The organism is Arthrobacter sp. P4_H3, assembly GCF_056400885.1.
Map to the genome: position 1 here is coordinate 55916 of NZ_JBFUKK010000020.1, position 56768 is coordinate 112683.

The following is a 56768-nucleotide window of genomic DNA, read 5'->3' on the forward strand; positions in this document are numbered from 1 at the left end:
GCAAGGGATGTATATACTTTCCCGGTACGGTTTAGCAGAGAGCCGTTGGATAGTTCTACGATCCGGCTTCTCTGCGTGCTTCCCCGCCAGTCACATTTCGGGGTGGGTGGCCGTGCTGCCGGTTCGTTTTGACCTGAACGAAACGGCAGCAAGAACATCGTGGCCAGCGAGTCGACCGCAAACGGAACGTCCATCAGCCAGCACCTGCACGAAATGGTGTTGAACAGCTCAGATGTAGAGGAATTCCTCTACGAACTCGCACGCGTGTCCGCGCGCAGCCTGTCCGAACCAGGGGATGCCGTCCTGTGCGGCATCACGCTGCTCCGGCAGAAGAAGGCAGCGACGGTGGCCAGCAGCAGCCCGGAAGCGCAGGCGATGGACGAAATCCAGTACGCCTACGGTGACGGCCCGTGCATGACCGCCTCCCGCGACCAGGAGACGGTCCACATCAGGGATCTTGCGGACCACGACCGCTGGCCGAAGTACTCGGACACGGTCCTGGGCCACGGAGTCCGGTCCATCCTCGCCGTGCCGTTCCGGCTCGACGGCGACACCCGGGCGGCGCTGAACCTCTATTCGCACCGGCCCGGCCGGTTCGAGGGCAAGGTCCTGGAGCTCGCCGAGGACTTCGTCAGCCAGACGTCCCTGGCCCTCCGGCTGGCCGTAAGGTTCGCCCACTTCAGCGAGACGGCGGCAAACCTGAAGGCAACACTGGAGTCCCGCACCGCCATCGACGTTGCCATCGGCATCATCATGGCGCAGAACCGGTGCAGCCAGGAGGAGGCCTTCCAGCTGCTCAAGTCCGCCTCGAGCGCCCGGAACGTCAAGCTGCACGGTGTGGCAACGGCCATCGTCGACTCCCTGGGCCACGGGCCTGCCAGGACGCACTTCGAGCTGTAACAGGATCCGGCTCGCCACCCGCCGGCCCACGCACGCCAAAAATAAACGTTGCACCGGAGTGTGATGCGTGCCATACTTTTTCTCGATGCGTATCGACGATGCGTATCGACAGCGGGATCAACCAGGCCCGAAACCCAAATGGCCCGGCATCCGGCAGGCCCGGACGCACAGGAGGTGGGAAAGCGTGCCAACCAGCAAAGACGTCGCGGAAGCGGCCGGCGTCGCCCAAAGCACCGTCTCCTACGTCCTGAGCGGCAAGCGGCCCATCTCGGAAAAGACCCGCAAGAAGGTCGAGGCCGCCATTGAGCAGCTGACCTACCAGCCCAACGCCGGGGCACGGGCTCTCGCCAGCCGCAAGACCCGCGTCATCGGCCTGGTCATCCCTTTCATCCCTGAACTGGAGATGGCCTCGATCATGGAGTTCGTTTCCGTGATTGCCTCCACCGCACGGCAGTACGACCACGACATCCTGCTGGTCACCGAGGACGAAGGGGCCGCCGGGCTCCGCCGCGTGGTCGGCCAGCAGATCTGCGACGGGCTGATACTCATGCAGGTGGAAGACGAGGACGAGCGGCTACCGGTGGCCCGGACCCTCAACGTCCCGGTGCTGCTGATCGGCATTCCCCGCGATCCGTCCGGACTCGTCTGCATCGATGCGGACTTCGAAATGGCCGGCGAGCATTGTGTCCGGGACCTTGCCGCCGCGGGACACTCCGTCATCTCGATCATCGACTGGCAACCTGCCGTGGTGAACCGCCACGTGAATTATGTGGACCGGTTCATGGGCGGCGCCGACGCGGCTGCCGAGGCCCTGGGTGTGTCCGTGCAGCACCTCCCGGGCGGCCCGGACCAGGCTACTATTGCAGATTCCGTGGACAAGGCCCTGGCCGCGACTGAAGGCGTGCCGGCGTTCATCGCCCCCGACCGCACCGTCCAGGACATCCTCCGCCGGGCCCTGGCCTCCCGGGGCCTCACCCCGGGGGTGAACGTCTCCATCATCGGAAGTGCCACCCCCACGCTGGCCGAACTCCAGCCCATCCCGCTTTCCACCATCGACCTGCGCCCAGCGGAGGTCTCCCGCCGGGCCGTGAAAATCATCTGCCAGCTTCTCGAAGCCGACTCCCAGGGACCACACGAATCCCTGGAGTTGGTCCCCACGGTCATAACGCACCGTTCCAGCACGCTCCGTCCACCCCACGGCGATTAGCTCCGCCTTCCCTGCCCGAACTTTTTATTTGACCATCGTCGATACGCATCGATGATCTGCTTTTCCGACAATTCGCACAACCCAACAACACAAGGAAACAGACAATGAAGTCAGCACTTCGGAACAGCCGGCCCCTGGCCGTGGCCGTGACCGCCCTCGTGGGCCTGCCCATCCTGCTCTCCGGCTGCGGCACCGCCGCTTCGTCTTCCTCGACGGAGCCGGTATCGGAGATCTCCGTCATGGACTACTACAACAACGAGCCGGACAAAACCTTTATCGGCGATGCCCTGACTGCCTGCGGCACCAAGGCCGGGGTCACCATCAAACGGGAGACGGTCCCGGGCAAATCCCTGATCTCCAAGGTCCTCCAGCAGTCCTCATCCAAGACGCTGCCCGACGTGCTGATGCTGGACAACCCTGACCTGCAGCAGATTGCGGCCACGGGCGCCTTGGCTCCCCTGGCTGACTTCGACATCAGCACCGCCGACTTCGCCGCCGGTGTCCTCAGCGCGGGCACCTACAAGGACAAGGTGTACGGGCTGGCCCCCACCGTCAACACCATCGCCCTGTTCTACAACAAGGACATCCTGGCGAAGGCCGGCGTCACCCCGCCCGCCACGTGGGACGAGCTGGAAGCGGCGGCCGCCAAGCTGACCTCGGGCGACCAGTACGGGCTGGCGTTCAACGCCAACCCCACTTATGAAGGCACCTGGCAGTTCCTGCCGGTCATGTGGTCCAACGGCGGCAACGAAAAGAACATCGACACTGAGGAAACGGCACAGGCCCTGCAGCTCTGGACCGATCTGGTGAAGGACGGTTCCGTATCCTCCTCCGCCCTGAACTGGACCCAGGCCGACGTCAAGGACCAGTTCCTGGCCGGCAAGGCAGCCATGATGGTCAACGGACCCTGGCAGATCCCTTCCCTCGACAAGCAGGCCTCGCTGCAGTACGGCGTGGTGAAGATCCCGGTCCGGGAAGCCGGCCAGACCGTGGTTGCCCCGCTCGGCGGCGAAGTCTGGACCGTTCCCCAGACCGGGAACAAGGCCCGCCAGGCCAAAGCCGCAGAGGTGGTCTCCTGCCTCAACAGCGACGAAAACCAGCTGGCCATGGCCAAGGTCCGGAACACCATCCCTTCCAAGACCACGTTGGCCGCCACATTCGCCGAGGAGAACCCCAAACTCGCCACCTTCACCGAACTCGTGAAGACGGCCCGCGCCCGCACCGGCCAGCTCGGCGAGGAATGGCCCGCGCAGGCCACCAAGATCTACACCGCCATCCAGACCGCGCTCACCGGCAAGGCATCCCCGTCGGAAGCCCTGAAGCAAGCGCAGGGACAGTAGGCAGCGGCCATGTCACTGACAACTGATTTGTCGCAGGCCACTCCCCCGAACGGCAAGCCGGGCATGCGAAAGGGCGCGGGCCGCCGGCCTGGCCCGGGCAGGGCCGGATCCGGGGACGAGCCGGGCGGCACTGCTCCGGCGCCGCGGCGACGCAGCCGCCAGCGCCGCGAGCGCCTCTTCCAGTGGCTGTTCCTGGTCCCCGCCGTCGTCTACATGGCACTGTTCTTCGGCTACCCCGTGGTCAAGAACATCGTCATGAGCTTCCAGGACTACACCACCGCCACGTTCTTCACCGGCGAAGCCCCATGGGTGGGGCTGGCCAACTACGCGACGGTCCTGTCGTCGTCGTTGTTCTCCACGTCCCTGCTCAACACTGTGTTGTTCACGGTGGGGTCCATCCTGGGCCAGTTCGTGATCGGGCTGGCGCTGGCCGTCTTCTTCCAACGGAAGTTCCCGCTCAACGGGATCCTCCGGAGCCTGCTTCTCCTGCCGTGGCTGCTGCCGCTGATTGTCTCCAGCGCCGTGTGGCGCTGGATCCTGGACAAGGACAGCGGTGCCCTGAACCGGTTCCTGGGCGACCTGAACATCGTGGACACCGGGGTGCCGTGGCTGACCAGCACTTCACTGGCGCTGATCGCCGTCGTCGGCGTGAACATCTGGATCGGCATTCCGTTCAACCTGACCATCCTCTATGGCGGCCTGCAGGAAATCCCCGACGAGCTGTATGAGGCGGGCTCGCTGGACGGTGCCTCTGGCTGGAAGGCATTCCGGCACATCACATGGCCCATGCTCCGGCCGGTGGTGAGCGTGGTCCTGGTGCTCGGCGTGGTGTACACGCTCAAGGTCCTGGACATCATCCTGGGCCTGACTAACGGCGGCCCCGCCAACTCCACCCAGACCATCGCAACGCAGTCCTACGGGCTCTCTTTCCAGGAGTTCAAGTTCGGCGAGGGCGCCGCACTGGGCAACATCCTGGTGATCATTTCGCTGGTGTTCGCGGTCCTGTACCTCCGCGCCAGCCGGCGAGCCGTAGATGAGTGAGGAAACCATGACGACGACAACCACCTCCCGCCCGGGCCTCACCCGTAGTTCCGCCCCCGTTACGGACCGCAAGAACTGGGGGTCCACGGCGCTGGCCATCTTCTTCCTGGCCGTCATGCTGTTCCCGGTCTACTGGATGGTCAACGCCTCGCTGCAGCCCAACGGCACCACCCTGGAAACATCCTGGCTACCGCTTAAACCGGACTTCACCGGCTACGCCACTGCCATCAGCGAGCAGGGCGGCAACCTGGGCACCAGCCTGGTCATTTCGCTCGGCAGCGTGGTGCTGAGCCTGGCCATCGCCGCTCCGGCAGCGTACGCCCTGGCCTACTTCAAGGTCCGTGGCGCCGGCATCGTGCTGTTCGCGATCCTGATCAGCCAGATGATCCCCGGCATCGTGGTGGCCAACGCCCTGTACACCGCCTACAACGACCTGGGCCTGCTCAACTCCATCCCGGGCCTGATCCTGGCGGACTCGGCGCACGGCATTCCGTTCGCGATCCTGATCATCCGGGCCTTCATGAACGGCATGCCGGCCTCGGTGATCGAGGCGGCCAGGGTGGACGGCGCCGGCCACCTCCGCGCGTTCTGGTCCATCGTGCTGCCGCTGAGCCGGAACTCGCTGATCACTGCCGGGCTGTTCACCTTCCTGTTCGCCTGGAGCGACTTCCTGTTCGCCCTGACTCTGACCACCACCGAAGCCGTCCGGCCGGTGACGCTGGGCATCTTCCAGTACATCGGTGCCTATGTGAACGACTGGAGTTCGGTCATGGCGACAGCGGTGCTGGCCTCCATTCCGGCCATCATCCTGCTGGTCGCGGCCCAGAAGTACATCGCGGCTGGCACAACCGGCGGCGCCGTCAAATAACAGCGCCGTCAAATAACAGCGCCGTCAAATGACGGCTCCCTTCGACACTTTCAACATCCAAGGAGAAACCATGACCCCGCAACCAACCCCCCAGGACGGCACCGTCCGCGTCACCGTCTGGAGCGAGAACCGGCACGAAAAGCGCGACGAACTGGTCGCCCGCCTCTACCCCGACGGGATGCACGGCGCCATCAAGGCCGGCATCGAGGAAAACCTTGGGTCCAAAGCCAGCGTCCGCACCGCCACGCTGGACGAGCCCGAGCACGGCCTCACCGAGGAGGTCCTGGCCAACACGGACGTCCTGACCTGGTGGGGGCACATGTCCCACGGCGACGTGGAGGACGAGATCGTGGAGCGCGTGCACCGCCACGTCCTCGCCGGCATGGGCCTGATCGTGCTGCACTCCGGGCACTGGTCCAAGATCTTCACCAAGCTCATGGGCACGTCCTGCACGCTACGCTGGCGTTCCGAGCAGGACCGCGAACTTGTCTGGACCGTGGACCCCACGCACCCCATCGCCAAGGGTGTGCCGCACCCCATCGTGATCGACCAGCAGGAAATGTACGGCGAATTCTTCGACATCCCCACCCCCGAAGAGCTCGTGTTCATCAGCGCCTTCAGCGGCGGCGAAGTGTTCCGTTCCGGCTGCACCTTCCGCCGCGGCCACGGCAAGATCTTCTTCTTCAGCCCGGGCGACCAGGACTACCCGGTGTACCACCACAAGGACGTCCGCCGCGTCATCGCGAACGCCGTCGAGTGGGCCGTCACCGACCGTCCCGAGCGCGCCTACCCCGAGCTGCTGCGCTACGAGACGAACGATTTCTTCAACGGCAAGAGCTACCAGGGGGCCACCGCGTGAGCACCCCCTTCGCCACTATTCCCGACGACGGAACTCCCCTGCGCGTCGTCGTCGTCGGCGCCGGCGGCATGGGCCGCGCCTGGCTGAACACGGTCGAACTATCGCCCGAGGTGGAACTGGCCGGCATCGTGGACCTGGACCTTGAGGCCGCCGGCGCGGCAGCCGCCGCCATCGGGCGCCCGGACCTTGCGGTCGGGACGGGCACCGCCGCACTGGCGGCCGACGTCGGGGCGCGGGCCGTCATCAACGTCACCGTCCCGGCCGCGCACCACCCGGTGACCGCCGAGGCGCTGTCCGCGGGCCTGCCGGTCCTGGGCGAAAAGCCGGTTGCCTCCACCGTGGCGCAGGGCCTGTCCCTTGCCGCCGCCGCCGAACTGTCCGGGCAGCTGTTCATGGTCAGCCAGTCCCGCCGTTACAACCGGCAGCTTTTCGAGGCGAAGCGCCTGGCCGCCTCACTGGGCAGCGTGGGGATCGTTTCGGCCGAATTCTTCAAGGCCCCGCACTTCGGCGGCTTCCGCGATGCCATGGACCACCCGCTCCTGCTGGACATGGCGATCCACCAGTTCGACATGGCCCGGTTCCTGCTCGACGCCGACCCGGTCTCCGTCTTCTGCGAGGAGTACAACCCGTCCTGGAGCTGGTACCGCGGAGATGCCGGGGCCAGTGCCATCTTTGAGATGACCGGCGGCGAGCGCTTCGTTTTCACCGGCAGCTGGTGCAGCCCCGGGAAGGAGACGTCGTGGAACGCTTCATGGCGGATCAGCGGCGAACACGGCACCGTGCTGTGGGACGGTGACAACGAGCCCACGGTGGAGTCCACCGAAGCCACAGATCCGGCAACCAGCCCCGACCCCGGCCAGGAAATCGCCGGCTCGCTGCGGGACTTTGTGGCAGCGCTCCGTAACGGGAGCACCCCGATGGGACAAGTCCACCGCAACATCATGAGCCTGGCGATGGTGGAGGCTGCCGTGCTCAGCGCCTCAACCGGAACGAGGGTCTCCGTCGATGCCCTGCTGGAAGAGTCCCACCGGCAGGCAATCCTGGAAGAGCGCGATCCCGGCGCGCTGGAGGTCCTCAAGTCCTGGCCTTCGGCCCGGACGGCATTGTCCGGGTCCTAGGCTGTCAGCACCCTAGAACATCGGCAGCAGGAAGCCGACGACCATGGCTGCCGCCCCGATGCCGGCCAGGATCCAGCCTAGGACTCCGGCGGCTTCTCCCCGGACTTCCGGTTCAGTGGTCTGCCACCGGGTGGGCGTCTTCACCGCGTAATGGATGGTGACGGCGTCCCCCGGCGCCATGTGCCGGATGTCGTGCGGAGACATCGGTGCGTTGTGGACCTGGTAATGGTGGTCGAACCAACGGAAGCCGACGCCGCTTTCGTCGGAGTAGACCACGCCCTCCGATTTGGTCCACTGATCCTCGAACCGCCTCATCGTCCCCACGACCACGAGGAGGATCAGGCCGGCGGGCAGGCAAATCCAGGTCAGCACTTCCAGGATGGGACCTGCAATGTCGAGAACTCCGGGCATGATCATGATGGTACCGTTCCCGTGCGCTTCTTGATGCGGGCCAGATCCGCCGGGCGCTTCAAAGCGGTCCGCGGGCCGGCCGGCATGCCACACTATGGACTACGAGCGGCGCATGCCTAAGGGAGCAACACACATGGTGACGGGGCAACGCACCCACCGGTTTGGCAAAGACAGGTGGCGCGGCAACGGCCTATCCAGTGCGGACGTCTCTGAACGTGTCCGCGGAGGTTTGACCAATCTGGTCTCCAACGCATCCAGCCGCAGCCTGTGGGACATCTTCCGCGCGAACGTCCTGACCCTGTTCAATGCCATTGTGGCTGGGAGCTTCGTGCTGCTCCTGGCCTTGGGGCAGTGGCAGGACGCCCTCTTCGGCTTCGCCGCCGTCGGCAACGCCGTCATCGGGGTGGTCCAGGAGTACCGGGCCAAGAAGTCGCTGGACCGGCTTGCGGTGCTGAACTCCCCGCACGCACGGGTCCTGAGGGACGGCGCCATCCAGGACATTCCGACGGCCGAGGTGGTCCTTGACGACGTCATCCTGCTCTTCGCCGGGGACCAGGTGCCCGCGGACGCCACCGTGTTCGACGCCAACGGGCTGGAAATCGACGAGTCCCTGCTCACCGGCGAATCCAACCCCGTGGACAAGGAGGCGGGCTCCGAGGTCCTGGCCGGGTCCAGTGTTGTTGGCGGCCAGGGCCGGGCGCAGGTTGTCCGCGTGGGGGACGATTCCTTCGCCGGCAAGCTCACGACGGCGGCCAAGCGTTTTTCCCTGGTGAACTCGGAAATCCGCAACGGCCTCAACCGGGTCCTGCGCTGGATCACCTGGGGCCTCCTCCCCGTCATGGCCATCGTTGTCAACGGGGAGATGCACGCCCAGGGAGGCTGGAGCCAAGCGCTGGCCACAGGGGCCTGGAAGACCGCGGCGGTGGGCACCGTGGCCAGTGTCATCGCCATGATTCCGCTGGGCCTGGTGCTCATGGCCAGCGTCGCCTTCGCCCTGGGCGGGCTGCGGCTCGCGCGCCGCAAGGTCCTCATCCAGGAACTGGCAGCCGTGGAAGGGCTCGCCCGGGTGGACATGCTGTGCCTGGACAAGACCGGCACCCTCACTGAAGGACGAATCATTTTCGACGCCAGGCACGACGCCGGCGCCGCACCGGTTCAAGGGTGGAAGGAGGCACTGGGCTGGTTCGGGGCCGACCCCGATGCAAACGCCACCGCCCGCTGCCTCGCCGCCGTCTACAAGGACGACGGCGTCCCCCGCCCGGTATCCTCCGTCCCCTTCGCGTCGTCCCGGAAATGGAGCGCGGTCAGCTTCAACGACGGGTCCGCGCCCGGCACCTGGGTTCTGGGCGCCCCGGAACTCGTCCTCGGTTCCACGACCCCGGGACACGTCCAGGCCCTGGCCTCGGCAGCCGTACTGGCATCGTCAGGCCTCCGGACCCTGGTTTTGGCCCATGCCGGGCAGCCCATGGCAGCCCGGGAAGCGGTGGAGCCGGCCCTGCCGTCCGTGCTGGTGCCTGCCGCGTTACTGACATTCCGCGAAAAGATACGGCCCGACGCCGCCACGACCCTCGCCTACTTCCGGAAACAGGGCGTCGACCTCCGCATTATCTCCGGTGACGATCCGCGGACCGTGGCGGCAGTCGCCCGCGACGTAGGCCTGGACTCCACTGACGGTTACGATGCCCGCGACCTGCCGGACAATCCCGAACTCATGGCGGACGTCCTGCAGGACCACAAGGTATTCGGCCGGGTCACCCCCGCGCAAAAGAAGGCGATGGTCGCCGCACTGCGCAGCCGGGGCCACGTGGTGGCCATGACCGGTGACGGCGTCAATGATGCCCTGGCGCTGAAGGAGGCGGACGTCGGGATTGCCATGGGCACCGCCGCCGCGGCCACCAAGGCCGTCTCCCGGCTGGTGCTCCTGGACGGCCGATTCGACAGGCTTCCCGGCGTCGTGGCCGAGGGAAGGCGGGTCATCGCCAACATCGAGCGCGTCTCCATGCTGTTCCTTGCCAAGACAGCGTATGCCATTGCCCTTTCGGTGGTCTTCGGCGGGTTGCTGTGGGGCTTTCCGTTCCTGCCGCGACAGCTTTCCGCCACCGATGGGCTCACCATCGGCATCCCCGCTTTCTTCCTCGCCCTCATGCCCAACGCCCGGCTCTACAGGCCCGGCTTCCTCAAACGCTCCCTGACGTTTGCCGTCCCCGCCGGCCTCATCATCACTGCGGCCGTCCTTACACTGAACGCCTTTGCGGCGATCGCAGGCGTGTACGGGGAGGGCTCCGTGCGGACCGGGTCGGTCATGGTGCTCGCCCTGGTGGCACTCTGGGTGCTCGTGGTGCTTTCCCGGCCGCTGAACCGCTGGCGTCTCCTCATCGTCGCCTCAATGTATGCCGGCCTCCTCGCGCTGCTCACCGTCCCCGTTATGGCAGACTTCTTCGGCATCTCGTGGCCCCCGAACGAGCTCCGCAACGCCGCCCTGTTGGCGGCGCTTGGCGGGTGCGCCGCCGTCGAGATCGTGTTCCGGTTACGCCGCCGCCTCAACATATGACGCGATGCGGACCGCGCAGCCATGGACGCATAACTGCGTATGGCACTTTGGAAGCCGGTTGCACCTAGGGTGGAGGGGCAACGGTCGGCATCCGCCCGCCTGCGACTGATCAACTGATTGAGGAAACAAACATGGGTTTGGGCGACAAGATCAAGAACGCGACCGAGAAAGCAATCGGCGAGGCCAAGGAGGCATTCGGCAAGCTGACCAACAACAGCAAGCTCGAAACCGAGGGCAAGATTGATCAGGGCACGGCCGACGCGAAGCACGCCGCCGAGGACGTCAAGGACACCATCAACGACAAGTAGTCGTTACCTGATGGCCGGGCCGCGGAGACTTCCGCGGCCCGGCTTTTTTCGTATCCCGGCCAGGCATGCCGGGACCTTCGCCCCTTCCGTTTGAGGGCGGCCGCGGCCAGTCTGGTCACATGGCAGCCTGCCGCGGGGGGAACCGACAACGGCGGGCGATGATCGGTACAGGCGGCGAAAGCCATGGACGAGCCAGTGGTGCATATCAGCGGTTTCCGGATGGACTTCGCGGACACCACCGTGATCCGCGACCTGTCCTTCGACGTCCGTGCCGGCGAGACGTTCGGGTTCCTGGGCAGCAACGGCTCGGGCAAGACCACCACCATCCGCGCCCTCCTGGGCCTCTACGAGCCCACGGCCGGGGTCCTCCACATCAACGGGCGGCCCTTCAAACCCGAGCACGGCAGCAGGCTGGGCTATCTTCCGGAGGAACGCGGTCTCTACAAGAAGGAAAAGGTCATGGACGTCATGACCTACTTCGGCCGGCTCAAGGGAATGGACCGGCATTCGGCGCGGCAGTGGTCCCTGGCCTACCTGGACCGGGTCGACCTGGCCGGAAAGGCCGCCACCCAGGTGGACAAGCTCTCCAGCGGCGAGCAGCAGAAAATCCAGCTCGGCGTCACCATCATGAACCGTCCGGAGCTCCTCATCCTCGATGAGCCCACCAAAGGCTTCGACCCCGTGAACCGCCGGCTGCTGATGGACATCATCGGGGAGCAGAAGAACGACGGCGCCACCGTGGTCATGGTGACCCACCAGATGGAGGAAGTGGAGCGGCTTTGCGACCGCATCATCCTCCTGAAAGACGGCACATCGGAGGCCTACGGCACCATCGATGAGGTCCAGAACAAATACGGCGGCCGGATCGTCCGCATCCGGCACGCCGGGCCCATTCCTCCGTCCCCCCATTACGAGGTGACGCTGGAAGAGACCAACTATGCGGAGCTCTCCATCAGCGACGACAGCGATGAAGCGGCCATCCTGCGCGAACTCCTGGACGCCGGCCTGGTCATCCGCAGTTTCACCACCACCAAGATCTCGATGGAGGACATCTTCATCCGTGTCTACGGGGACCGTACCCCGCCGCCGCCGTCCGTTACCGGGCGTGCGCCGGCAGTACGGGGTGCGTAGCCATGGCGCAGCACAACCTTGGAACGGTCATCAGCTTCGAATTTGTGCGCACCGTCACCAAGGTGCGCTTCTGGATCGGCACCCTGTCCGTGCCCGTCATCATGGCGGTGGTGTTCGGGATGATCTTCCTCAGCAACACCAGCACCAGCACCGCCGCCGAGGCCCAGAAGAACGCCCAGTTCAGCATTTCCTACCTGGACGCCTCCGGCCTCATCACGCCCGCTGACGCGGCCGCGTTCGGCGCCGTTCCGGCCGCCTCGTCCGCCGCCGGGATCCGGGACGTGCAGTCCGGCGCCGTCGATGCCTACTTCGAGTTCCCCGCGCACCCCGAGGCCACTGCGGTGAAGGCGTACGGCGCGGACCAGGGACTGTTCGAGAACGGCAAGTACGCCGCCGTCGCCCAGGCCATGCTGGCCCGCGCTGTGGCCGTCAAAATCGGCTCGCCCCAGCTGTCCAGCCTCGCCTCAGGGGCGGCGCAGGTGGACACCGTCACCTACCGGGGGTCCGAGGTGTCCGGCGGCATGAACTCCGTGATCCCGCCGATGGCATTCCTGGTGGTTTTCTACGGACTGGTGGTGCTCCTCGCCGGGCAGATGCTGAACTCCACCCTGGAGGAGAAGGAGAACAGGGTCACCGAAATGATCCTGACAACACTCAAGCCCACCACCCTCATCACCGGAAAGGTGCTGGCCCTGTTCATGGTGGGCCTGGTGCAGGTGGCAGTCTTCACCTCCCCCATCCTGATCGGTGCCCTCTTCTATCGTGATGCCATGAGCATCCCGGAGTTCGACGCGTCGCAGCTCGTCTTCGACCCCCTGCGCATGACCGTCGGCCTGCTCATCCTCGTGGGCGGCTTCGCCCTGTTCACCACCACGCTGGTGGCCATCGGCGCCGTCATGCCCACCGCCAAGGAAGCCGGAAATTTCATGGGCGTGATGATCGCCCTGATCTTTATTCCCTTCTACTCCGTCAGCCTGGTGGTCTCCGAGCCGCACTCCCCGATCGTTCAGGTATTCACCTACTTCCCGTTCTCCGCCCCGGTTACCGCGCTGCTGCGGAACGCCTTCGGCTCTTTGAACATCGTGGAAGCGGCCGTGGTGATCGCCATCCTCTACATCGGGGCTGCCCTGATGCTCCGGATGGCCGTGCGGCTCTTCCAGTACGGGTCCATCTCCTACACCTCGAAGGTCAGCATCAGGACCGCCCTCAAAGCGGGATCCCGGCATGCCGTGGCCGGCCCCGCAGAGCACCCGGCGGAGAAGCGCACGGCGACGAAGTAGGCGGACCATGCGCCTGATATTCCTGGGTGACGTGATGCTGGGCCGCCTGGTGAACCGGCAGCTCAGGACCGTCCCACCTGCCTTCCCCTGGGGCGATACGCTCCCCGTCCTGGCACAGGCGGACATCCGGTTCGCCAACCTCGAATGCGTCCTGTCCGACGGCGGGATCCCGCAGCCGGGGAAGGTGTTCCATTTCCGCTCGGATACCCGGAACACGGCCGTTCTGAACGCTGCGGGCATCAACGTTGTATCCCTGGCCAACAACCACGTGCTGGACTACGGGGCGGACGCCTTCCGGGAGACGCTGCCCGCGCTGGACCGCAGCGGAATCCTGCACGCCGGCGCGGGGCCGGACCTGGAAGCCGCGCGAAGGCCGGCGATCAGGCGGGCGGGTCCGGCCGCCGTCGGACTCATTGCCTTCACGGACAACCAGCCGGACTGGGAGGCAGGGCCGCACCGGCCCGGGGTCTACTACATACCGGTGGATAAACAAGCCCGGGACGACACCCGGGTCCGGGAGCTGCTGGCGCTGGTCCGCCGCACGAAGGCCCGCACGGACCTGCTGGTGGTTTCGGCGCACTGGGGCGGCAACTGGGGAGCCGATGTGCCGCCCGGGCACCGGCACCTGGGCAAAACTCTGGTCGACGCCGGGGCCGACGTCGTGTTCGGCCATTCGGCGCATATCTTCCGCGGCGTCGAGCTCTACCGAGGCAGGCCCATCATCTACAGCGCCGGCGACTTCATTGACGACTATGCCGTGGACGCCGGGGAGCGCAACGACCAGTCCTTCATTTTTTGCGTGGAAACCGCCGGAGCCCTGCCCGTCCGGCTGCAGCTCCATCCGACCGTCATCACGGGATTCCAGGCGCGGCTGGCCGGTAAGGGCTCGCGCGGGATCGCTACACGGATGCAGGGGCTGTGCGCCCGGCTGGGAACGCAGAGTAGGTGGTCCGCCGAAACGAACGTACTGGAAATAGGGGTGGGCAGCTAGTCCCGTTTGTCCCGTTCGCTGAATTCCTCATCGAGGTCGTAGTGCCGGAATTCGGTCTCCGGATTCGGTTCGCCCTCGGCCACATATTCGTAATCGAGTTGGCGCTGGATCTGGCTGTCGAGGACCTGAAGGTCCGTATCCTCGACCGTGGAGAGATCCTCCGGGAAGTCGTCTTCCGGAGTGAGATGCAGCTTCTCTGACATGTGGGGCCTCTCTTGGCCAGGAACTGGGGTGCCGTTGTGACGGCATCCTGACTTCCCCAGATTATCCGCACCTGCCAGCGGGCGGAAGCCCGGCGAGCGGCTAATCAGCCAGGGGCTTGCGCGCCTGGCCGGCCGGGTACGCCGCCGGCGCAGGGCCGATTCCATGCCTCCCGGCCTACCGGCCTACCGGGAGGGGGTTGTCCGGGCGTGCGTTTTCCTGGACTTCCTCTTCCGCCCGCCGCGGACCAGCTGTCCGCGCAGGGGGCGGGCTACCGGGGTGCTGAAGCGGGCCGCGCGGCGGGAGATGTGGTGCGTGGGCCGCCGGCGCGGAATGACGGCCGGCCGGACCGGAGGCTGTTGGGCTGTGCGCGCAAAGAACCATCTCTTGGCGAATTCGACCATGACCAGATACACCACCGTCATTCCCAGCAGCGCCAGGAAGAAAGGCGTGGGCAGCGGGTCGAACCCCAAAACACCGGCCAGCGGAGACAGCGGGACGAAGATGCCCAGCGCCACCACGCCCAGGGATGCGCCCAGCAGGCCGGCCGAGGGCCGGCTCCGCAGGAACGGAACCCGCCGGGTGCGGATGGCAAAAATGATCAATGTTTGCGTGGCGATCGACTCGATGAACCAGCCCGCCCGGAATTCCCCAGGCACCGCATGGAACGCGAACAGCATGAGGGCGAAGGTGGCGAAGTCGAAAAGGGAGCTGATGGGTCCGAAGAGGAACATAAAACGCCGGATGAAGCTGATGTCCCAGTGCGAAGGCGCCAGCAGCTGCTCCTTGTCCACGCGGTCACCCGGGATGGCCAACTGGCCGGTGTCGTAGAGCAGGTTATTCAGCAGGATCTGCCCTGGCAGCATCGGCAGGAAGCTCAGGACGACGGAGGCCGTGGCTGCACTGAACATGTTGCCGAAGTTGCTGGAGGTTCCCATCAGCACGTACTTGATGGTGTTGGCGAAGATCCGCCGCCCTTCCATCACCCCCTCCGCCAGTACGCCCAGGTCCTTGTCGAGCAGCACAACGTCGGCGGCGTCCTTGGCCACATCAGTGGCGCTGTCCACGGAGATGCCAATGTCCGCCGCGTGCAAAGCCAACGCGTCATTGACGCCGTCGCCCATGAACCCGACGGACCCGCCGCTTTGGCGCAGCAGGCGGATGATCCGGGCCTTCTGCTCCGGCGACACACGGGCGAAGATGCTCGCCTCGCGGGCGGCCGCGGCAAGTTCGGCGTCAGAGAGTGCTTCCACCTCGGCGCCGGTGAGCGTGCCGCCGGAGAGCACCCCGAGCTCGTCACAGACCTTCTCGGCAACCTTGGCGTTGTCCCCGGTGGCGATCTTGACCGTGATGCCGAGCGCCTCGAGCTGGTCCAGTGACGCCCGGGCATTGGTTTTGGGCCGGTCCAGGAAGACCAGCAGCCCTTCCAGGACCAGGTCCTTCTCGTCGGACGGTTGAATCGCCGTCATCCCTCCGGCGGCCCGGCTCGCGACGGCCACCACGCGGGATCCCGCGTTGAACTGGTCGTCCAGCATCGCCTGCACGCCTCGCGGGGTGGCCACGCAGAGCGCCAGGACATCTTCCGGCGAACCCTTGGTGACCAGCCGTGCCGATCCGCCTTCCTCGCTGACCAGCACGCTGGTCCGGCGCCGGAGGTGGTCGAAATCAATGACGTCGAGCCGCTCGTAGTTGTCCGGCTGGAACCCGGCCGCGTCGGTGGAAGCCCAGAGCGCCGCGTCCAGCGGGTTCAGTCCCACCGTGGAGCCCTTCGATTCCGCGTAATCCGCCTCCGTGGCGAGAAGCCCCAGCGTAAACACGGCATCCGGTGACACTCCGTCCCTCGCGGGCAACGCTGCGGTGAAGCTGATCCTGCCTTCGGTAAGGGTGCCGGTCTTATCTGTGACCAGCACATCCATGTCCCCGAGGTCCTCAATGCACACCAGCCGTTTGACCAGCACTTTGCGTTTGGCCAGTTGACGGGTGCCCGTGGCCAGGCTCGTGCTCACGACGGCCGGCAACAGCTGCGGGGTGATTCCGACGGCGATGGCCAGCGAGAACAGCAGGGATTCAATGACAGGCCGCTGCAACAGCAGGTTGGCGATGAAGATCAGCGAGGTGAGAACAATGGCCACCTGCAGCAGCAGATAGGAGAAGCGCTTCAGGCCGAGCTGGAACTCGGTCTGCGGCTGCCGCTCACCAAGTCCCAGGGCGATCCGGCCGAATTCGGCCCGCCCGCCCGTGGCTACCACCACCCCTGTGCAGCTCCCCGATTGGATCACGGTCCCCATGAACAGGCAGGACGTCAGGTCCGCGAGCGCAACGGCACCGGTGACCGGCGCCGGGTCCTTGCTGACCGGCAGCGATTCACCGGTCAGGATGCTTTCGTCGCAGAGCAGGTCCTTCGCCGTCAGCAGCCTCATGTCGGCCGGGATGATCGCACCAATGGCCAGATGCACGACGTCGCCGGGCACCAGGGCGGTAACGCCCACCTCGTCTATGGTCCCGTCGCGGAGAACCGCGGCAAGGTGGGTGACTCGTGAATGCAGCGCCTCGGCGGCGCGCTCGGCCCGGAATTCGTTGGTAAAGCCCAGACCGACACTGACGAGCAGGATCACGCCGATCACGATGGAGTTTGTGGCGTCCCCCAGGAAGAGGGACAGCCCGGCAGTGATGGCGAGAAGGATCAGGATGGGGCTGCCCAGTTGCCGGCCCAACACGGACCATCCGCTGGCTTGATGCGTCCGCACGGCGTTGGGGCCAACGGCAGCCAGCCGTTTGGCGGCTTCCCCGCTGGCCAGCCCCCCGATGCCGGATCCCAGCTGGTCCAGGACCTCTTCCACGGGAAGCTGTGCGGCGTGCGCCATCGTCACTTGCCCGGGAAACCCCGCCTGGACGTGGGAGTCCGGCACGTGGAGCTCCGGCACGCTAGGACAGCCGCCACACGTAGGCGTAGGGCTGCGGGAACTGGGTGATCCGGAAGGCCCGGACCACGATCCTGGCCTCCCCCGGCGGCATGCCCGTCCAGAGGACCTGTTCCACGTTGTTCCTGTGGTCGAAGCCGGCGGTTGTGCCGGAGTTGCCGTGCCGCTCGCTGCCGTCGGCCGCGAGCACAATGAGGTCGAGGTCGTTCTGCAACTGGGGGCCGGGCGGATCGGACCACACGAGGGTGATTTTCAGCGTCACCCCGGCGGCCGTGAGTTCCGGGTCCCCGGCCGGTCCCCGGTTCCGTCTCCCCTTGGCGGCAACCTTGGGGACCTCCTCGGGGATGTCGATGGTGAAGGAGTCCTCCTCCCCCTGCTCCAGCGGGGCGCCTTCGCCCAGGCCCGCATTGCCGGGCTGCCCGGGAAGGACCACGGACCGGGAGAGGTTCACCCGGCCCCAGCCGGAGTTGCCGTTGGGCGATTCCCCGGCTTCGCTGGGGTTGTACTGGCCGGGCAGCACATCGGCGCCGTTGATCAGGAGGGCTTTGATCAGTGCAGCGCTGGGCGCGGCGAGGCCGTTCTTCACCAGGGTCTCCCGCAGCACGGCGGCGCAGCCGGCAACCAGCGGGGTTGCCATGGAGGTGCCGGAATCGAAAAAGAACAGCGGGTCCGTGGACGTGCCGAAGGTGTTGCCCATCGGGGCGTTCCGGGAGAGCGTTGACAGGATGCTGGTACCCGGCGCCACGACGTCGGGCTTGATGCGTCCCTCCTTGGTGGGCCCGCGGCTTGAGAAGGCCACCATCCCGTCCGGGTTGTTGGCCTGCTTGTCCCGTTTGACGGGGTTCGTTGGAAAGTCACCTGGCCAATAAGTTCCGTAGGACGGAGCGAATTCCTTGCGGAGGCTTTCACTGGCGCCCACGGTGATGCAGTTCTTGGCGGCGGACTGGGAACCGATGGAGTTCGAGTCCACCACGCCGTCGCTGTTTCCGTCGACGCCGTCGTTCCCGGCCGCAAAGCAGATCACCTGGTCCTGGTGGTTCCACACGAATTCGTCGATCTCCCGCGAGCTCGCGTCATACGGAAGGTTCAGGCCGGGCACGCCCCAGGAGTTCGTGTGCACGCGGGCGCCGTCGTCGTACGTCTTTTGGAAGAGGTCGTTGAGGTTGACCGGGATGCCGCCGAGGCCGCCGTTGGAGTCGAGGAGGCTCTGCAGGATGAGCTGCGCCTCGGGTGCGGTTCCCTCAATGTCCCCGCCCATGGTGGCCGAGTTTCCACGGCCCAGCACGGAGCCTGCGACGTGGGTACCGTGGCCGTGCGGATCGTCCGCCTTGTCCGGCGCTGTCCGGCCCAGCGCGTAGAGCTCCTGGACCCGTCCGGTGAACGCCGGGTGCGGATTGGCGGCGTCGCCGGTATCGAATCCGGTGTCCGCCACCGCCACCACCTCGCCGCCCCCTCGGTAGCTTGTCCCGTTGAGCTGGACCTCGGCATTCAGGATTTCCCGTGCCACGTTGTTGAAGAGCTGGCGGTCGCGCACCGGGTGGATCTCGCGGATCTCATCTATTTTCGCCAGTTCGGGGAGCTGGCCCACCGAGGTGGTGATCCGCAGCTTGCCGGGTGTCACCGCCACCGCGTCGGGCTCAACCCGGGCTGCCGCGGCAACCCGCGCGATCAGGTCCGGGGTGGCCTCGATGCCCGGGTGCAGGAGCAGGTCCACGCGTTCCAGCCGGCGGTCCGGATGCGGTTCGTGGTCCGCCAGCGACCGGACGCTGCCCGTGTCAGCGCTGCGCGGCAGCAGGGGTGGCGGGATCTTGAAGACGCGGGAGTAAACGTCCGCCCAGCTCACGAACGGCAGGGCGCGCACCCGGTTCAGGTCTTCCGGCGGGAAGGCTGCGAGGTAGGTGTTGTCCGAGACGTATTCCTGCATCTCGACGTCGATGCCCGCAAGTTCAGCGCGCTGTTCCGCTGTCAGCGGCTCGGCGGTCTGGATGAGGATGTGGTCCGACTCCGATGCGTCCTCGGCGACCAGCCCGGCGTCACGCAGGGCACGGTTCTGTTTGATCGGATCAATGGTGATGCCGTTGATGGTTATTTCAGACATGGAATTGTGCCTCCAAGCGATCCGCCGGAAATAGCGCGTCAGCAACTGCCTCGGCACCCGGCGGCCGGTTGCGCTCTAGAAGGGGACCTGGGCCCCCGCCGAGCGACGGCCCCGGAAGGTGAGCGTCAGCATACGCTCGGCAAACTAGGCGGTCAATGGCGAACGCAACGAGACCGTGTGATGCAGCGCACACAACAAATTCCGCCGAAATGATTGCCATGCGGCCAGGCGGTCCGCCACACTAAGGGTGGATCCGCAGGAACGGCAAACGTTCCCGGTCCCTCCGTCGGACGCATCGCGCCGGCCCAGCCCCATCACAGAATGCCGGGCACCCTCACATCATTTCCAGCCTTAGCCGGCATTTCTTTGCCCTACCGGTTTCCCTTCCGGAAACAGCCCTCGCCAAAATCACCCTCAGACCCCCTGCCCCTTCACCGCGAAAGAGAGCACCCCATGATCAAGCACCACTCCGATATCCTCCTCGAGATCATTGCCCACGATCCCGCCACCATCGAAACCGACCTCAACAGTGCCGTGGACATCGCCCTCCGGCACGCCATGCAGGAGCGGCGCCACGGCGTACTCGTCACCCAGACCGGCTTCTCCACCTACACCGTGGCCGTCAGCCGCGACGTCCCCTACGGCGAAACCCGGGAACTGCGCCAATGGGCGTCGATGGCGTAGGGACACGCTCGCCCGCACCTGTACGCGCCTGCAGACCCGCTGTAGCGTGGACCGGTAAGTCCGCCTAGAACGGGCCGGCGCTTGGAGCAGGCCGGACAGATCCGACACCGCAAGATCAGGAGCAGTCCATGAGCACGGAACACAACGAGCCCGAAGACATCGTGAGCGACGGAGTCGACGACAAAACCAGCCCGCTGCCGAAGGACAAGCCGGCAGACCGGACCTCTGGCCGCCACGCCGCCTCCGGACCCGCCGACGGCGGCCCCGCCGGGGCGGGGGGCACCAAACCCCCGGGACCGGCCGAGGAGCAGAACAGCGAAACCGGAGACAACCGGGGCCTCACCACGGAACCCAGCTCGAGCGACTGACCAGGAACCGGAACTCAAGCAAAGGAGAGGGGCGGGGGGGCGGGCTGGTCCACCACCACTTCCTCGTCGCGCCAGTCCGCGCCTGCGTTCTTCAGGTCGGTCTGGAGCGTGTGGTACGAGGTCAGCTTGCGGCCGCGGACCACACCGGCGTCGATGAGGAGCCAGGGCCCGTGGCAGATGGAGGCCACGGGCTTGTGCTGTTCAAAGAAGCCGCGGGCGAAGGCCTGGGCGTCCTTGTCCACGCGCAGGTGGTCGGCGTTGACCACTCCGCCGGGGATCACCAGGGCGTGAAAATCGGAGGCGTTGGCCTCAGCCACGGTGATGTCGACGTCGAACTTCTCGCCCTTTTCGGTGCCGTCGTAGCCCTGCAGCTTCCCGGCTTTGGGCGCCACAAGGGTGGGCTCACCTCCGGCTTCCTTCACGGCGTTCCAGGGGCTGGTCAGCTCCACCTGCTCCACGCCGTCGGTCAGCAGGAACGCCACCTTCTTGCCTGCAATATTGTGCACTGACATTCGTCCTCCTCCTCTTGCCGGATTCCTTACGGGTTTAACACTAGGAACCCCGGAAATAATAAGCAAGCTGACTATGCCTGGCGGCGACAACAGTGCCGGACAAACCGTGCTAGCACGGAAGTCACGGGCAGGACCCCGCGCGCATCATGGAAACACCGGACCAGGAGAGCACTCCGGAACCGGAAACCACCCCACCCCCATAGGAGCAAGAAGTCATGTCCATGACCGCCGGAACAAAGAAGTCCCGTCCTTCCCGCGCGAAGATCGCGCTCGTCTCAGCAATGACGCTGGGACTTGCCGCAGGTGGTGTCGCCCTGGCCGCACCCGCCCAGGCCGCCACCACCAACTACGCCTGCCAAGTAGTGCCGCTGAAGCCCATCTTTGCGGGGTTCAACTCGTCCGGCACCAAACTGGTGGACTACCGGATCAACGTCTACTGCGCAGCCAACCGTTCCGTCTACATCGAGCAGCAGCGCTGGGAGAGCGACGACTGGCCCAACGGTGACGACCATCTCGGCAACTCGTCCTTCAGCCGCTATCTCGGCCCCGCCAACGGCTGGCAGACCATCCACAATGTCCGCACCCTGACCAACACCGAGATCGGCAACGAGGAGGTTTACCACAAGGTCCGCCACCAGGAAGGTGCCAACGGTGTCTGGTCGCCGTTCACCGGCTGGACCGGCAGCGGCACCACCTCGATGTCCAACTAGCAGGATCTCCAGCTGGCCAGGTCTGGCCAACCAGCCGGCGGCAGCCCCCCAAAGGGGCTGCCGCCGGCGGGGGATTTCCGCTCCCCCAGGAACAGGGTCTTCCCGATCGCCTGGTTGGTGCGCCCTTCGGCCATCAGCTCCAGGACGTCCCGCTCCCGGCCGCTGAGCTCGTCCTCCCGCTGCTGGCCGTCGTGCGGCCGGGCCACCATCCGGGCCACCAGTTCCGGATCGACAGCTGCGCCGCCGGCCGCCACCCTGTGCAGGGCATCGATGAAGTCGTCGATGTCGGAGACGCGCTCCTTCAGGAGGTAGCCCAGCCCTTTCGCTCCGTTCCCGAAGAGCGACATGGCATTTTCGGTTTCCACGTATTGGGACAGCAGCAGGACCCCCGTTCCGGGGTGGTCGCGCCGGATGGCCGTTGCGGCCTGGATGCCTTCAGTGGTGAAGGTTGGCGGCATGCGGATGTCGACGACGGCGACATCAGGCCGCAGGGCGGCAACGCACTCCAGCAGTTCCTGGGCATCCGCGGCCTCGCAGACCACCTCCAGCCCTTCTGAACTGAGCAGGGCGGCAAGTCCCCGGCGGAGCAGGGCCGAGTCGTCCGCGATGGCGACGCGCAGTTTCATGGCATGTCCTCTGTTGGATCTGCCGAGAACGGCAGCGTGGCGGCCACGGTGGTTCCGCGGCCTTCCGGGCTGGTGACCGCGAGGGAGCCGCCCAGTGCCGCGGCCCGGTCGGCCAGTCCGAGCAGGCCGCCGTCTGCGCCTGCGCTGGCCCCGCCGATCCCGTTGTCCTTGACGTGCAGGCTGAGCTCGGCGTCCGTGCCTTTGACGCCAATCAGCAGGGTGGAGGCCCGGGCGTGCTTGGCCGCGTTGGTCACGGCCTCGGCGCAGATGAAGTACGCCGCGAGTTCCACCTGCGGCGGAGGCCTGTGCGGCAGGTCGACTTCCAGCTGGATGGGCAGTGCGGAGCGTTCCGCGAGCGCCGTGAGCGAGCCGGCCAGGCCCCTTTCCCGCAGCGACGGCGGGTAGACGCCCCTGGCCAGCTCACGCAGTTCGGCCAGGGCAACGGCGAGCTCGTCACTGGCATGGTCCACCAGGTCCTTCATCTCCACGGGGCTTGCGGCGCGCCGTGCCCTGGCCAGGTCCATGGACACGGCCACCAACCGCTGCTGCGCGCCGTCGTGCAGGTCCCGTTCCAGCTCACGGCGCCGGGCGTCCCCGGCGGTGACGATCCGTTCCCGGGAGCGGCGGACCTCCACCAGCTGGTCCCGCAGCTGCTGCTCCATGTTCTGGTTGTCCAGTGCCAGGGACGTGGCGCTCCGAACCGCGGCCAGCAGTTGCGGCTGGTCCCTCAGGGCTTCGTCGAAGACCAGCGCCCCGACGGGCGTGCCGTTGCGTTCCAACACCATGGCTGCCCGCCCGGATCCGTCCTCCGGGACTGCGCGCGGCACGCCGTCGTCGTCCACGAACCCCGACAGCGCCGGCGACCACCGCCACAGGCTGAGGGTGGGATCCCGGACCGATCTGCGCAGGGCGCGGAGGAGCCGGTCGCTGACCGGCGCCATCCCGATCTCCACCATGAGCTCGCTCAGGGCACCGCGGGCGAACCGGTAACGCCATAGGCCCAGCAGGACGGCGAGGGGGACGATGGCGGTCGCCGGGTACTGCCAGAGCAGGGCCTCGTTGGAGAGCGAGCCGGTCAGCTGGACCACGGCCAGGGATACCCAGACGGTGGATGCCGTCTTGATGATCACGGCCAGCCAGAGTGGCAGGAACGCCGCCCGGTACGCCGGTGAACCGGACCGCCAGCGGGACACCAGGACGGCCACAATGGCCAGGCCGACGCCCACCTGGACAATCCTGGCCGCGTCTCCGATGGTGTTGGTGAGCTGCGGGCTGTCCCACAGCAGCAACAGGTTCCGGGACGTAGACTGCCCGGCGGCGATGTGCAGTCGCGGATCAAAGAACGCCCAGCTGGCGGCCGCAATGACCGCCCACGCCGCAAAGAAGAAAATCACCGCACCGCGTTCCGCCCGCGAGCGCAGGACTCCCGACGGGAAGCTCAGGGCGAGCTGCAGCAGCGGCGGCTGGTACATCAGCGTCAGCCCCACGCCCACCGTAAACAGGACCGGATCGCTGGACCGCCGCACGCCGGCAGCCAGCCACAGCAGCCCGGCAACCACCAGGAGCAGTCCGGGGTTCCGGTTGGGCCGGGTCTGCCATGCCGTCACTCCCGCCAGGACAAAGGCCAGCCCCACCGCGATGAACAGGGAAAGCTCCAAAACGGAGAAGGGCGCCCGGTCCGGGTTCTCGCCCCAGCGGATCACTCCCTGGGCGTTGAGGACCCCCAGCGTACGGGCGGGATCCTGCAGGGCCGCCGGCCGCCAGTCGATCGAGAGCAACACCAGGGCCAGGACGCCCACGGTGGCAGCCACTACAAGTACCAGTTGCTTGGGAGTCACGGTGCTTCCCTCCGCCAAGCTTAAGAATCCCACTTCGCCCGGCGGCGGGCCATAGTTCGGAGCCATAGTCCGCCGCGGGTCCCCCAAGGGCGGGCCCTCAACTACCGCGGGCAACCAGCTTCAGCACGCGACCGCAACGGTGACCAGCCACCAAGGCGACGGGAGCAGCTAAAGCAGGGGCGATCCTAGGCCGCTGTGAATACCGCCCAGCCGGGCAGGGGATCCACGGGTAAGGGATTCACAGGCGGTGGCGGGTCCAGGTCCGCTGAGCCCGCGGGCCCGGCCAGATGGTCCATCAGGTCCGGCCAGTCGGGTGGTTCCCGGTCCTGTTGTTAGCTGGGATAGTTTCGTCCGGCAGGTGAGGTCCAGCCGGGCGGTTCGTGGGCGGTGGCTCCGACCGGTTTCCATGCCGTGGTGTGCTTGAGTCGGTGGTGTCTGCGGCAGGGCTGGCCGAGGTTGCTGATGCCGGTGGTCCCGCCGTCGGACCAGGCCACGTCGTGATCGGCCTCGTTATCCAGGGAGTGGTTGTTGCAGCCCGGGAAGGGGCAGCGTCCGTCGCGGAGCCGGAGCCATTGCCGCAACGTTTTCGGGATCCGGTAGGTGCCGCGTCCGATTTCCATCGGCGCCCCGTCGCGTGGGTCGGTCAGGACCCGCCGAAGCGAGGAGGAGCCGTCGGCGACGAAGCCGCGGTGTCCGCGGGCAGGTAGGCGGAGAGCCAGGCCATGCCGTCCCGGTCCGGGACGTATTCCAGCCGCCGGTCCGCGGCACTTTTACGGTGGCGGGTTTCGATGCTGACCGGGTGGTGACGCTCCCGCCAGGTACGGGCTTTGGCACGGAACCGTCCGGGTGTCAGGTCCCCGGCCGGGCAGCCACGCGCCGGGTCCGCAGCGGCGGGGTCCTGGAAATGCGCCTCCAATGCAGCGGCCGCGGCGGGTTCCAGCCCGGTGGTTTCTTCACAAATCACCCGCGCATGCGGCCACGACACGCTTCCGGCCTGCAGCGCGGCCAGCGTCATAGCATCAGCCTGCTCCCGAAGCGGGTCCGCACTATCCCGGCCCGGGTGCTCCCTTCCTTGGCGGAGCGCAACAGCCATCGCAGCAGCGGAGGCACTGATGGCCTCCAACGTCTCCACGACTGCACTGTCTTCCATACCCACAGCATGACAGCGGGCACCGACAGTTAAGCCGGCATCCAATAAGGTCGGCGTCAGAGTTGGCCATCCTTCCAGGTCGGGCCATAGATCAGCGCTATGGCAGGTCCTTAGCCCAGCAGCCGCCGTTCGTAGGCGAAGGCAACCAGCTGGAGCCTGGTGCGCAGTCCCAGCTTGTCCAGCACGCTGCGCAGGTGCGTCTTGATGGTGGCCTCGGAGACGAACAGGCTGTCGGCCATTTCGGCGTTGGCCAGCCCTTTGGCCGCCAGCAGGAACACATCGCGTTCCCGCGCTGACAGCACCTCGAGGACGGAGAGGTCCGGCCCCGCGGAGGGCAAGGTGCGTGCTGCATGCTGAAAAAGCTCATGGACGGAGCCGGGCGCGATGACGGAGTAGCCGGAGTGGACAGTGCGGATGGCCGCCAGGAGGAATTCAGGTTCCGCGCTCTTGAGCAGGTATCCGCTGGCCCCCGCCTGGACGGCCTCCACCACCGCCTGGTCGCGGTTGAAGGTGGTCAGGGCGATGATCTTTGGCTTGTTCCCGCCCTCGGAACCCGCCTGCTGCAGGATGCGCTGTGTGGCGGTGACCCCGTCGAGCACATGCATCCGCAGGTCCATCAGCATCACGTCAGGGTTCCGTTCCATCGCGAGCGCCACTGCTTCCTCGCCGTCGGCAGCCTCCCCCGAAAGCTCCATGTCCGCCTGGCTCTCGATGAGCATCCGGATTCCGGCACGGAAGAGGGGCTGGTCGTCCACGAGCGCCACCGAGATGCGCCCTGCGGTATCAGCCACGGACGGCCGCTTCCGGGCGGGCGTCTTCGAGTGGCGCCGCTTCCAGTTCCGCCGCTTCCGGTCCGGTGGCCTCCACAGCGTCTGTTCCGGCAGCGGCCGCTCCGCCGGCGGCGTGCAGCCCGTACGGCACGAATGCGGTGACCCGGAACTGCTCACCGTCCGGGCCCGCCGTGACCCAGCCTCCGGCCAGGTGCGCCCGTTCACGCATACCGGGTATACCCCGCCCCACCCGTTGGGCGCCGTCTGCCTCTCCAGCGGTTCCTGCCCCGGCGGCGGCCAGGGCGGACGCCACATGCAGCGCCAGCCCGGGGCCGGTCCAGTCAAAGTGCAGCCGCACCGCAGTGCCTCGGCCGCCGTGCTTTAGTGCGTTGGTGAGGCACTCCTGGACAATGCGGAACACGGCCAGCTCCTGGCCGGCGGTCAGCTCCACCGGCGTGCCCGATTCGCTGCGGTGGATCGCCAGGCTGCCCTGCCGCATCCTGTCGACCAGCGGGGCCACATCACTGAGCCGCGGCTGCGGCGTAACCATGCCGTCGTCGCGGCCCCCCTCGATGACGCGTTGCGCGTCCACGAGGGCACTGCGCGCGGAGCTGGCGATATTTTCGAGGGCGCTGAGCACGGCCCTGGGCTGGTCCGAGCTCAGGTAGCGCGTGCCGTCGGCCTGAGCCGCGATGACTGCCAGGGAGTGGGCCAGGACATCATGAAGGTCCCGGGCAATGCGCGTCCGTTCCTGCTCCACGATGAGGCCGATTTCCGCTTCCTTCAGGCCCGCCTGGGCAATGTTCCGGGCGTGGAACAGGCTGCCGCGTTCCTGGTACAGCGCCAACGCAAGTCCGACGGCGGAGCAGCCCGCGGCGATGAGCGTCAGGACGGCGAAGAGCTGCCAGCCGTGGACCTGGAGGGCCACGCGGTCACCACCGTACAGGGGGTAGAACCAGCCCACGCCGTAGCTGTACCGCCAGGAGATCATCAGAAACGTCATGGCCACGATAAAGGCCGCGTTGGCCGAAACGGCAATGATCACCGTCCGTTTGCCCGCAGTCCACAGGATGAACGCCAAGGCGATGAACGATCCGATGTAGATGGCCCAGTGGTTCGGATACATCGCCGGGATGACGTAGAGGAACTGGCCGGTCAGCAGGAGCGCCGTCAGGGCGAGGGAGGCCATCGGTTGCCACACCGACAAGGCGATGGCCAACGTCATCAGCGCCAGCGGCACAGTTCCCGGCCAGGCGTTGAGTCCGGGCCACGGCCCCATCCTTCCTGCTTCGCCAACGCACCAGAGTGCGAAGAAAAGAACGGCCGCCACAGGGGCGCCCCAATGCCGCATTGATTTCAGAAGTGGTTCCATGCCTGTCACCCTATCCACGCGCCGCGCCGCGCCGGTGTCAATGGCCGCCATTTCCGCCTGAGCTCAACCTCAAAGCCAGCAGATTCATCCTCCGGGCCAGTGGCCCTGGAACTTGAGCCAAAATTGCGTCAACCTCGCGGAGTCCCTGATTCTTTCGTTCCACCCTTGAGTCATAACATCCAGGCGGGAACCCAGCACCCGTGAGAAGAAAGCATCACAGGCTGCAAGGAAGCAGGGCTAGCCATGAAAAAGGCTCCAGCTGATAACGAGGTCACCGCGATCCACGGCGTCATCACCGATCAGAGTCCGGTGGATTTCCACGCCCTCGGGCTCGCCGGCTGCATTGACCGGCTCGCCGCCCCGCTCCGGGAGCAGGGAACCTCGGTCCGGTGGGAGACCCCGCACCACGGCATCGAAATACCGGCCGGCAGTGCCGCGCTGCTCTACCACGTTGCCCAGGAAGCCCTCAGCAACGCGCTCAAATACGCGGGTGCCACCACACTGACTGTCCGGCTCGCTGCAGTGCACCACGGCATCCGGCTGATAGTGGCCGACAACGGCGCCGGGTTTGACCGCAACCACCACACCGGCCACCGGCAGCAGGGCTTCGGGCTGCGCCTGATGTCCATCGCGGTCCACGAAGCCGGCGGCACCGTAACCGTCGATACAGCCCCCGGCAATGGCACCTGCGTCACGGTCACGCTGCCGCTGGACTAACCACACGATTCTCTGGGGGAATCACCATGCATCTCAGCCCGGGCCGCTGCGCCCACGGAACCAACTACCGGCTCCAGTATCATTTTTCCCATGACCAGGCCTGCGGTGAAGGTCCCTGTCGCGGGCGTAGCCCACACCGCACTGGATACCGCATGGGACAGGATCTTCTTCCTGGTCGGTGGTGTCGCCGCCGTCTGGTTGACCTACCTTCTCGTTGAGCTCAGCTTCCAGTGGGGCTGGGGCCAGATCTGGTTCACCTTCATCTTCTGGGCGATGCTCGCCTACCTCGTACTACCCCGGCTCCACTCGATCCTGACCCGCCTGTACGTGCCCGATTACTTCATCGGACGCGCCCGGACCAGCGACGGCCTGCTCGGGGATCCCGTCAACGTTGCCCTGCTCGGTTCTGAAGCACAGCTCCACCGGGTCATGCGGCTGGCGGGCTGGACCGTCGCCGATGACGTGACCCTGGCCAGCAGCTGGCGGATCATCACGTCCACGGTTATGCGCCGCAGCTACCTCAAGGCCCCGGTCAGCCCCCTCTTCCTGTTCGGGCGCCAGCAGGACTTCGCGTACCAGCAGGAAGTGGACGGAAGCCCCGGCAAGCGGCACCACGTCCGCTTCTGGCACTGCCCGCCCGGCTGGCTGCTCCCCGGCGGCGTGGCCGTGGACTGGCTGGCCGCCGGTACGTACGACCGCAGCGTCGGCTTCTCGCTGTTCACGCTCCAGATCACGCACAAGATCGACGAACACACGGACGATGAGCGCGACCATATCGTCAGGTCCGTTTCCGACGCCGACCCGTCGGCTGCCGTCCGGGTGATCCGGGACTTCTCCACCGGCTACCACACCCGCAACGGCGGCGGCGATGAAATCGCCACCGATGGCGACCTTCCCATCGTTGACCTGCGTGGAACACCGGTGCCCGGCGTGGCCGTTCCCCGGCTCCCGAGCGACAGCCGGAACAGGCGCCCCGCCCCCACCATCATCGGCGCCGCCCTCGTCGCCGGCCGCGCACTGGCGGCAGCCGCCCTCGCCATGTCCTTCGTGCTGTTCCCCGAAGAGCACCTGGAACCGCTCCTTCAGCCCGCCGGCGGCTCGGGCACTGGCGCCGGACTAACCGCGCACCAGGCGCAGCTGGTGCTCTACGCCAGCCTGGCCGTGGTGGTGCTCTTCGCACTCGCCGAACTGCTGCTGGCCTGGCTCGTTTTCCTGGGACGGAACTGGGCGCGCACGCTCACCATGGCCGTGAGCACCGTTGCGATCGGCCTGCAGGTCATCGATGTGGCCAACGGAGGTCCCGGCATCACGCTGCAGACCAACCTCCCCGGCCTCACTATGGACATCCTGCTCATCCTCGCCCTCTCCAGCCAGCGGTCCCGCGTTTATGCCCGCCGGGACCGCAAGGAACCAAAGCGGATCTCGGCCCGGCCCGGAGGCCGCGCAGCGATCTGATCGCTGCGGTTTGGCTTGGAAGATCAGACGGTGGACGGGTCAGTATTGGCGCCGCACAGGATCACTGCAACGCGTTCACCGTCCCCCGGGACGTAGGCCCCCGAGGTCAGGGCGGCAAAGGCGGCCGCCGCGCCGTGCTCCACGACCATCCGGTAGTCGGCCCACAGCTGCGAGCGCGCGGCGACAATCTCGTCGTCGGACACCAGCACGCTCTTCACGCCGGTCCTGACCGCGACGTCAAAGCCGATCTGTCCGATCCGCCGTGCCCCGAGTGAGTCGGCGGCGACGCCGGCGACGGGAACATCCACCGGCTCCCCCGCCTTCAGCGCGGCGTGGAGCGTGGGAGCGGCGGCTGGCTCCACGCCCACCACAGTGGCCAGGCCTTCGACGGCGGCCGCGATCCCGGCCATCAGTCCCCCGCCGCCCACAGCCACCAGCACGGTGTCCACGCCGCCCAGCTGTTCCAGGAGTTCCGAACCGACGGTGCCGGCACCTGCGGCGATCTCCGGCTGGTCGTAGGCGTGGCAGTACACGGCGCCGGTTTCAGCCGCATACGCGATGGCGGCGTCATAGGCAACGGCGTATTCAGCGCCCCGCTGGATGACGGTTGCCTCTGATTCCCGGAGCTTCTTCACCTTCATGGCGGGGGCGTTCTCGGGGACAAAGACGGCAGCCGGCACTCCGGCCCGGGCCGCGGCATAGGCGTTGGCGAGGCCGGCGTTGCCGCCGGAGGCCACCACGATGCCCACGTCCTCCTTCAGCTCGCCCCGCTCGCGGCAGGCAAGCACCCGGTTGAACGCACCCCGGGCCTTGAATGTCCCGGTGTGCTGCATGAACTCGCACTTCAGCCAGACGGTCCCCGGAAAGGTCCCCCGGTCCGCTTCGATGACGGGCGTGCGGCGCACCAGCCCCGCAATCCTGGCAGCGGCTTCATCGACGTCAGTGCGTGTGATCATTTCATCCCCGGGTTGAAGTGTTGTGTGGTTCGGTGGCGCGGCCGCCGTAATCGTGGCCGATCTGCCGCGCGGCATCCTGCAGGAGCGGAACGACTGTTTTTTCGATCGCTTCCGCGGGCGCCCTGTGGGTCTGCAGGGACACGTTGACGGCGGCGACGACGTCGTGGCCGCGCCAAACCGGGACGGCGACGCCGCGGAGGCCTTCCTCCAGCTCCTGCGAAACCATGGACCATCCCCTGGCCCGGGCCTGTTCCACTTCGGCCTGCAGCTGGTCGAGGGTTCCGATCGAGCGCTCGGTGAACCGCTGCAGCTGGACGGAATCGAAGTACGTTCTTAGCTCGGCGTCGGACAGGGCGCCCAGCAGCACCCGTCCCATGGACGTGGCCCAGGCCGGGAACCTGGTGCCCACGCTGATGGAGACGCTCAGCAGCCGCGGTGACGGGACGCAGGCGACATAGACCACGTCAGTGCCGTCGAGGATGCACAGCGACGTTGTCTCGTTGAGGTCCGCAGCAAGGGACTTGAGGTGCGGTTCCGCGATCCTGGGAAGAGCCAGGTTTGCCAGGAAGGACTGCCCGATGTCTAGCGACCTGGGCGTCAGCTCGAAGTGGGCGCCGTCGGCGCGAAGGTAGCCCAGGTCCGTCAGCGTCAGCAGGAACCTGCGGGCGGATGCCCTGGTCATGTCCGACTTCGCGGCGACCCGGGAGACAGTCAGGCGGGGTTCGTCCGGGGTGAAGGCCCGCAGTACGTCAAAGGTCTTCTCCACCGACTTCACGAAGTACGCGGGTTGCTCCGCCATGGAATCGCTTGCCCTTCCTGAAGCTCATGTCCGGCACCAGCGGGCGCTTGGCCGCAGGCTTATTCCGATCATATCCGGATAACCCGCTGCGGAATCAGCGGAACCGGCGGGGGTCAGTTCTTCGCCTGGATGGCCGTGAGCGTGCGGTCCAGCAGGGCGCCGGTCTCCGGCCCCAGTCCAAGGATAGGGATCATGGCAGCCGCCTGTGCGCGCAGGTGGTCCCAGCCGTCGGCACACGGCAGGCCCTGTGCCCTCGCGCTGGCGATCGTGGCCGTCACGTGGTCGGCGTAGACGAAGTCATAGACAAAGGCGTCGGGAGAAAGTTCGGCCGGGCCCCAGGCCGGATCGTCGGCGCTTCCCTTGCCTATCGGCGTGGCGTTCACGATCAGCGATGCCAAACAAGCCTGGCCCGGGGCTTCCGGCCACGAAACCGCCTTGGCCTCCATGCCAAGGGTGGTTGCGAGGTCCAGCAGCTGTTGCGACGCACGCGGGTCCTTGTCCGTGACTGTGACCAAGTCAGCCAGCCCCGCCAGTGCCACCAAGGCGGCACGTGCGGCTCCGCCGGCCCCGAGCATCAGGACGTGCCACTGGCGCCGACCGCCAAGGAGCCCGGCAACGGCTGTGATGTCCGTATTGTGCGCGCTCAGCTTCCGGCCGTGCCGGACCAGCATGTTCGAGGCTCCGCTGAGCCGGACCTGTTCGGTGACGGTGTCCGCAGCCCGGGCGGCCCATTGCTTGTGGGGCATGGTGACGTTGGCGGCCACGACGTCGGCCTCCAGCAGTGCGCCTCGGACACCCGACATGTCCCGGCCGGCCGGAACGTCCCACGCCTCATACGTCCAGTTGCTGCCGAGCTGTTCGAACACAGGGCTCCACAATCCAGGGGACATCGCCTTCGAAGCTTCCGAGCCGATGAGGAACAGCCGGTGTCCGGGCGTTTCGTTTTCCATGGTGGCACCTCTCAGTTGGGAGACGCAGCCGGGAGGCGTTGTGAGGCACCTCACTCTGCGGTACGCTATCCATAGTCGCATATCGCACAGCTGTTCGTAATGCGCACAAATCAAAATCGCATCCATGCACCGGAGCAACCGTCTTTCAGTGTGGAAGGACCATCAGAATGACCAATCTTGCAACCACGGCCGAGACCGCAGAGGCCCAGCGCAAGCTCAAGCGGGCCAAGAAGGCCGCGCTGGCCGCATTCCTGGGCGGCGCCCTTGAGTACTACGACTTCTTCATCTACGCCACGGCAGCATCGCTGATCTTTTCGAAGATCTTCTTCCCGTCGGGTGACGCCACCGTGGCGCTGCTCGCCTCCTTCGCCACCTTCGGCGTGGCCTATGTGGCCCGCCCCTTTGGCGCAGTCTTCTTTGGACACCTCGGCGACAAGATCGGCCGCAAGGCGACCCTGGTCCTCACCCTCGTTCTCATGGGTGCCGCCACGTTCCTGATCGGCGTCCTGCCGGACTTCAACACCGCCGGCTACTGGGCGCCGGCCCTGCTGGTGCTGCTCCGCCTGATGCAGGGCCTCTCGGCTGGTGCTGAAACCGCGGGAGCCTCGGCCCTGACCACGGAGGAAGCCCCCGCCGGCCGGCGCGGCTTCTTTGCCAGCTTCGCCATGAGCGGCATTTCCTTCGGCATCGTGCTGGCCTCCCTGGCCTTCCTGCCGGTGGCCGCAATGAACGAGGCTGACCGGCTCGCATGGGGCTGGCGCATCCCGTTCTGGCTCTCCGTCATCGTGCTCTTCGTGGCGTACATGGTCCGCCGTTCGCTCGAGGAACCCGAGGTCTTCGAGGAGAAGCACGATCACGGCGAACTGGTGAAGCTGCCGTTCGCCAAAATGTTCAAGACCCACCCGGCCCAGTTCTTCCAGGTGGCCCTGATGTCCTTCGAAACCGTCACCAACACCTTTATGCAGTCCTTCGGCCTGGCCTACGCCGTCTCCGTCGGCGTCCCTGCCTCCACCATGCTCTGGGTCAGCATCCTCGGTAACGTGATCGCCATCGCCACGCAGCCCCTCATGGCTGCCCTGTCGGATAAATTCGGCCGGCGCCCCGTCTTCATCACCGGCGTGGTGGGCTCAGGCATCATGATCTTTGTGTACTTCTCGGTCATCTCCACCGGCAACATCCCCATGATCTTCGTCGCCAGCACGCTGATCACCGCCGGCACCTATGCGATGTCCAACGCGATCTACCCTGCCTGGTTCTCGGAGCTGTTCAACGTCAAGGTCCGCTACTCCGGGATGGCCATCGGGCTGCAGGTGGGCATCCTCTGCGCCGGTTTCACGCCGCTTTTGGGAACCGCCCTGGTGGGTGCCACCAAGGCCAATTGGGGGCCGGCGGCCTGGATCGTGGCGGCGTCGTCACTGCTGGCAGTTGCCGGTGCACTCTGGGCCCGCGAAACCCACAAGACGCCGCTGCGCGAACTGGGCAACCCCGTCCGCTGAGGCACCGGTGGCCGGGCATGTCGAAACCCCCGGGGTTCCGCTCCCCGCCCGCAGTCAGCGGACCAGGTCCGGTTCGTCATTCGTCCTTGTCCGTTGCAGCCATTCGCCCACGTCCGGGCAGACTTCAAGGGCCAGAATGTGCTCCGCGATAAAGTCCACGTCGGATTCCGGGAGCCGGGTGCCGGCGAGCCCGGCGAACTTCTGCAGGGTTTCGGCGTCGGAAAGGCGGTTGGCGGCAGCGCCACGCGCCACAACGGCCTGGTGCCGGTAGACGCCCGTGCTGGTGTGCACCACCAGCACGGGCTCTGCTGATCCTCCGGACTGCGTGCTGTCCACCTCCAACTGGATGCGGCCCATCATCGAAGTCACGGATCCGTCGGTTCTGCCCCTGGTTGAGATGTCGGCCAGTCCCACTCCGTCCCGGACAATTGCCGTTGCCAGTGCAAAAGGCATGCTGAGCTGCGCGGCGACCAGTGAGGAAACGTCGTAGCCGCCGCACATGTCGTAGATCAGGGAGCTGGTCAGCACCGTGATCTTCTCGATGTCTTCGGGGAGAATGCCGTGTTCCCGTTTCAGGAACAGCATCGCGTCGATGGCAGAGTGGGTGCTGCGGCAGGAAGCGTACGGCTTGATGGAGGCACGTTCAACGAGCCATTGCCTGCCAAGGTCCGCATACAGCTGGGATTCGTCCGCGCCCTCCCCTCCGTAAAGCTTCAGGAAACTCCCCCAGCGCGCGGAAAAGATGTCACCCGGACCGGTGAAGCCGCCGCGTGCCAGTACAGCGCTGTTGAGCCCCGCTTCGGCGGCACGTCCCACGTGGAGCCGCTTGGACATGGACCCGTCGCTCATGAAAGCCCACGTGCCGCCCGTGAACGTGCCGGCGAGACCGATGGCTGATGTCAGCTGTTCCGCGTCCAGGCGGAGGATCATCCCGGCCGCGGCAGCTGCGGCGAAAGTACCGCACACCCCGGTGGAATGCCATCCGGCGTTATTTACGGCGTCGTACCCGCCCAGGGCGCTCTGCACACGGCGGCCCAGCTCATAGCCGCCTATCACCGCAAGCATCAGGCGCTCTCCGGATACCGGGCCGTCAGCCAGCGCCGTCGCAGCGAGTGCCGCTGGCAGGACAACCGCTCCCGAATGGTCGCAGCCGCCGGAATCATCCAGTTCAAACGCGTGGGCGGCGACGCCGTTGACGAACGCGGCGTGCAACGGCGCGGCGCACTCAGGCGTCCCCCACACCGGAACGCCGCCCCCGGCGGGTGCAACACCGTGGGCAGGGCCAAGGGCTGTGCGGCTGATCCGGGCTTCGGCGGAGGCCGATCCGGCTATCCCGGCGCCCAGAGTGTCCAGGATGTGTATCTTTGCCCTGTGCAGCGCGGCGGCGGGTACGTCGGCGATCGCGAGGGAGGTGACGAATGACGAAAATTGCCGTGCCGCTGTTCCGTGCGCGGTTTCCATGGGTGTCCTATCTTTGCTGCCCGTCCCGGTCGCCGGGAGGCGGAATCAGCGGGCCGGGTAGAGGGCGTCGAAGATGTCTGCCGGGTGACCGGGCGGGTTCGGTTCATTGCGCTGGCGCCACCATTGGGCCACTTCGCCGCCGGTAGCGATCCAGACGTCGTTGTGTGCTGTCACATGGTCCATAAGCTCGCGGAGCATGCCGATCCGCCCCGGCGTCCCGATGATTTCCGGATGAATAGTAAGTACGAAGCACAGCCCCTCCGCCCGGTAGGCATCGAACTCGAGGATCCAGTTGCGGAGGACCTCCCGTGTTGAAGCGATGCGGGGGCTGCCCTTGGGGATGGGCGGATCAAGGTTGAAGACAAAATATGGGTAGTCGTCGAGTTCATGGTGCCGACACAGCTCCACCAGCGACCCGGCGCTTCCGGCGTGGAAGTGCGGCAGGTCATCGCCGTGCCAGGACGAGGACCAGCTGAAGCCTGCGGCAGCCAGGGCTGCGGGGAGCCCGCGGGCATAGGATCCCCGTCCCGCCCTGAACCCGGCGGGACGCACACCCAAACGGGCTTCGAAGGCGTCCTGAGCCGACGCAACGGCGTCGAGCTGGCGTGCCAGGTCCAGGGAACCAAAGTCCTCGAGAGCCCAGCCCATATTTCCCAGCTCGTGGCCCGCGGCGGCAACGGCTTCGCATTGCCGCGGGTACGTGTCGAGGTTGCCGGCCGGGATGAACCAGCTGGCGGCCGTTCCGGTGCGGGCCAGTTCGGCCAGCACACGGTCCACTCCCCGGGTGCCGCCGTATTGCCCCACGGACAGGCTCTTGGCGCGGTCGACGGCGTCCGGTGCTTCCGCAAGGATGGCCAGTTCCGCTTCAAAGCCAACCGTCAGGACGAACGCGCACTTCTTGCCGTCCGGCCAGCGGGTCTTCACCTTGTCAGCGCTCATCGTTCCCTTCCTTGCTTTCGCGCCACCAGTCACTGACTTCCCTGCATCTGGCAAACCACACGGTGCCCGACGACTTCATATGCTCGATCCACCGGTCCAGCAGCACCGCACGGCCCGGTTTGCCGATCACCTTGGGATGGAAGATGGTGGTCAGGCAGAGTCCCTCGGCGAGGTACCCGTCGAATTCGCGCGTCCAGTTATCCAGCGTGAGCTCGTAGCTGGCAATCCGGTCTCCGCCGGAGGGCCAATCGGGGTTGGTGGTGTAGGCCAGCGAGGCGTAGTCGTCCATGTCAGAACGGGCCGGTATTTCCACCAGGCCCCCGCCTTCGTGGAAATACGGGCGGTCGTCACCCCGCATCGAACTCGAGTACTCAAAGCCGAGCTCGGCGAGCAGTGCCGGCGTTTCCGGCCGCCAGTCGCCTGACGGGGTGCGGAATCCGACGGCGGCGCTCCCCAAGGTCTTGAGGAAGATGTCCTGGCTGACGCCGATCACCTCGCGCTGCTGGAGCATGGTGAGGTCCCAGTACTTCTCGTGACGGTAGCCGTGGTGCGCCACCTCGTGGCCCCGGTCCACAATCTGCCGGCACTTCTCCGGCCAGGTCTCCACCACCCACGCAGGAATGAAGAACGTCGCAGGAATGTCGTGGCGCTCCAGCAGCCCGAGGATGCGGTCCAGCGCGCGCCAAGGTCCGTAGGCACCCTGGCTGAAATATTCGGGCCGGTCCCAGATAGTGCCATTCAGCATGGCGTCACCGGTGGGTCCGTCCAGGTCAAAAGCCAGGGCGACGGCGGCCTGCTGGTGAGCAGGCCACGCCGCCCCGGCTTTGGACCCATGCGGAATCGTCAAGACTTGACGCCGTTGATCACCGGCGACGTGGAACCGTAACCCAGCCCGTAGCTGTCCAGGATCTTCTGGTAATCGCCGCTGGCGATGATCTTGTCGAAGGCGTCCTTGACCGCGTTGGCGAGCTGGGTGTTGCCCTTCTTCATCAGGACGCCGAACGGCTTGGCGGGCAGCGGATCCAGCACCGCCTCGTACTTGCCCGGCTCGGTCTTGGCGAAGTAGGCGAGGTTTTCGGCTCCCTGGGCGGCGAGATCGGCCCGGCCCTGTTCGATCTGGAGCCTGGCTGCGGCTCCGGAATCGGTGGCGAGGATGCTGATTTCCGGCAGGCCCTGGTCAGTACACAGGGCCTTGCTCAGGGTCTTGACCTGTTCGAAGTAGTCAGTCTTTCCGCTGACGGCGAGCTTCTTGCCGCAGGCGTCCGACTGCTTGGTGAATTCGGCTGCGCGCGCCCCGGATGTGTAGAGGCGTCCCTGTGACTTGAAGTAGTCCACGAAGTCGGCGGTCTTTTGGCGTTCCACGGTGTCCGAAATGCCTGACATGACCAGGTCCACCCGGCTGGTCTGGACGGAGTTGATCAGCTGGTCGAACGGCGCCTCCACCCGCTCGATCTTGACGCCGAGCACTTCGCCCAGTTTCTGCTGAAGTTCGATGTCGACCCCGGTGAGCTTGTCACCGTCGCGGTATTCCATTGGCGGGAAGTCCGGGGACAGGCCGATGCGGATGACTCCGGCGTCCTTGATGGCCTGGGGCAGGCCCGCGGGTGCCGACTCCGATGAGGAGGTCATGGTGTCCGTTCCGCCGACGCAGCCGGTCAGGCCGAAGGTGGCGACGGCGGCTATGGCCCCGATGCGGGCGGCGGTCTTGAAGTGCTTCATAGTTGGGCTCCAGGGGTTGTTGGGGTGACGCCGGTGAAGGGATGCTGCTTTTGGATGTGGTTAGAAAACGCGGGCAAGGAAGGCCTTGGTGCGTTCATGGCTCGGATTGCCAAGGACGTCTTCGGGCCGGCCGATTTCGACGATTTCGCCGCCGTGCATGAAGGCAACACGGTCGGCAACTTCCTTGGCGAAGCCGATTTCGTGGGTGACCACGATCATCGTGAGGCCGGACCGGGCGAGGTCCTTCATGACATCCAGGACTTCGCCCACTAGTTCGGGGTCCAGGGCGGAGGTCGGTTCGTCAAAGAGGATCAGCTCGGGTTTCATGGCCAGCGCCCTGGCAATGGCCACGCGCTGCTGCTGGCCGCCGGAGAGCTGCCGGGGGTACGACTCCTCGCGTCCGGCCAGGCCAACGCGGGCGAGCAGTTCCGAGGCGTGCCGTTTGGCGTCCGCGGGTTTTTCCTTGTTGACCAGGACGGGGCCCTCGATGATGTTCTCCAGCACCGTCATGTGCGGGAAGAGGTTGAAGCGCTGGAAGACCATGCCGATGGAACGGCGCTGTTTGGCCGCCTCCTTGTCGGAGAGCTCATACAGCCGGTCGCCCTCCTGCCGGTATCCCACGACTTTGTCGCCGACCCAGATCCGGCCCTTGGACAGGGTTTCGAGGTGGTTGATGCAGCGGAGGAAGGTGCTCTTGCCTGAACCCGAGGCTCCAAGGAGGCAAACCACCTCGCCGGCGCCGACCTCGAGGTTGACTCCCTTGAGGACCTCGTTCAGCCCGAAGCTTTTATGGACATTTTCCGCGCGGACTACTGTTGCGGCGCTCACGGGGTGGCCTTTCTATAGGTGCCGAAGATGCTTCTCAGCCGCTGCAGCGGGGTCAGCGGCAGTTGCCTGCTGGACGAGCCTTTGGCGAACGACCGTTCAAGGTAGTACTGGCCCATGCTCAGCAAGGACACCGCACCGAGATACCAGACGGCACACACGATGAGAAGCTCCATGATGCGGTTGTTGACGTAGTAGATGTGCTGCGCCTCGGAGAGGATTTCGCTCACTCCGATGGCAGAGGCCAGCGACGTCGTTTTGAGCATGCCGATCACTTCATTGCCGACCGGGGGGATGATGACGCGCATGGCCTGGGGAAGGACGATCCGCCGCATCGCTTGTAGCCGGGTCATCCCCACCGCCTGGGCAGCCTCCGTCTGGCCTTCGTCCACGGACAGAATGCCGCCGCGGACCACCTCGGACGTGTAGGCGCCCTGGTTTAGTCCAAGGCCAATCGAGGCTGCCACGAAGGGCGACAGGATATCGATCATGCGGCCTTGGAAGACCCCGGGGATGCCGATCACCGGGAAGATCAGCGCTAGGTTGAACCACATGAGCAGCTGCAGGTAGACAGGCGTCCCGCGGAAGACCCAGATGTAGAGCCAGGCGACGCCGGAGGTGACGGGATTCTTGGACAGCCGCATGATCGCGGTCACCACGCCCAGCACAAGGCCTAGCACCATGGCCACAACTGTCAGGACAATGGCCACGCCGATGCCCTGGATCAGCGTGGGCACCGTGAGATATTCCTGCACCGTGGGCCAGTCGATCTGGGCCCGGGAGAACGAGACTCCCAGCCAGACCAGCAGCAGCACCACCAGCCCTCCGCTGATCCAGCGGGCCACGTGTCGGCGCGGCACGATTTTCAGGTCCGGCGCTGCGGAGCCCGTTGAAACGCCTGGTTTGGTTTGAGTGTTCATCGGTTTTCCTGATCCTGGAAGGTTAGCTGGGTGCGGACGCCCTGCCGCGCTGTATGTTCCATCCGCTTACGTGAGGGGCCCGGGCTTGACCTGGAGGCCCGCGTAGTCATCGGTCCAGCCCATGACCTGGTCAAGCCGCGCCCGCAGCCGCGCCAACTGCTCGGCCACGCGGGTGGGCGCTGTTCCGCCGAATCCCGAATGCGCCTCCAGCGCCGCTTCAATGGTCAGCACCTCGCGCACGTCGGGAGTCAGCCGTGTGTCCACAGACGCTAGCTGCTCATCGGTGAGGTCACCGTAGTCCAGCCCGTTGGATTCGCAGTACTGCACCAGGGCGCCGGAAATCTCGTGGGCCTCGCTGAACGGAATGTTCTGGCGGGCGAGCCAGTCGGCGACTTCCGTCGCCAGCGTAAACCCTGCGGTCGACTGGCGCTTGACTTCCTCGACGTTGACGGTGAACGTCCGGACAAGGCCGCTCAGGGCCGGGAGTGCTACTTCCAGTGTTTCGACGGCGTCGATCACCGCATTCTTGTCCTCCGCGAGGTCGCGGTTGTAGGCCAGCGGCAGTGACTTCACGGAGGCCATGAGCCCCATTAGGTCCCCGAGCACGCGTCCGGCCTTGCCACGGGCAAGTTCGGCGATGTCCGGGTTCTTCTTCTGCGGCATGATCGAGCTGCCGGTGCAGTAGGCGTCGTCCATCCGGATCCACCGGAATTGCTGTGATGCCCAGGAAATGATTTCCTCGCATAACCGCGAAATGTCGATCAGGGTCAGTGAGCAGACGAAGAGGAACTCGATGGCAGCGTCGCGGCTTCCCACGGCATCGATCGAATTTTCGGCGCTCGTCTCGTAGCCCTGGTCCCTGGCGGCGATCTCCGGGTTGAGGGCAAAAGTGGATCCGGCCAGCGCGGCTGCGCCCAGTGGCGACACTGCTGCCCTTTTGTCCCAGTCCTGCAAGCGGTGCAGGTCACGCAGCAACGGCTGTGCGTGGGCCAGCAGCTGATGGGCGAAGACCACGGGCTGGGCCGACTGCAGGTGGGTGAATCCCGGGACGGGCGTGTGGAGGTGCTGTTCGGCCTGGCCGGCCAGGGCACGGGCGAGCCCGACCACCAGGGCGCTGAGGGTCCGGGCCTTGTCCCGCATGTAGAGGCGGAGGTCGTTGGCGGCCTGGTCGTTGCGGGACCGGCCGGCGCGGATCTTGCCGCCGTCCGGCCCCATGCGTTCAATCAACGCCCGTTCCAAGAAGGTGTGGACGTCTTCGTCCTGCTCCGAGGGGATCAGTGATCCGGCGGCGAAATCCCGGGCGAGGTCCTCGAGCGTACTGATGAAGACCCCGAGCTCGGCATCGGTGATCAGGCCCGAGCGGTTCAGCTCGCGGACGTGGGCCCGCGAACCGTGGAGGTCATAGGGCGCCATCGCGAAGTAGCGCGAATCAGAGCGGGAGAATCGGATGAGTTCGGGGCTGGATGCGCCGGCAAACCGGCCGCCCCACAGTTTGGTCTGAGCTGTCATGTGTTGCTCCTAGGCGTCTGGGAGGTGATCCGAGTCACCTGCATGAAACTAAAGTATTCCTTCAGTAAACGCGAAGTCAATGATTTCCATGTAAATAACTTGTTTCATGGAGACTGGTATCAGACTCAGATACCCAAAAAGAAAGATACCGGTGTCACCGCCTAATTTGACGTTACGGGACACCGGTATCTTGGTCAACGATTTCAGGGCAAGGTTACGGGCTCTCCCACCTTCAGAGGGCCTCCAGCACCGCCCCGGCGCTTTGGAGGTCGGCCACGGAAGCACGCTCCACGAAGTCCGCCCGAACGAGGTGGTCAGTAGCAGCCGGCCCACCTCCGGCAATTCTTTCAATCAGGATTTCGGCGGCACGGGCACCCAGTTCATAGGCGGGAATGGAGATTACGGACACTTCCGGGGAGCTCACGGTCATCCAGTCAGCATCGTCGAGGCACACCAGAGAGATGTCCCCAGGAATGCGCAGGCCGGCCCGGCGTATGGCCTGGAACGCCGGGAGGGCGAGCCGGCTGTAGGACATGATCAGGGCGCTCGGGCGGTCCTCCCTGGCCAGCAGCGCCGCCACAGCCTCATTGGTCTGCTCCGGCGACATCGCACCGGAGATGAATTCATACTGGATTCCCGCTGCAGCACACGCATCGCGGATCGCCCGGACCCGATCGGCGATGGTTGAGATCGGCAACGGCGACCCCAGTTCGAGCTCCTCCGGGGTCTTGGTGGTTGCCGAGACGAAAGCCAGCTTCCTGTGGCCCTTCTGCGCAAGGTATTCCACCACCTTGCGGGCGTCGCCGTAGCAGTCGGTGCCAACCCAGTCAGCGGGCACGTTGTCCGGTCTGCGGTCGAAAAGGACCAGCGGACGGCGCATCTTGGCGAAGTCCAGGAGGTGGGCGGAGTCGCTCCGGGAGGTAGATGCCACAATCAGCCCATCCACGCGCTTCGCGAGAAACACTTCTACGGCGGCTCTTTCAGCGTCAAGGTTCTCGTCGGTATTGGCGAGTATGACGTCAAAGCCTGATTTCTTGGCAGTATCGGTAATTCCCCTGACGGCCTTGGCGAAGTGCGGGTTCTCGATATCGCTGATGACAACCCCGATGGTGTGGGACCGGCCGGAGCTGACGCTCTTGGCGAGGGCGTTGCCGCGGTATCCCAGTGTTTCGGCCGCCGCCGCAACCATGGAAGCCAGTTCGGGGCTGACCGAGCCGTACCCGCCCAGCGCACGCGCCGCCGTCGCCCTGGATACGCCGGCAAGGCGCGCCACATCCACCAGCCGGGGGTTCGTATATTGATTGGATTCCATAAATAGAATCTACAACATTTATTGTGTTTCAAATGTTCAATTAGTTGCCGCATGACACCGGTTTCTCAATGTCTTTTCAGGCGACTGCCGCACGGGCGTTTGGGCCTGCCGAAACCCTCGGACCTCGACAAGCCCGATCAGCCGCCGGACACGCGCCGGAGCCGTGCCAGCAGCGTGGCGGCGAGCAGCGCCGTCATGATTTCCAGGGCGATGACGGCCAGCAGCCCGCCAGCGGCAGAACCAGCCGCGGATCCGGCAGCCGCTGCCGCCGGCAGTGCCGCAGCCCCGTGGAAGTGGCCGGCCGCCCCGCTGCCGGAACCTGCGCCGGAACCGCCGCCCAGCAGCAGGGCGGCGTGCAGCACCGTCATTGCCAGCCCGCACGCCATCACCTGCCGCAGGGAACCCACGCGGCCGTCGCGCCAGATGTGCACCGCACACGGCAAGCAGACGCCCACCATGGCGAGCATCAGCAGGTTCAGCCAGGGTCCATGGTGGTTGCCCGCCGCGAGCCAGAGGTGCACCAGGCAGGATGCCGCGGTGGCCGCGGCAACCATCCGCGGATGAAGGGCGGGCCTCGGATGGCCTGCCGATTGTGGCCGGTGGGGCGGCCCCGGGATGGGGCCGGCGGCGCGGTCCCATCCCCGCAGGGCTGTCACGGCGTGGGCCTAGCCGTGGCAGTGTCCGCCGGCGGCAGGCTGTGAACCCGCCGGCACATCCAGCACGGGGCTGCGGTCGAAGAAACCTTCCGGGCGGAGCTTGAAGCCGACAGTGTCCACCGGCATGATGGGCCAGTCCTCGATCCGGGGAAAGTGCGTCAGCCCGAAAGTGTGCCAGACCACGATGTCCTGGCCGTCAATCTCGCGGTCCTGGGCGATGTACGCCGGCAGGCCGGCCCCGCCGGAATGCTGGTTCACAAAATCCCCCGTGGGGTAGCGCTCGTCCTCCGCGAACCGGGTGACCCACAGGTCCTTGGTGGCGAACGCCGCCCGGCGGGCAATCGAGGACTCCGGATCCGCGAGCAGCGTGGGCTGGTTCTGGGCATGCAGCTTGTAGCCCACGGGTTCGCCCAGCCGGTTGCGCGAGTCCGGGTTGGAAATGATCCAGGTTCGGCCGCTGCGGGCATCGGCCTCGCGGACGCCGTCGGACTCCCGGGCCAGGACGGTCCGCTTCCGGGAGAACGCGTTGCCGCGCTCGTTTCCCTCGCCCATGGGCTGCCGGACCACGTCTTCCTCCTCCACCCTGTTGGTGAAGCCGTCGATCGCCATGTCCAGCCGCGCGCTGAAGAGGTGCTGGTGGAACGGCGCGCCCAGCCCGGGGGCGAGCTGGGAAATGTTGGCCGAGCCGCCTTCCGGGAAGGCACTGGTGAACACGACGCCGGTGGCTTTGGCCTCGAATTCAATGGTGCCGTCGAGGTAGAGGTACCAGTAGAAGCCGTAGTCGTAGTTGCCGATGGTGGTGAAGAAGGAGATCACCAGCCGGCGGTTGCGGCGGGTGTAGGAGATGCCGGACCAGAGGTCGCTGTGCTTGGCCAGGATGCCCCAGTCTTCCTCGTGCATGCAGATGCCGTTGCGGATTTCGCGCGGGTTGCCGAACGCATCGCTGATCACCGGGCTGAGGTAGGTGATCTCGCCGAGGCAGTCGCAGCCCAGTTCGAGCGAATTGGCGTACTGGCCCACGAGGTATTCGCCGGTGTCGAAGTAGTTCTGCCAGGACCGGATCGGCGACGGGTCCCCGTACGGGACCACCATCTCGGCAATGGAGGCCCGGTTGATGATGGGGCGCTTGCGGCCGCCGTCCTGGAAGGCAAGGTTGTGCAGCACCACGCCCTCGCGGACATCAAAGCCGACGTCGACGCTCCACTTTTCCCATTCAACGTGGTTGCCGCCGGTGACCGTGAAGCTGGGTCCTTCGGGCTGGGTGATGCTGATGGGCTTCTGGGTGGTGCGCAGCTGGCCGGTGAGCTCCGGATCGGTGTAGTTGCCGTGCTCTGCGGGCACCGGGACGGCCCCCAGGTCCAGGACCTGCGTGACTTCCTTGCTGACGACGTCGACGTACGCCACGAGGCCGTCCACCGGATGCGCCCAGGCGCTGTCCTCGGGAAACTCCTGCACAAAGGCCAGTCCGCGGAGGATGCGGCGGCCCTTCTCCCCGGGGTATTCGAAGACGCCGGCGGACAGCGGCGCAACACGGACCTTGCCGACGTCCAGCCCGCGGTCCGCGAGGGCCTTGAGCCAGCGCTCGTCGGACGCCAGGAGTTCTTCGACGACTTCAAATTCCTCTTCCAGGACGGGCAGTTCACCCGTGACGGCGGTGTCGAGTTCGACGGCGGAGGTCACCGCGCTGCTCGTGGCGGAGACAGTCACGTCCAGGGGGCGCCCGCCTGACACATCGTGGATGAACACCCGGAAGCGCCTATCCGCGGTTTCCGCAGGAGCGGCATCCGCTGCCGCGCCCCGGGCCGGGTCCAGCAGGCCGAGGTAGGCGATCCGCTTCTCCGGACCAAGCAGTCCCCCGGCGCGGAGAATGCCCTGGACCTCGGTGATTTCAGCACCCGTTGCAAGGCGGTACGGCGTAAGCGTGTCAGTTATAGAGGGTGTCATGACGGCCTTTTTGTCCGGGACCTTGGCAGGTCGGATTTTTATTTTCTATAGTTGTAGAGAATAAACCGTCCGTAAGATGGATCACAAGGGTTCGACACAAAAAAGTTCCGGGGGAGTGCCAGCGTGCCAAAGATTGTTGACCATGACGAGCGTCGCCTGGAACTGGTGGATGCAACCTGGCGGATCATCGCCAGGCTGGGCATAGAAGGCGCCACAATGCGGGAGATCGCCCTTGAGGCCGGCTTCGCCAACGGCGCCCTTAAGCCGTATTTCCCCACCAAGGACACCTTGCTGACATTTGCGTTCGGGCACGTCTTCAACCGGACCAACGAGCGCATCCGGGAAGTGACCGCGGGCAAGGCCGGGATTCCGGCGCTGAAGGCGTTTTGCATTGAGGTGCTGCCGCTGGATTCCGAGCGCGTCAATGAAGCGCGGATCGTCGTTCCGTTCTGGCAAAAGGCCATCAACGATCCCGGGAAGGCGGCCATCCACCGCGAGTCCATGGAGCAGTGGCACGCCTCCATCCTGGGATACCTGGCCGAGGCCCGGGAGCACGGAACCGTCAGCGCCGCCGTCAACGACTCAGCCATCGCCGGCCACCTGCTGAACATGCTGCTCGGCGCGCAGATTGCCGCCGCCCTCGCCCCCGAAGGCCAGGCGGATCCGGGCCTGGCTGACCAGCTGGACGCCTTCCTGACCCTGCTTGCGGCCGGCACCTGATCTTTTTTCGCCAAGTGTCGAAAAAAGAATGACATGGCGGAAGTTCGGCGCTAACCTGAAATGACTGTGTCGCAGGACACAGCCTTGGGGGACAAGCTACAGATGGCCGACCGGCGTCAGGAACATCCATGTCTGCAACTACAACCCGCCCCGCGGGCCAGGACCTCACCTCCAGCGTGGCCACGTCATTTGACCACTGGCGGCACCTCGTGGCGGAGTCCTTTGTGCCGCTGGCGGCGGAAACCGACCACCCGGACACCTTCCGCGGCCGGATGCGGTCCCGCGTGCTGGACCGCATGGCAATCGTGGAGGTCTCGGCCACATCCCACAGCGTCCACCGCACACCGGCCCTGCTGGCGCAGTCCGACCAGCGCTATTTCAAGCTCAATCTCCAGCTGGAAGGCACCGGCCTCCTCATCCAGGACAACCGCGAGGCTGTGCTGCGCCCCGGCGACCTCGCCATCTACGACACGAACCGGCCGTACACGCTCGCCTTCGAAGAGCAGGCTCGGATGATGGTGGTGATGTTCCCCCACGACGCACTGACGCTCCCGCCGGACTACGTGGGCCAGCTTTCCGCGGTCTGCCTGGCCGGCGGCAGTGGCCTGAGCGGCATCGTTGGCCCGTTCATTGCCCAGATCGCGGCCAACCCCGGACTGCTCAGCGGTCCCAGCGGGTCCCGGCTGGCCGCCAACGCCCTTGATCTTGTCTCGACGATGCTTCACTCGGAACTGGACATGGCGGCGGACAGCATGAAGCCCCAGGTGCTGCTGGCCACGTCGGTCCGCGAATACATCGAGGCCAACCTGGCCGATCCGCAGCTGTCACCGGCCAGCATTGCGGCGGCACACTTCATCTCCACGCGGCATCTGCACAATGTCTTCCACGAGTCCGGCGCCACCGTGGCCAGCTGGATCCGGAGCCAGCGGCTCGAACGCATCCGGCGCGACCTGAGGGACCCGCTGCACACCGGCACGTCCGTCGGTGCCGTCGCCGCCCGCTGGGGATTCCTGGACGCGGCGCATTTCAGCCGCTCCTTCCGGGACGCTTTCGGCGAATCCCCCAGCGACTGGCGGCGCGGCGCCTAGACCCTGCGCCAGGGTTCCTAGATCAAGCCCTGCGCGAGCATCGCGTCGGCAACCTTGACGAAGCCGCCGATGTTGGCGCCCAGCACGTAGTTGCCGGGCTCGCCGTATTCGTCGGCGGTCTGGGCGCAGAGGTCGTGGATGCCCACCATGATCTCCGTGAGGCGCTGTTCGGTGTGCTCGAAGGACCAGGAGTCGCGGCTCGCGTTCTGCTGCATCTCGAGGGCTGATGTGGCCACCCCGCCCGCGTTGGCGGCCTTGCCCGGGGCGAACAGCACACCGGCTTCCTGGAACACCGCCACGGCCTCCCGGGTGGACGGCATGTTGGCACCTTCACCGACGGCGAGCAGGCCGTTGCGGACCAGCCGGGCGGCAGCGTCGCCGTCGAGCTCGTTCTGCGTGGCGCAGGGCAGCGCCACCGTGGCGTCGACGTCCCACACCGAGCCGCCGTCGACATAGGAGACTCCGGGGCGGCGGACCTCATAGTCCTTAAGGCGTCCGCGTTCCACTTCCTTGATCCGGCGCAGCAGGGCGACGTCGATTCCCGCCTCGTCCACGATGTAGCCGGAGGAATCGGAGCAGGCCACCACGGTGGCGCCGAGCGCCTGGGCCTTCGCGATGGCATTGATGGCCACGTTGCCGGAGCCGGAGACCACCACGCGCTGCCCGTCGAAGGACGAGCCCCTGGTCCTAAGCATCTCCCCGGTGAAGATCACCGTGCCGAAGCCCGTGGCTTCGGGCCGCACCAGCGAGCCGCCCCAGGAGATGCCCTTGCCCGTCAGGACGCCGGATTCGTAGCGGTTGGTGATGCGCTTGTACTGGCCAAAGAGGTAGCCGATTTCGCGGCCACCCACGCCGATGTCGCCCGCCGGAACGTCAGTGTATTCGCCGATGTGGCGGTACAGCTCGGTCATGAACGACTGGCAGAAGCGCATCACCTCGGCGTCGCTGCGGCCGCGGGGATCGAAGTCCGAGCCGCCCTTGCCGCCGCCGATCGGCATGCCGGTGAGGGCGTTCTTGAAGATCTGCTCGAAGCCGAGGAATTTCACGATGCCCAGGTACACGGACGGGTGGAACCGCAGGCCGCCCTTGTAGGGGCCCAGGGCTGAGTTGAACTCCACCCGGAAGCCGCGGTTGATCTGCACCCGGCCGGAGTCGTCCGTCCACGGCACCCGGAAGATGATCTGGCGTTCGGGTTCGCACAGCCGCTCCAGCACCGCGCCTTCAAGGAACTCGGGGTGGCGGTCGTGGACCGGGCCGAGGCTTTCGAACACCTCGGTCACGGCCTGGTGGAACTCGGCCTCTCCCGGATTCCGCGCCAGCACCGTGTCCCGGATAGATTCCAGCCGTGCGTCCATGATGATTCCTTACGTCGAACCGGGCGCGGAAAGTCTCCGGCTTACGCCGCACCGACACCCTTTTATTGAAACTTCAACTTAGCCAATTGTGACTGCGCGGGCCACGCATGGCCAATCGGCCTTCAGCTAACCTCCGTATTGTGACATTTAATTTCCATAAAACGAAAGTTTCGGCCTCGGCTCCGGCCTCGGTTCCTTCTCCGGCGAGGGACTGCTGATGGCCCACATTTGCCTGCTTCTCTCCGGCGCCGCGCTGCTGCTCAACGGACTGGCGCTGCTGGGCGCCCTCCCCCGGCGGGACGCTGCCGTGTTCAGCCTGGTCATCGGCAGTATCCAGCTGGCCCTGGGCGTCACGTATTTGGGGGCGCTCACTCCGGGGGCTGCAGGCGACGGCGGCCGGCTGCTTCTCGGCGCCTCCGGGATGTTCCTGTTCGGGCTGACGTATGTCTACGTCGGCCTGGATTACCTGCTGGGGCTCGGGTCCAAGGGGCTCGGCTGGTTCTGCGGGCTGGTTGCCGCGTGCGGACTCCTGCTCGCCGCAGCCTGGTCCGGGGAGGATCCCTTGCTGGCCGTCCTCTGGCTCTGCTGGACGTATCTGTGGATGCTGTTCTTCCTGCAACTGGCGTTGGGCTTCGTCCGCCTGACGCCGCTGATTGGCTGGTCCCTCGTCCTCACCAGCCAGGCCTCTGCCACGGTGCCTGCATTTATGGGACTGACCGGCCGGTGGCCCGGCGAACCGGAGATTGCCGCGGGAGCGGCCGTGTCGCTGCTGGCGCTGTTGCTGTTTGCCGGCGGCCTCGCCTGGCGCGGGCGGCACCAAACCGCCGCCCGCCCCGCCGTCGCCGCCGCCGTCGAAAGTCCGTTACCCGGCGAACTCAAGGTCTAGGTTCCGGGCCCGCTTCTCCACCCGGATCTCCACCAGCACTCCGGCCAGGAAAATCACGGGGACGGCCACCAGCAGACCAACGGCCGTTTCCGCGCTTCCGCCGATGAGGGACGTGAAGTTGCTGACCACCAGGTAGAGCACCCATGCCAGCAGCACGGACGCGAGCACCGGGGCGATGAAGGTCTGCCACAGCTGTCCGGTCACGCGTTCCCGGCGGAAATAGCCGACGACGGCGAGGGAGGACAGCATATACAGCACCAGCAGTGCCGCGACGGCAAGGCCGCTGAACCAGGAGAAAAGCGTCAGCACCGGGTCCAGTCCCAGCAGCGCGAACGGGGCCACGAGGAGGGCCGCGACCGCTGTCTGGATCCAGGCTGCAGTGGCAGGCGCACGGTGCTTGTTGGTCCTGGCGATGACGGCGGGCATGGAGCCACGCAGCGCCAGCGAGTGGAGGTAGCGGTTGATGCCGTTGTGGAATGCGATGATGCCGGCCAGCAGGGACGTCACCAGCAGGACGCCGGTGGTCACTCCGGCCCACGGTCCGAACATCTCAACGATCGGGCCGATCACGAACGAGGTCGCGTCGCCGGATTCGAGGGCCGCCCCTGCTGCGCCGACGACGTGGGACGGACCGTAGAAGCTGACCAGCATCCAGGTGATGAAGGAGAAGAAGACGGCGATGATGCCCACGGAGAGATAGGTGGCCCGCGCAACGGTCCGGTGCGGGTCCTTGGCCTCGGCGGAGTAGATGGCCGTCGATTCGAAGCCGAACATGGAGGCCACCGCGAACATGATGGCAACCCCGGGAGCTCCGCTGGCGATGGCTTCCGGCGCGAACGAGGCCGCGAAGTCCAGCCCTTCCGGGCCGCCGCCCTTGAACAGGACAGAGAAACCGAACATCAGGAGAATGGCCACTTCCAGGCCCACCAGGACGGCAAGGACGCGGGCGCCCAGCTCGATGTTCATGGATCCCAGGACCTGGACGCCGGCCATGGTGGCCAGCGCGGGCAGCCACCACGGAACCGTCATTCCGGCGGAGGCCAGCAGGCCGGAGAAGGCCGCTCCGTACAGCCCGTACATTGCCGCCTGCACCGTACTGTAGGCCAGCAGGGCCAGCCAGGCCGCCCCGGCGCCGACCTTCCGTCCGAAGGCTGCCGTGACGTAGGCGTAGAAGGCGCCGTTGGTCTGCACCTTGCGGCTCATGGCCACAAAGCCGACGGCGAAGATCACAATGACGATGCCGACGACGAGGTAGGCGCCCGGGGCGCCGGCACCGTTGCCGAGCGCGGCCGCGAGCGGTGCCGCTCCGACGATTCCGGTCAGCGGGGCCTGCGCGGAGAGGACGAAGAACAGGATGCCCAGGACGCCGATGCTGCCTGCGCGCAGTGCAGTGGAGTGTTCCTGGCGGGACCCGGGTTCTGCGGTCCGGGATTCGGGATTCGAAATACTCATTGGATCCTTCTTAACGGTCATGAGTGCTGGGGAATGCGGGTGAAATCCAGCATGGCAGCGGGCTCCGGATGTGCTTTGTCCCACAGCGATCAGTTGTTGTTCCTCAGCGCAGTCACACCCACATCGTCCCGTTCCGTTCGCTCCCGCACAACAGCCCTTCGCGGAAAGACAAGACCCGCAGCGCCCGCCGGAGCACGCTTGAAGCAGCGCTGATAGGCCGTACCGGCCTGCGGCCCCTGACCTACTCGAAGTGGAGTATCCCCATGGAAACTTACGACGCCCTTCTGGCCTCGATCACCCCGGACACCGGCAAGACCCGGACCATCCTGGATCCCGCCACCGGCACCCCCGTCGGCGAAGCACCCGTGCACACCGTTGCGGACCTGGAGGAGGCCATCGCCGCCGCGGCCGCAGCCCAGCCCTCGTGGGCTGCACTGGGCCACGAGGCCCGGAGCGCCGCGCTCCTCAAAGCAGCCGACGCCGTCGAACGCTCCGCCGAAGAACTCGCCCGCCTGCTCTCCCGCGAGCAGGGCAAACCCCTGAACGGCCCCAACGCCCGCTTCGAAGTCGGCGCCTGCGCCGCCTGGCTGCGTGCCGCCGCCACCACGCCGTTGGACCCGGAAGTCGTGGTGGACGACGGCGAAACCTACGCCGAACTGCACTACAAACCCATCGGCGTCGTTGGTGCCATCGGCCCGTGGAACTGGCCCATGATGATCACCATCTGGCAGATCGCCCCCGCCCTCCGGATGGGCAACGCCGTGGTGGTCAAACCCTCCAAGATGACCCCGCTGTCCGTCCTGGCCCTCGCCAAGGTCCTCAACGAGGAACTCCCCGACGGCCTCCTCACCGTCGTCTCCGGGGACCGTGAGGTCGGCGCCCGGCTGGCCGAACACCCCGCCGTCGGCAAGATCATGTTCACCGGCTCCACCGCAGCCGGCCGCTCGATCATCAGGTCCTCCGCGGACACCGTCAAGCGGCTCACCCTGGAGCTCGGCGGCAACGACGCCGGCATCGTCCTGCCCGACGCCGACCCGAAAGGAATTGCAGAGGGGTTGTTCTGGGGAGCCTTCATCAACACCGGCCAGACCTGCGCCGCGCTCAAGCGCCTCTACGTCCACGACTCGCTGTATGAGGCCGTGTGCGAGGAGCTCACGAAGGTGGCCGCCGCGATGCCGATGGGTGTGGGCCTCGACGAGAACAACGTCCTGGGCCCGCTGCAGAACAGGGCGCAATACGACATCGTGGCAGCCCTCGTCGAAGCCGCCCGGGATTCCGGCGCCCGGATCCTGACCGGCGGCAACCCGGACCCGGACCAGCCCGGCCACTTCTACCCCGCCACCTTGGTGGCCGACATCGACAACAACAACCCCCTGGTGGCCGAGGAACAGTTCGGCCCCGCCCTGCCGATCATCCGCTACAGCACTATCGACGAGGCAGTCGCCATGGCCAACGCGCTCGACGTCGGGCTCGGTGCCTCCGTCTGGTCCGCCGACCTCGCCGAAGCCCGCAAGGTCGCCGCCCGGATCGAAGCCGGCACCGTCTGGATCAACAAGCACGGCGCCGTGGACCCCCGCGTCCCCTTCGGCGGGGCCAAGCAGTCCGGCTACGGCCTGGAGTTCGGCGTCGAGGGCCTCAAAGCCGTCGGCGTTCCGCAGGTGATCAACGGCTAGGAAGGAGTTTTTGTCCACTTAGAGGGACTTCAGCCCCGTTTTGCGCCCGCCATGTGGACAAAAACTCCTAGACTGCCGGCTGCTGCAGCCAGGGCCGGGTGGGCGTCTGGCCCAGCTGGTCGTTGAACTCCTGGGCGTCCCGATAGTAGTCCAGCAGGCTGAGGCGGGACGCGGCGGCGGGGTCCAGGATGACCACTGCCCGGCGGTGCATCTGCAGCACCGAGGCGGGGCAGTGTGCGCTGACCGGTCCCTCCACCATGGCCTGGACGGCATCAGCCTTGTTCTCACCCATGGCCACGAGTACCGCCAGCTTGGCTTCGCGGATGGTCCCCAGCCCCTGGGTCAGGCACAGCCGCGGGACATCACCCTCCGGGAAGAACCTGGCATTGTCCGCCCGGGTGGCTCCGGCCAGGGTCTTCACCCTGGTGCGCGAGACCAGGGACGAGGTGGGCTCATTGAACCCGATGTGGCCGTTGGCGCCGATGCCGAGGATCTGGATGTCCACTCCGCCGGCAGCCGTGATGGCGGCATCGTAGCGTTCGGCCTCGGCCACGAGGTCCGGGGCATCCCCGTGCGGGGTGATGAGCTGCTCCAGCGGCAGGTCCACGTGGTCGGCAAACTCCCGCCGGATGGTGGAGTAATAGCTCTGTTCATGCTCCGGCGGCATCCCCGCATATTCGTCCAGGGTGAAGGCAGTGACCTGGCTGAAGCTGAGCTGCTCCTCGCGGTGCCGCCGGATGAGTTCCTGGTACGTGGATTTCGGCGAACCGCCCGTGGCCAGTCCCAGGACGGCCGGTCCCTGCCGGACCCGGGCGTCGATGATGTCGGCGGCCCTGCCCCCTACGTGTTCGGCGGACTCACACAGAATAATCTGCACGCGCATTCCTTTCCTGAGTTAGTGGTGTGCCGGCCCGGTAGGCCTGCAGCAGTTCAAGTTCTTCGGTGGTGACCAGCACGTCAGCGCGGTATCCCGCGGCCAGCACCCCGACTTTGTCGGAACCCGGCCGGTCCAGGCCCATGAGCCGCGCCGGGGTTGCCGAAGCTGCGGTGACGGCGTCAGCCAGGGGTATCCCCCAGTCCACGCAGCGGCGGACGTTCTCCAGCAGCAGGCTGGTTGCCCCGGCGATCGCCCCGGGATGGGCATCGTCCCCGTCGGGAACCAGCCGCGCCACCCGGTCCTGGACCAGCACGTCCAGGCTGCCGAGCGTGTAGTGGCCGTCGGACATCCCTGCCGCGGCCATGGCGTCCGTAATCAGGGCAATCGAGTCCGGGCCCACCAGGTCGAACACCATGCGGACAATCTCCGGGTCAAGGTGCACCCCATCGGCAATCAGCTCCAGGACCATCCGGTCCGGTGACTGCCGGGCCGCCTGCAGCAGGACGGGGATGGGGCCGGGCGTGCGGTGGCCCAGCGCGGGCATCCTGTTGAACAGGTGCGTGGCCGACCACGGTCCGCCCACGGCACCCACGCCGGCCGCCCCGCCGGACCATCCGCCGAGGGCTTCCCGCGTCCCGGCCGCCGTGGCGTCGGTGTGGCCGAGCGACGGGACCACGCGGTAGTCCCGGCACAGGGCAACGAGTTCCCCGAAGTGCGCGGTTTCCGGTGCCAGTGTGATGGACCGGACCGTGCCGTGCCCCGCGTCGAGCCACTCCTTCAGGAGTTCCGGGCTGCCATCGATGATGGCCGCCGGGTCCTGCGCCCCGCACATGCTCCTGGTGATGAACGGTCCTTCCAGGTGCAGGCCGGCCAGCGTGCCGTCCTGCACCAGCTCCCGCAGCACCGCGATCTGCTCCAGCAGCACATCCGACGGCGCCGAAACGAGCGAGGCGAGTACCGACGTCGTCCCCTGCGCGGCGTGGTAGCCCGCAGCCCGGCGGGCGCCCTCCGCATCCGCGGAGAAGGTGTGCCCGACGGCGCCGTGGCAGTGCACGTCCACCAGCCCGGGCAGGATGAGGGGAACCCGGGTTGTTTCGACGTCGGCGCCGGCGGGCAGTTCCGCCGTCGGGCCGCACCAAAGGATGCGGCCCCCGGCGATCACCACGGTGCCGTCGTCGATCACTCCGTCGCCGGTCCGGCCGGTGACGAGGCGCCCCCGCAGCCCCAGGCCGCCGCCGGCTCCGGCCGGAGTGCCGTCAGCTCGCATCGGCCTTGACCATCGAACCGTTCTCGTCAGTCTCGTCTTCGCGTCCCATGGTCCGCAGGTTCCAGCGCCGGATCACGAAGCGGAACACCACGTAGTACACCGCTGCGTAGCCCAGCCCGATGGGGATCAGCCACAGCGGATTTTGGGCGATGCCGAAGTTGAGGACGTAGTCGATGGCACCCGCGGAAAAGCCGAACCCGTGATGGATGCCCAGGAAGTTGACCAGCATCATCGACGTGCCGGTCAGGACGGCGTGCACGACGTAGAGCGGCCAGGCCACGAACATGAACGAGAATTCCAGCGGTTCGGTGATGCCGGTGAGGAAGGCGGTGAGGCCGGTGGAGAGCATCACGCCGCCGACGATCTTCTTCTGGGAAGGCTTGGCTTCGTGCCAGATGGCCAGGGCGGCCGCGGGCAGGGCGAACATCATGATGGGGAAGAACCCGGTCATGAACACACCTGCTGAGGGGTCGCCGGCGAAGAACCGGTTCAGGTCACCGTGGGCGCCGTTGTAGTCGCCGATGATGAACCAGACGATGGAGTTCAGGATGTGGTGCAGGCCCAGCGGGATGAGCAGCCGGTTGAGCGTGCCGTAGACGCCGCTGCCCACCACGGTGTTGTCCGCGACGGCGTTGCCCACCGCGGTGAGGCCGGTGTTGAAGAAGGGGTAGATGAGGGCCATGACCACGCCGATGACGATCGCGGCGAAGGAGGTCAGGATGGGCACCAGCCGGCGGCCGGCGAAGAAGCCGAGCCAATCCGGCAGCGTGGTCCGGTGGAATTTCTGCCACAGCCACGCCGTCGTCAGGCCCATCACGATGCCTGCGAGCACACCGTAGTTGATGACGGGATCCTTGCCGCCTTCCGGGGCGGCGCCCAGCACCAGGGGTGCCATGACCTTGAAAACGTTGGTCAGGACCAGGAAGCCGACGACGGCGGCCAGCGCCGTGGACCCGTCGCCCTTCTTGGCGAAACCAAAGGAAATACCGACGGCGAACAGCAGCGGGAGGTTCTCAAAGAGGGCTCCGCCGGCTGCGCCGATCACCTGGGCAACGGTGGTCAGGCCCTCGAACCTGCCCAGCAGGTCGTCCTGTCCGAGCCTCAGGAGGAGCGCTGCTGCGGGAAGGGCGGCGATGGGAAGCATGAGGCTGCGCCCGAAGCGCTGCATGTTCTGCAGCGCTTTGCCGCTGCCCTTGGCCTTTCCGGGGGCCGGCGCGGCCAACGGGCCGGCCCCGGCGGATGCGGACGGGTTTTCCGTGGACATGTTGTTCCTCGTTTCGAAAGGGGGGTGCTTGTGCGGGGATGCGGGATTCAGTATTGTTTTGCTAACTGGTTATAACCAGTGACAATCATCACTGTGAAGTGCACCGGGCTTAGTTGTCAACCTCAGGCAGGAAAAAAGACCTCCGGAGCCGGCGGGCCTTCACCGCGAAACACCAACAGGAGTGGACATGTCCAAAGCAGAAATCATCCTCGCCGCCCTGGGCGGCGCCGATAACGTCGAAGAGATCGAAGGCTGCATCACCCGCCTGCGCACCGAAGTGGTGGACGCCTCGCGCATTGACGAGGCCGCCCTCAAGGCCGCGGGCGCCCACGGCGTCATGGTGGCCGGCTCGGTGGTCCAGGTGGTTGTGGGCCCCGAAGCCGAGAGCCTGGCCGAAGACATCCAGGACCTGATGTGAGCGCACCTGACGTGAGCACGCCTGACGTGAAACCTGCGGCACCAGCGGCGGCCATCAGCGTGGCCTCTCCCCTTCCCGGCAGGCTCATCCCGTTGAGCGAAGTGCCGGACCCCGTGTTCGCCAAAGGGCTGGTGGGCGGCGGCGCCGCCGTTATCCCGGACGACGACTCGGGTGTGCTGACCGCCGTCGCACCCTTGGACGGCAAGGTCATCAAGGTCATGCCGCACGCCTACATCGTCCAGCACGCCTCCGGGCCCGCAGTGCTGGTCCACGTGGGCATCGATACGGTCGGCCTGAAGGGCGAGGGTTTCAGCGTGCTGGCGCAGAAGGGCGACCAGGTCCGCGCCGGGGATCCCATGATCAGCGTTGACGTCACGCTGGTCCGCTCGAAAAACCTCAGCATGTGCAGCCCCGTGGTGATACTGGACAGCCCAGCGGACGCCATCGATTCACCGGAAAGCGGAGCCCGCGTGGAAGCCGGCGGGCATCTGTTCGACCTGCCCGGACAATAGACCTATGGATACGGCAGGGGAACTGAAACACGTCTGGGTGCGAAGGCAGCTCCAGGACCTGGTGGCTTCGACGCTGCGGCCCGGGGACGCGCTGCTGGGCGAACGCCAGCTGGAGGAGCAGTTCGGAGTCTCCCGCATTACGGTGCGCCGGGCGATTTCGGACCTCGTCCAGGACGGGGCGCTGGTGCGGATCAAGGGCAAGGGGACCTTTGTCTCGCACGGGCTGGTGCGTTCCACCCTGCACCTGGCCTCCTTCAATGAGGACATGCGGCAGGCTGGCTTTGAGCCCAGCACCCGGGTCATCACTGCCGCGACGGCGGAGCCGCCCGCCGCCGCGGCCGAG

Annotated in this window: 51 protein-coding genes and 2 pseudogenes (1 of these 53 cut by a window edge); 25 read left to right on the forward strand and 28 right to left on the reverse strand. The window is 66.4% G+C overall.

The window, feature by feature from the left end:
• The first annotated feature begins 159 nt into the window (after positions 1-159).
• The 7 genes from AC1DRE_RS20470 (at position 160) to AC1DRE_RS20500 (ending at position 7333) form a co-directional block, all read left to right on the forward strand.
• Positions 160-900, forward strand: coding sequence for a GAF and ANTAR domain-containing protein (locus AC1DRE_RS20470; RefSeq protein WP_476986335.1), 741 nt, complete (start codon positions 160-162; stop codon positions 898-900).
• A gap of 184 nt (positions 901-1084) precedes the next feature.
• A complete protein-coding gene (locus tag AC1DRE_RS20475; protein ID WP_476986336.1) occupies positions 1085-2107 on the forward strand; it encodes a LacI family DNA-binding transcriptional regulator in 1023 nt (340 codons plus the stop codon).
• A gap of 104 nt (positions 2108-2211) precedes the next feature.
• Complete coding sequence (locus AC1DRE_RS20480) at positions 2212-3447, forward strand: sugar ABC transporter substrate-binding protein (protein ID WP_476986337.1); 1236 nt, start codon at positions 2212-2214, stop codon at positions 3445-3447.
• Positions 3448-3456: 9 nt separating this feature from the next.
• Complete coding sequence (locus tag AC1DRE_RS20485) at positions 3457-4488, forward strand: carbohydrate ABC transporter permease (RefSeq protein WP_476986338.1); 1032 nt, start codon at positions 3457-3459, stop codon at positions 4486-4488.
• 7 nt (positions 4489-4495) lie between these two features.
• Positions 4496-5356 (forward strand): carbohydrate ABC transporter permease, encoded by an 861-nt coding sequence (locus tag AC1DRE_RS20490; RefSeq protein ID WP_476986339.1) that lies wholly within the window; start codon positions 4496-4498, stop codon positions 5354-5356.
• A gap of 70 nt (positions 5357-5426) precedes the next feature.
• The gene (locus AC1DRE_RS20495; RefSeq protein WP_476986340.1) at positions 5427-6215 is read left to right on the forward strand and encodes a ThuA domain-containing protein; all 789 of its coding nucleotides are present in this window, start codon (positions 5427-5429) and stop codon (positions 6213-6215) included.
• Positions 6212-7333 carry a Gfo/Idh/MocA family protein gene (locus AC1DRE_RS20500; protein WP_476986341.1) on the forward strand — a complete coding sequence of 374 codons (1122 nt, stop codon included), beginning with the start codon at positions 6212-6214 and terminating at the stop codon, positions 7331-7333. Before AC1DRE_RS20495 ends, AC1DRE_RS20500 begins: the two co-directional genes overlap by 4 nt.
• A 12-nt stretch (positions 7334-7345) precedes the next feature.
• Here the strand turns inward: AC1DRE_RS20500 and AC1DRE_RS20505 are convergent, their stop codons facing one another.
• Positions 7346-7744 (reverse strand): hypothetical protein, encoded by a 399-nt coding sequence (locus tag AC1DRE_RS20505; protein ID WP_476986342.1) that lies wholly within the window; start codon positions 7742-7744, stop codon positions 7346-7348.
• Positions 7745-7973: 229 nt separating this feature from the next.
• Between AC1DRE_RS20505 and AC1DRE_RS20510 the strand changes: the two genes are divergently transcribed.
• From AC1DRE_RS20510 to AC1DRE_RS20530, 5 genes are all read left to right on the forward strand, one after another.
• Positions 7974-10295: an HAD-IC family P-type ATPase gene (locus AC1DRE_RS20510; RefSeq protein WP_476986343.1), complete on the forward strand. Its 2322-nt coding sequence runs from the start codon at positions 7974-7976 to the stop codon at positions 10293-10295.
• A 131-nt stretch (positions 10296-10426) separates the two neighbouring features.
• Positions 10427-10603 carry a CsbD family protein gene (locus tag AC1DRE_RS20515; protein WP_104175021.1) on the forward strand — a complete coding sequence of 59 codons (177 nt, stop codon included), beginning with the start codon at positions 10427-10429 and terminating at the stop codon, positions 10601-10603.
• A gap of 183 nt (positions 10604-10786) precedes the next feature.
• Positions 10787-11734 carry an ABC transporter ATP-binding protein gene (locus AC1DRE_RS20520; protein ID WP_476986344.1) on the forward strand — a complete coding sequence of 316 codons (948 nt, stop codon included), beginning with the start codon at positions 10787-10789 and terminating at the stop codon, positions 11732-11734.
• Between the two features lie 2 nt (positions 11735-11736).
• Positions 11737-13014 (forward strand): ABC transporter permease, encoded by a 1278-nt coding sequence (locus AC1DRE_RS20525; RefSeq protein WP_476986345.1) that lies wholly within the window; start codon positions 11737-11739, stop codon positions 13012-13014.
• Positions 13015-13021: 7 nt separating this feature from the next.
• Positions 13022-14005, forward strand: coding sequence for a CapA family protein (locus tag AC1DRE_RS20530; RefSeq protein ID WP_476986346.1), 984 nt, complete (start codon positions 13022-13024; stop codon positions 14003-14005).
• Here AC1DRE_RS20530 and AC1DRE_RS20535 read toward each other — a convergent pair.
• The 3 genes from AC1DRE_RS20535 to AC1DRE_RS20545 form a co-directional block, all read right to left on the reverse strand.
• Positions 14002-14208 carry a hypothetical protein gene (locus AC1DRE_RS20535; RefSeq protein WP_476986347.1) on the reverse strand — a complete coding sequence of 69 codons (207 nt, stop codon included), beginning with the start codon at positions 14206-14208 and terminating at the stop codon, positions 14002-14004. The two genes, AC1DRE_RS20530 and AC1DRE_RS20535, sit on opposite strands and share 4 nt — an antisense overlap.
• Before the next feature lie 183 nt (positions 14209-14391).
• The gene (gene mgtA / locus AC1DRE_RS20540; RefSeq protein WP_476986348.1) at positions 14392-17115 is read right to left on the reverse strand and encodes a magnesium-translocating P-type ATPase; all 2724 of its coding nucleotides are present in this window, start codon (positions 17113-17115) and stop codon (positions 14392-14394) included.
• 16 nt (positions 17116-17131) lie between these two features.
• Positions 17132-19225, reverse strand: a complete 2094-nt coding sequence (locus tag AC1DRE_RS20545; protein WP_476986349.1) for a S8 family serine peptidase — start codon at positions 19223-19225, stop codon at positions 17132-17134.
• A gap of 453 nt (positions 19226-19678) precedes the next feature.
• On the opposite strand from AC1DRE_RS20545, the gene AC1DRE_RS20550 reads away from it, so the two are divergent.
• The gene (locus AC1DRE_RS20550) at positions 19679-19909 is read left to right on the forward strand and encodes a hypothetical protein (protein WP_476986350.1); all 231 of its coding nucleotides are present in this window, start codon (positions 19679-19681) and stop codon (positions 19907-19909) included.
• Positions 19910-20037: 128 nt separating this feature from the next.
• Positions 20038-20277: a hypothetical protein gene (locus AC1DRE_RS20555; RefSeq protein WP_476986351.1), complete on the forward strand. Its 240-nt coding sequence runs from the start codon at positions 20038-20040 to the stop codon at positions 20275-20277.
• Positions 20278-20321: 44 nt separating this feature from the next.
• Here AC1DRE_RS20555 and AC1DRE_RS20560 read toward each other — a convergent pair.
• A pseudogene (locus AC1DRE_RS20560) lies at positions 20322-20789 on the reverse strand (type 1 glutamine amidotransferase domain-containing protein); the annotation flags it as partial.
• 221 nt (positions 20790-21010) lie between these two features.
• Between AC1DRE_RS20560 and AC1DRE_RS20565 the strand changes: the two are divergent.
• Positions 21011-21499, forward strand: a complete 489-nt coding sequence (locus tag AC1DRE_RS20565; protein ID WP_476986352.1) for a hypothetical protein — start codon at positions 21011-21013, stop codon at positions 21497-21499.
• Here the strand turns inward: AC1DRE_RS20565 and AC1DRE_RS20570 are convergent.
• The 5 genes and pseudogenes from AC1DRE_RS20570 to AC1DRE_RS20590 form a co-directional block, all read right to left on the reverse strand.
• On the reverse strand, positions 21496-22125 hold the full coding sequence (locus AC1DRE_RS20570; RefSeq protein ID WP_476986353.1) for a response regulator transcription factor: 630 nt from the start codon (positions 22123-22125) through the stop codon (positions 21496-21498). The two genes, AC1DRE_RS20565 and AC1DRE_RS20570, sit on opposite strands and share 4 nt — an antisense overlap.
• Positions 22122-23963: a sensor histidine kinase gene (locus AC1DRE_RS20575; protein ID WP_476986354.1), complete on the reverse strand. Its 1842-nt coding sequence runs from the start codon at positions 23961-23963 to the stop codon at positions 22122-22124. The genes AC1DRE_RS20570 and AC1DRE_RS20575 overlap by 4 nt, the downstream gene beginning before the upstream one ends.
• A gap of 185 nt (positions 23964-24148) precedes the next feature.
• Positions 24149-25173: pseudogene (locus AC1DRE_RS20580) on the reverse strand (HNH endonuclease signature motif containing protein).
• Between the two features lie 50 nt (positions 25174-25223).
• Entirely contained in the window at positions 25224-25904 is a 681-nt protein-coding gene (locus AC1DRE_RS20585; RefSeq protein ID WP_476986355.1) for a response regulator, read from the reverse strand.
• Positions 25897-27255 carry a sensor histidine kinase gene (locus AC1DRE_RS20590; protein ID WP_476986356.1) on the reverse strand — a complete coding sequence of 453 codons (1359 nt, stop codon included), beginning with the start codon at positions 27253-27255 and terminating at the stop codon, positions 25897-25899. The genes AC1DRE_RS20585 and AC1DRE_RS20590 overlap by 8 nt, the downstream gene beginning before the upstream one ends.
• A gap of 243 nt (positions 27256-27498) precedes the next feature.
• On the opposite strand from AC1DRE_RS20590, the gene AC1DRE_RS20595 reads away from it, so the two are divergent.
• The gene (locus tag AC1DRE_RS20595; protein WP_476986357.1) at positions 27499-27972 is read left to right on the forward strand and encodes a sensor histidine kinase; all 474 of its coding nucleotides are present in this window, start codon (positions 27499-27501) and stop codon (positions 27970-27972) included.
• Between the two features lie 90 nt (positions 27973-28062).
• Positions 28063-29427, forward strand: coding sequence for an LssY C-terminal domain-containing protein (locus AC1DRE_RS20600; RefSeq protein ID WP_476986358.1), 1365 nt, complete (start codon positions 28063-28065; stop codon positions 29425-29427).
• A gap of 23 nt (positions 29428-29450) precedes the next feature.
• On the opposite strand, the gene AC1DRE_RS20605 is transcribed toward AC1DRE_RS20600, so the two are convergent.
• The 3 genes from AC1DRE_RS20605 to AC1DRE_RS20615 all read right to left on the reverse strand — a co-directional run bounded on the left by AC1DRE_RS20605 (position 29451) and on the right by AC1DRE_RS20615 (position 32132).
• Entirely contained in the window at positions 29451-30383 is a 933-nt protein-coding gene (locus tag AC1DRE_RS20605) for a threonine/serine dehydratase (RefSeq protein ID WP_476986359.1), read from the reverse strand.
• 1 nt (position 30384) lies between these two features.
• Positions 30385-31182 carry an IclR family transcriptional regulator domain-containing protein gene (locus AC1DRE_RS20610; protein ID WP_476986360.1) on the reverse strand — a complete coding sequence of 266 codons (798 nt, stop codon included), beginning with the start codon at positions 31180-31182 and terminating at the stop codon, positions 30385-30387.
• Positions 31183-31295: 113 nt separating this feature from the next.
• A complete protein-coding gene (locus AC1DRE_RS20615) occupies positions 31296-32132 on the reverse strand; it encodes a shikimate dehydrogenase family protein (protein ID WP_476986361.1) in 837 nt (278 codons plus the stop codon).
• A gap of 167 nt (positions 32133-32299) precedes the next feature.
• Between AC1DRE_RS20615 and AC1DRE_RS20620 the strand changes: the two genes are divergently transcribed.
• Complete coding sequence (locus tag AC1DRE_RS20620; RefSeq protein WP_476986362.1) at positions 32300-33628, forward strand: MFS transporter; 1329 nt, start codon at positions 32300-32302, stop codon at positions 33626-33628.
• A 54-nt stretch (positions 33629-33682) separates the two neighbouring features.
• On the opposite strand, the gene AC1DRE_RS20625 is transcribed toward AC1DRE_RS20620, so the two are convergent.
• From AC1DRE_RS20625 to AC1DRE_RS20670, 10 genes are all read right to left on the reverse strand, one after another.
• Positions 33683-35089, reverse strand: a complete 1407-nt coding sequence (locus tag AC1DRE_RS20625; protein ID WP_476986363.1) for an MmgE/PrpD family protein — start codon at positions 35087-35089, stop codon at positions 33683-33685.
• 45 nt (positions 35090-35134) lie between these two features.
• Positions 35135-36028: a polysaccharide deacetylase family protein gene (locus tag AC1DRE_RS20630; protein ID WP_476986364.1), complete on the reverse strand. Its 894-nt coding sequence runs from the start codon at positions 36026-36028 to the stop codon at positions 35135-35137.
• On the reverse strand, positions 36018-36875 hold the full coding sequence (locus tag AC1DRE_RS20635; RefSeq protein ID WP_476986365.1) for a polysaccharide deacetylase family protein: 858 nt from the start codon (positions 36873-36875) through the stop codon (positions 36018-36020). The genes AC1DRE_RS20630 and AC1DRE_RS20635 overlap by 11 nt, the downstream gene beginning before the upstream one ends.
• Positions 36872-37747, reverse strand: coding sequence for an ABC transporter substrate-binding protein (locus AC1DRE_RS20640; protein WP_476986366.1), 876 nt, complete (start codon positions 37745-37747; stop codon positions 36872-36874). The genes AC1DRE_RS20635 and AC1DRE_RS20640 overlap by 4 nt, the downstream gene beginning before the upstream one ends.
• A gap of 60 nt (positions 37748-37807) precedes the next feature.
• Complete coding sequence (locus AC1DRE_RS20645; RefSeq protein ID WP_476986367.1) at positions 37808-38575, reverse strand: amino acid ABC transporter ATP-binding protein; 768 nt, start codon at positions 38573-38575, stop codon at positions 37808-37810.
• Entirely contained in the window at positions 38572-39492 is a 921-nt protein-coding gene (locus tag AC1DRE_RS20650) for an amino acid ABC transporter permease (RefSeq protein WP_476986368.1), read from the reverse strand. Before AC1DRE_RS20650 ends, AC1DRE_RS20645 begins: the two co-directional genes overlap by 4 nt.
• Before the next feature lie 66 nt (positions 39493-39558).
• A complete protein-coding gene (gene argH / locus AC1DRE_RS20655) occupies positions 39559-41001 on the reverse strand; it encodes an argininosuccinate lyase (protein WP_476986369.1) in 1443 nt (480 codons plus the stop codon).
• Between the two features lie 232 nt (positions 41002-41233).
• Positions 41234-42313 carry a LacI family DNA-binding transcriptional regulator gene (locus AC1DRE_RS20660; RefSeq protein WP_476986370.1) on the reverse strand — a complete coding sequence of 360 codons (1080 nt, stop codon included), beginning with the start codon at positions 42311-42313 and terminating at the stop codon, positions 41234-41236.
• Between the two features lie 137 nt (positions 42314-42450).
• Entirely contained in the window at positions 42451-42969 is a 519-nt protein-coding gene (locus tag AC1DRE_RS20665; protein ID WP_476986371.1) for a hypothetical protein, read from the reverse strand.
• A 9-nt stretch (positions 42970-42978) separates the two neighbouring features.
• Positions 42979-44913: a primary-amine oxidase gene (locus tag AC1DRE_RS20670; RefSeq protein ID WP_476986372.1), complete on the reverse strand. Its 1935-nt coding sequence runs from the start codon at positions 44911-44913 to the stop codon at positions 42979-42981.
• A gap of 123 nt (positions 44914-45036) precedes the next feature.
• Between AC1DRE_RS20670 and AC1DRE_RS20675 the strand changes: the two genes are divergently transcribed.
• Positions 45037-45633: a TetR/AcrR family transcriptional regulator gene (locus tag AC1DRE_RS20675; RefSeq protein WP_476986373.1), complete on the forward strand. Its 597-nt coding sequence runs from the start codon at positions 45037-45039 to the stop codon at positions 45631-45633.
• A gap of 128 nt (positions 45634-45761) precedes the next feature.
• Entirely contained in the window at positions 45762-46721 is a 960-nt protein-coding gene (locus tag AC1DRE_RS20680) for an AraC-like ligand-binding domain-containing protein (RefSeq protein WP_476986374.1), read from the forward strand.
• A gap of 17 nt (positions 46722-46738) precedes the next feature.
• Here the strand turns inward: AC1DRE_RS20680 and gdhA are convergent, their stop codons facing one another.
• Entirely contained in the window at positions 46739-48076 is a 1338-nt protein-coding gene (gdhA, locus tag AC1DRE_RS20685; RefSeq protein WP_476986375.1) for an NADP-specific glutamate dehydrogenase, read from the reverse strand.
• A 217-nt stretch (positions 48077-48293) separates the two neighbouring features.
• Here gdhA and AC1DRE_RS20690 point away from each other — a divergent pair, with 217 nt between their 5' ends.
• Complete coding sequence (locus AC1DRE_RS20690; protein ID WP_476986376.1) at positions 48294-48962, forward strand: AmiS/UreI family transporter; 669 nt, start codon at positions 48294-48296, stop codon at positions 48960-48962.
• On the opposite strand, the gene AC1DRE_RS20695 is transcribed toward AC1DRE_RS20690, so the two are convergent.
• Positions 48939-50414, reverse strand: coding sequence for an APC family permease (locus AC1DRE_RS20695; protein WP_476986377.1), 1476 nt, complete (start codon positions 50412-50414; stop codon positions 48939-48941). The two genes, AC1DRE_RS20690 and AC1DRE_RS20695, sit on opposite strands and share 24 nt — an antisense overlap.
• Before the next feature lie 263 nt (positions 50415-50677).
• Here AC1DRE_RS20695 and AC1DRE_RS20700 point away from each other — a divergent pair, with 263 nt between their 5' ends.
• Positions 50678-52087 (forward strand): aldehyde dehydrogenase family protein, encoded by a 1410-nt coding sequence (locus AC1DRE_RS20700; RefSeq protein WP_476986378.1) that lies wholly within the window; start codon positions 50678-50680, stop codon positions 52085-52087.
• 67 nt (positions 52088-52154) lie between these two features.
• On the opposite strand, the gene nagB is transcribed toward AC1DRE_RS20700, so the two are convergent.
• Genes nagB through AC1DRE_RS20715 form a run of 3 tightly spaced genes read right to left on the reverse strand, consistent with a single transcriptional unit; the run spans position 52155 to position 55495 of the window.
• Positions 52155-52964: a glucosamine-6-phosphate deaminase gene (nagB, locus tag AC1DRE_RS20705; RefSeq protein WP_476986379.1), complete on the reverse strand. Its 810-nt coding sequence runs from the start codon at positions 52962-52964 to the stop codon at positions 52155-52157.
• Positions 52945-54231 carry an N-acetylglucosamine-6-phosphate deacetylase gene (locus AC1DRE_RS20710; RefSeq protein WP_476986380.1) on the reverse strand — a complete coding sequence of 429 codons (1287 nt, stop codon included), beginning with the start codon at positions 54229-54231 and terminating at the stop codon, positions 52945-52947. The genes nagB and AC1DRE_RS20710 overlap by 20 nt, the downstream gene beginning before the upstream one ends.
• Entirely contained in the window at positions 54221-55495 is a 1275-nt protein-coding gene (locus tag AC1DRE_RS20715) for a PTS transporter subunit EIIC (RefSeq protein ID WP_476986381.1), read from the reverse strand. The genes AC1DRE_RS20710 and AC1DRE_RS20715 overlap by 11 nt, the downstream gene beginning before the upstream one ends.
• Positions 55496-55682: 187 nt before the next feature.
• Here AC1DRE_RS20715 and AC1DRE_RS20720 point away from each other — a divergent pair, with 187 nt between their 5' ends.
• The 3 genes in view from AC1DRE_RS20720 to AC1DRE_RS20730 are tightly spaced (at most 4 nt apart) and all read left to right on the forward strand, a layout consistent with a single transcriptional unit that may run on beyond the window.
• Positions 55683-55913, forward strand: a complete 231-nt coding sequence (locus tag AC1DRE_RS20720) for a PTS sugar transporter subunit IIB (protein WP_476986382.1) — start codon at positions 55683-55685, stop codon at positions 55911-55913.
• Positions 55910-56425 carry a PTS sugar transporter subunit IIA gene (locus AC1DRE_RS20725; protein WP_476986383.1) on the forward strand — a complete coding sequence of 172 codons (516 nt, stop codon included), beginning with the start codon at positions 55910-55912 and terminating at the stop codon, positions 56423-56425. The genes AC1DRE_RS20720 and AC1DRE_RS20725 overlap by 4 nt, the downstream gene beginning before the upstream one ends.
• Before the next feature lie 4 nt (positions 56426-56429).
• Positions 56430-56768: the 5' end (the start) of a GntR family transcriptional regulator gene (locus tag AC1DRE_RS20730; RefSeq protein WP_476986384.1), read on the forward strand. Its footprint extends 381 nt past the window's final position; only the first 339 of its 720 coding nucleotides appear in the window; the start codon lies at positions 56430-56432; its stop codon lies beyond the right edge, outside the window.

Bases quoted from the DNA above. Each gene is read 5' to 3' on its own strand.
- AC1DRE_RS20495 (WP_476986340.1), top strand. From the start codon at position 5,427: ATGACCCCGCAACCAACCCCCCAGGACGGCACCGTCCGCGTCACCGTC.
- AC1DRE_RS20640 (WP_476986366.1), bottom strand. From the start codon at position 37,747: ATGAAGCACTTCAAGACCGCCGCCCGCATCGGGGCCATAGCCGCCGTC.
- AC1DRE_RS20720 (WP_476986382.1), top strand. From the start codon at position 55,683: ATGTCCAAAGCAGAAATCATCCTCGCCGCCCTGGGCGGCGCCGATAAC.
- AC1DRE_RS20565 (WP_476986352.1), top strand. From the start codon at position 21,011: ATGACCGCCGGAACAAAGAAGTCCCGTCCTTCCCGCGCGAAGATCGCG.
- AC1DRE_RS20530 (WP_476986346.1), top strand. From the start codon at position 13,022: ATGCGCCTGATATTCCTGGGTGACGTGATGCTGGGCCGCCTGGTGAAC.
- AC1DRE_RS20600 (WP_476986358.1), top strand. From the start codon at position 28,063: ATGACCAGGCCTGCGGTGAAGGTCCCTGTCGCGGGCGTAGCCCACACC.
- AC1DRE_RS20700 (WP_476986378.1), top strand. From the start codon at position 50,678: ATGGAAACTTACGACGCCCTTCTGGCCTCGATCACCCCGGACACCGGC.
- AC1DRE_RS20695 (WP_476986377.1), bottom strand. From the start codon at position 50,414: ATGAGTATTTCGAATCCCGAATCCCGGACCGCAGAACCCGGGTCCCGC.
- AC1DRE_RS20630 (WP_476986364.1), bottom strand. From the start codon at position 36,028: ATGAGCGCTGACAAGGTGAAGACCCGCTGGCCGGACGGCAAGAAGTGC.
- AC1DRE_RS20615 (WP_476986361.1), bottom strand. From the start codon at position 32,132: ATGGAAAACGAAACGCCCGGACACCGGCTGTTCCTCATCGGCTCGGAA.
- AC1DRE_RS20520 (WP_476986344.1), top strand. From the start codon at position 10,787: ATGGACGAGCCAGTGGTGCATATCAGCGGTTTCCGGATGGACTTCGCG.
- AC1DRE_RS20620 (WP_476986362.1), top strand. From the start codon at position 32,300: ATGACCAATCTTGCAACCACGGCCGAGACCGCAGAGGCCCAGCGCAAG.
- AC1DRE_RS20480 (WP_476986337.1), top strand. From the start codon at position 2,212: ATGAAGTCAGCACTTCGGAACAGCCGGCCCCTGGCCGTGGCCGTGACC.
- AC1DRE_RS20590 (WP_476986356.1), bottom strand. From the start codon at position 27,255: ATGGAACCACTTCTGAAATCAATGCGGCATTGGGGCGCCCCTGTGGCG.
- AC1DRE_RS20670 (WP_476986372.1), bottom strand. From the start codon at position 44,913: ATGACACCCTCTATAACTGACACGCTTACGCCGTACCGCCTTGCAACG.
- AC1DRE_RS20545 (WP_476986349.1), bottom strand. From the start codon at position 19,225: ATGTCTGAAATAACCATCAACGGCATCACCATTGATCCGATCAAACAG.
- AC1DRE_RS20625 (WP_476986363.1), bottom strand. From the start codon at position 35,089: ATGGAAACCGCGCACGGAACAGCGGCACGGCAATTTTCGTCATTCGTC.
- AC1DRE_RS20505 (WP_476986342.1), bottom strand. From the start codon at position 7,744: ATGCCCGGAGTTCTCGACATTGCAGGTCCCATCCTGGAAGTGCTGACC.
- AC1DRE_RS20525 (WP_476986345.1), top strand. From the start codon at position 11,737: ATGGCGCAGCACAACCTTGGAACGGTCATCAGCTTCGAATTTGTGCGC.
- AC1DRE_RS20680 (WP_476986374.1), top strand. From the start codon at position 45,762: ATGTCTGCAACTACAACCCGCCCCGCGGGCCAGGACCTCACCTCCAGC.
- AC1DRE_RS20690 (WP_476986376.1), top strand. From the start codon at position 48,294: ATGGCCCACATTTGCCTGCTTCTCTCCGGCGCCGCGCTGCTGCTCAAC.
- argH (WP_476986369.1), bottom strand. From the start codon at position 41,001: ATGACAGCTCAGACCAAACTGTGGGGCGGCCGGTTTGCCGGCGCATCC.
- AC1DRE_RS20715 (WP_476986381.1), bottom strand. From the start codon at position 55,495: ATGTCCACGGAAAACCCGTCCGCATCCGCCGGGGCCGGCCCGTTGGCC.
- gdhA (WP_476986375.1), bottom strand. From the start codon at position 48,076: ATGGACGCACGGCTGGAATCTATCCGGGACACGGTGCTGGCGCGGAAT.
- AC1DRE_RS20605 (WP_476986359.1), bottom strand. From the start codon at position 30,383: ATGATCACACGCACTGACGTCGATGAAGCCGCTGCCAGGATTGCGGGG.
- AC1DRE_RS20535 (WP_476986347.1), bottom strand. From the start codon at position 14,208: ATGTCAGAGAAGCTGCATCTCACTCCGGAAGACGACTTCCCGGAGGAT.
- AC1DRE_RS20710 (WP_476986380.1), bottom strand. From the start codon at position 54,231: ATGCGAGCTGACGGCACTCCGGCCGGAGCCGGCGGCGGCCTGGGGCTG.
- AC1DRE_RS20650 (WP_476986368.1), bottom strand. From the start codon at position 39,492: ATGAACACTCAAACCAAACCAGGCGTTTCAACGGGCTCCGCAGCGCCG.
- AC1DRE_RS20490 (WP_476986339.1), top strand. From the start codon at position 4,496: ATGACGACGACAACCACCTCCCGCCCGGGCCTCACCCGTAGTTCCGCC.
- AC1DRE_RS20610 (WP_476986360.1), bottom strand. From the start codon at position 31,182: ATGGCGGAGCAACCCGCGTACTTCGTGAAGTCGGTGGAGAAGACCTTT.
- AC1DRE_RS20660 (WP_476986370.1), bottom strand. From the start codon at position 42,313: ATGGAATCCAATCAATATACGAACCCCCGGCTGGTGGATGTGGCGCGC.
- AC1DRE_RS20550 (WP_476986350.1), top strand. From the start codon at position 19,679: ATGATCAAGCACCACTCCGATATCCTCCTCGAGATCATTGCCCACGAT.
- AC1DRE_RS20570 (WP_476986353.1), bottom strand. From the start codon at position 22,125: ATGAAACTGCGCGTCGCCATCGCGGACGACTCGGCCCTGCTCCGCCGG.
- AC1DRE_RS20595 (WP_476986357.1), top strand. From the start codon at position 27,499: ATGAAAAAGGCTCCAGCTGATAACGAGGTCACCGCGATCCACGGCGTC.
- AC1DRE_RS20485 (WP_476986338.1), top strand. From the start codon at position 3,457: ATGTCACTGACAACTGATTTGTCGCAGGCCACTCCCCCGAACGGCAAG.
- AC1DRE_RS20555 (WP_476986351.1), top strand. From the start codon at position 20,038: ATGAGCACGGAACACAACGAGCCCGAAGACATCGTGAGCGACGGAGTC.
- AC1DRE_RS20515 (WP_104175021.1), top strand. From the start codon at position 10,427: ATGGGTTTGGGCGACAAGATCAAGAACGCGACCGAGAAAGCAATCGGC.